Consider the following 57,671-nt stretch of genomic DNA (forward strand, 5'->3'; position numbering starts at 1 on the left):
CTGACTGTCGATGGCTTTGAGCGGTGGCCTGGTTGAAGAAGCGTTCGAGAACGTGAGAGCTCATGGGCAATTTGTGTCTCCGGCCGGTTTGCGGGCGACTCGCGACGCCAAGGCGGCCAACAGCGCGACCCGCGCCGTTGACTGGCCGTCGTCGGCGTTATCCGGGCTGCTTCGTGGTGCGCAAGTAGGGTTTGATCGTCTTGAAGCCCGGGAAAGCCTTCTCGGCTTCTTCGTTGCTGACCGCCGGTGTGATGATGACATCTTCTCCTTGCTTCCAGTTCACCGGCGTCGCCACTTTGTGCCTGGCGGTGAGCTGCATCGAATCGAGCACACGCAGGATCTCGTCAAAATTACGGCCGGTTGTCATCGGGTAGGTCAGCATCAGCTTGATACGCTTGTCCGGGCCAATGATGAACACCGAGCGCACCGTTGCGTTGGTGGCGGCGGTGCGGCCTTCGGACGTGCCCTCTTCCTCAGCGGGCAACATGTTGTATAGCTTGGCAACGGCAAGATCGGTATCGCCGATCATCGGGTAGTTGACCTTGGCGCCCTGCGTTTCCTCGATATCGGCCACCCATTTGCCATGGCTTTCGACTGCATCGACCGACAGGCCAATCAGCCTGGCGTTGCGGCGCGTGAATTCCGGCTCGATGCGGGCCATGTAGCCCAGTTCGGTCGTGCACACCGGTGTGAAGTCCTTGGGGTGCGAGAACAGGATGGCCCATTGATCGCCGATCCAGGCGTGGAAATCAATCGTCCCCTGGGTGGTATGAGCGGTGAAGTTGGGTGCGATGTCGTTGATGCGGAGTGACATGGTATTTTCCCCCATGGAGTGCGTGGGTTTGAACGAAGCAGCCAGGCGTGCGTGGTGCGATACAGTTCAGGTGCTTGCGGAGATGCTTGCGGCAGCTGACGAAGCCTTCTCGCCAGAACCAAGGATATCGGTTACAAGCATCCTGGGACACGGTCAAAATTGACTGATTGACTTTCTTTACACCCAGGTGGTGCAATGCGCCTATGCCTGACTTTCGTCTGCTATTGATCGATGACCATGCCTTGTTTCGGGAAGGGCTCTGCCTGGTCTTGCGCCAGCATTTTCCCGGGGCGAGCATTGTCGAAGCGATCTCCGTGACCCAAGCGATTAACCTGGTGAAGGATGCGCCTGATGTGATCCTTTTGGACATCCTGTTGCAGGGGCCGGACGGCATCGAAGGCGTAGCGATATTTCGTCAGCGCTGGCCTCAAGTGCCGGTGATCATGCTGTCGTCGATGGCAGCTCCTGAGACTATTGCGCAAGCTTTGGAGCGCGGTGCGTTTGCATTCGTCTCGAAAGCCGACAGCAGTAGTGCAATTGTCCAGACTGTCGAGCGCGCCCTTGTGGCGACCGAACCGGGCATCGCTCGCGATAGCGCGGTTTCTCGCGCCGGCGAGAATCAGTTGATCAGGCTGACTGCCAGGCAGTCGGAAGTCCTGCAGCTTTTATGCGATGGATTGCCAAACAAGGTCATTGCCAAACGCATGTCACTATCCGAATTCACCGTGCGTGGCCATGTGCAGGCAATTTTTGGTCTGTTGGGCGTCACCAGTCGCACCCAGGCCATCGTCTCTGCGCGCAAGCATGGGCTGGTCGCCTGACTTGCGAAAACTCTGGAAGTTGCCGGAGGACCGCCTGCTGGTCGAGCAGTTGCGGCTGTTGTACGGCAACGTGGGCGTGTCCGTCATCCCGGCAATCTTATTGGCGCTGTTGCTGGTTTACGCCCTGCAAAATGATGTGAACTACCGCGCCTTGATGCTCTGGTGCCCAGCCGTAATTTTTTCCAAGCTCTACGCTGCATTCGACGCTCGCAAGCGTCTGGCCAGCGTCATCGCGCCCGCTCAGGCCCGCAAGCTCGTCATCAACCTGGTCGTCATGCATGCCGTGGATGGCGTTGCGTGGGGGGCACTGGCCTGGGTGGCCCTGGGTAGTACGACCACCACCGGAAGCATCATGGTGCTTGCGGTACTGACGGGCATATTGGGCAGTTCCATGTCCTTGCTTGCCCCGGTATTGCCCGCCTTTTTCTCGTTCTCGTTGGCCGTGATACTGCTGGCGACGTCGTGGCTTTGGCTGTCGGGGGACTCAGCTTATCGGGCACTGTCGCTGACAGGGTTGCTATACGCGGTCAGCCTGGTTGGGCAGGCCCGTAACAGCAATGTCGCGGCGTTGGCCGCCATCAGGCTGCGCTTCGAAAATCTTGACCTGATCAGGGCCACGGAGGACGCCAGACGCACGGCTGAATATGCAAATCTGGCCAAAACCAAGTTTCTCGCCGCCGCCAGCCACGACCTGCGCCAACCGATTCACGCGCAGGGCTTATTTCTTGATGTCCTCGCGCACAGTGGACTATCGAAGCATCAAAGTGACGTGCTGAACAGCGCCCAATCCGCCTGGCAGGCATCCAGTGACATGCTTGACGCATTGCTCGACTTTTCCCGCATTGAAGCAGGCGTGGTTCAGCCATGTCCCCTACCCTTCGATCTACAGGGCCTATTGAACAAAGTCGAGAATGACCTGGCGCCGCTGGCCGATGCCAAAGGCCTGGTCTATCGTTCGCGCGAGACCAGCGTGACGGTGGACTCCGACACCCGCCTGGTTGAAATGGTTTTACGCAACCTCGTCTCAAATGCGATCCGCTACACGGCACATGGTGGCGTTTTGGTCGCGTGCCGTCGCCGAGCGCAGCATGTCCAGGTGGAGGTTTGGGACACTGGGGTGGGCATTGCTGCGGCCGATCAGCAAGATATCTTTCGCGAGTTTCATCAGCTTGGTAATCCGGAACGGGACCGCAACAAGGGGCTGGGCCTGGGCTTGGCTATCGTGCAGGGCTTGTCTACTGCAATGAACCTGGAGCTCTCGCTTTCTTCGCGGCCTGGTAAAGGAAGCGTATTCAAGTTCGTCTTGCCATTGACCGAACTGGATTCGCCACTGCAAGCGCCAGGGCCCCTCGGTACGTTGCCCAAAGATTTGCGTGTGCTGGTGATCGACGATGACGAAGCGGTCTGTTCGGGCATGGTGCGTTTGCTGGAGAGCTGGGGATGCCAATGTCAAGCGACAAGCTCTGTTAAGGACGCGATAGCTGCTGCACGTGTGTGTGCACCGTCGATCATCATCAGCGACTATCGACTTCGCGAACAACAGACTGGAGCACAAGTCATTAGTGCTTTGCGCGCCGCGGCAGGGATGAATCTACCGGCATTGATTATCACGGGAGATACGGCTCCCGAGCGACTTCGCGAAGCGTCCGCAAGTGGCGACCCACTGCTGCACAAGCCTGTTAAGCCCGAACAGCTTTATCAAACATTGATGAAACTCGTTGTTTGAATTCGGCACGCGCCTCGGCATGGGTCATGCTTGACCAGGCGATAGGCCGCGTAGGTGAATTTTTTGTGCAATAAGGATATTGACGCGACTGACGTCTCCCGAGTGCATTGCTCCAGGCTGAAGACAAAGATAAGAACATTCAGGATCTACACAATGTTCTCGGAATTAGATCGCCCTATCTGAATTCTCCGTTGGACGCGACTGGCGGCCTTCTGCAAATTGTGTAGTTTGGAGCCGGCGCACTTGGTCAGGACGCCCGCTTGGGGCGCTCGAAATCCTTCCAGGACCCTTGACTGCGAGCCAGGCTCGGGTGAGCCAAAGGACGGCCCTATCTACGGAGTCTGCCAAATGTCCGCACTATTCGAACCCTACAAGCTCAAAGACATCTCTTTGCGCAACCGCATCGCGATTCCTCCGATGTGCCAATACGCCGCTGTCGACGGTCTGATCAACGATTGGCACCGTGTACACCTCGCCGGCCTGGCCCGCGGCGGCGCCGGGTTGGTAATCGTCGAAGCGACAGCCGTATCGCCGGAGGGCCGCATTACTCCGGGCTGCACCGGGATTTGGAACGACGAGCAGGCACAGGCTTTCGCGCCTGTCGTCACCTCCATCAAGGCGGCCGGTGCCGTACCGGGCATCCAGATCGGCCACGCAGGGCGCAAGGCCAGCGTCAACCGGCCGTGGGAAGGTGATGACCATATCGCCGACGACGATACGCGCGGCTGGCAGACTATTGCGCCCTCCGCGGTTGCTTTCGGCGCCCACCTGCCTAAAGTGCCAAACGCAATGACCACCGACGACATTGCGCGTGTACGAGATGATTTCGTCGCGGCAGCGAGGCGTGCCCGATACGCCGGCTTCGAATGGCTGGAACTGCACTTTGCTCATGGCTATCTCGGCCAGAGCTTTTTCTCGACGCACTCCAATCACCGTGACGACGCATACGGCGGCAGCCTGGCTAACCGTAGCCGCTTCTTGCTGGAAACGTTAGCCGCCGTGCGCAAGGTATGGCCCGAGCATCTGCCTTTGACGGCCCGTTTCGGCGTAATCGAGTACGACGGCCGCGATGAGCAAACGCTCGCAGAATCCATCGAACTCGCGAAAAATTTCAAACAGGAAGGGCTGGATATGCTGAGCGTGAGCATCGGCTTCTCCACGCCGGCAGCTCGCATTCCGTGGGCGCCCGCGTTTCTCGCACCGGTTGCCCAGCGCGTCCGTCGAGAGGCTCAACTCCCCGTCTCATCGGCCTGGGGACTCGATACGCCTGAACTCGCCGATCGCTCAATCAGGGAAAGCCAGCTTGATCTCGTGATGGTCGGGCGCGCTCATCTTGCCGACCCCCACTGGCCGTATTACGCGGCGCGCAAACTCGGCGTCGAACGCCCTTCCTGGACACTTCCTGCGCCGTACGCGCATTGGCTCGAACACTACACAGTGAACTGAGTACACCGCTGGGCCTTGATGACGGTTCAAGGCTTCCTGCTCGGCGTCCGAAAGGACCAGCAGCCACTCGTTCTTTGCGATCGTCATGCGTTACTCTGGCGCTCGCAAATATTGATAGAGCGTTTCACGACTGATGCCGAATCCGCGGGCAAGCGTCGTATTCTGCTCGCCGGCGGCAGCCCGCTGCTGCAACCCCGCAATTTCGGAATCGGCAAGCGATTTCTTGCGGCCACGATAGTTGCGATTGCTATGAGTGCCGCTTAGGGTTCCACGCCTTGTGGACGAACTCAATACGATTGCCGTCGAAGTCGGCGACGTTGGCGGCGTAGTATCCGGCGGCGAAGTAGGCGCGATCTGCTGGTTTGCCTTCGTCGGTACCGCCAGCTTTGATTGCGGCTGCATAGGCAGCGTCGACCAGTTCATTGGTGTCGCAGACGATCCCGAGGTAGAGCCCGGTCTCGCCTGACTCGCGTTGACGTAACCAGATGCTTGATCCGACAGCCTTTCCGCTGGCGAAAACGTCGTCACCGATTCCGTAAAGATGCGGGATGCCCTCTGGCCCCGAAGCAGAGTCGTAGTTGCCGAATACGCTCCAGCCGAGCGGCTTCAGAGCTTCGGAGTAGAAAGCCAGTGACTTGTCGATGTTGGTGACGGAGATGTATACGTGGTCGATCATTGGGAAACCTTCCATGCGTTGGCGTTGCTATGGGCGAAGTTGCGGAACGTGTGGGGTGGCGTGCCGGTAAGAGCCACCAGATAGACGCGACCGATACCGTCGAGGGCGGGAGCGTAGCTCTCGCGCCGACTCCAGTCGAAGGCGACATCGGCGCGAGAGCGTGCGGCAGTGCGGACCGGCAGGCCGCGGTTGATGAGGTTGGCAGCGACACGGGAGCCCGTCTTGCCGGTCGAGCCACGTACGAGCGTGGTTGGGATTATCTTGTTCATAACTATAATGTACTGTATAGATATGAGCGTTTTAATAAGCAATGATCTCATTGTGCAACGCGATGCTCTCAATACATGGACTTATTGCATGACCATCTAGCGCGCGCTCGCGCGTCGGCTGCGGTGTTCGCCCGCTCGGTCGCGCTGCCGCCCTGGGGCCTCACGCTTCCTGGCTCGATCCAGCTATCGCTGCACACTGTGCTGCGCGGTCACGCGTGGCTGTGGCTCGATGACCCCGCCAAAGCCGCGCGACTCCTGCCCGGTGACCTGGCGCTTGTGGTCGGCGGTCGCGACCACCATTTCGCGCACGAACCGGATCCCGATCTCTGCATGTCCCATGAACAGTTTTGGGCCAGAGACGCGGATGATGCCAATCATCCCGACTCGGCCATCTTCCTGTGCGGCGCATACAGTCTCGCCGGCGATGTGGGTCGTGGCCTGCTCCAGGCATTGCCGCCGATGCTGCTCATCCGGCCAGCACCGCACGACCAGGTTCACGATGTGGTGTCGCTTATCTCCCGGGAGCTGAGCCACTTCGCACCCGGACAGCAGACCGTGCTCGACCGACTGCTCGACGTACTCCTTGTCATGGCCATGCGCACGTCGTTTGATCAAAGCTCGACTGCACCGCGTTGGTATCGCGCGGCGTCGGACGCCCGGCTCGCCCGTGCACTCCAGGCGATGCACGACAAGCCGGAGCATGCCTGGACGGTGCCCGGGCTTGCCCATCTCAGTGCGATGTCTCGTCCGTCGTTCGCCCGAAACTTCGAGCGTGCACTTGGGCAGTCGCCAATGCAGTACCTCACTGACTGGCGGCTAACGCTGGCTCGCGACTACCTGCTGGCCGGCGAACTCACTTTGGAACAGATCGCCGGTCGCATCGGCTACAGTTCCCCCAACGCTTTTGCAGCGACATTCCGCCGACACGTCGGAATAGCACCCAGTCAATGGCGGCAACAGCACTCGTCGAAGCAGTCGATCCCAGCGTAAGATCCCGGCGGTTCCCGCTTAGAACTCCGAAATAGTTGGTTCGGTTTTCGAAGGAAAGACAGGGTCTGACGAAGCCTGTGCGCAAGCGCAACGGTGGATCAGTGGCGCATGTGCGGCGAACTGGCCAAGCGCCCCAATGACGGCACAGCGACGCTTATTGCCTCAGCGCTTCGGCGGTGCGCCTTTCGAGCGATGCGATAACTGTACGAAATAAGTGTGAGGAAATCCCTGTAGAGCGGCATCTGCCGAGTGCTTGCGGCGCACACGGAGTAGGCGTCTAATCATTGAAAGCGTGCCCGAGGAAAGCGAGAGACCGTATGCGCTGCTCCAGCTGCGGATTCGAGAATCCCGTCAGCGCCAAATTCTGCCAGGAGTGCGGCGCGCGGTTGGCGCGCGTGTGCCCCCATTGCGGCTGCAACCTGACGACGAACGCCAGTTTCTGCAGCAAATGCGGCACAACCTTGGTCGTCGGCGGGCAAGCCGAGGCCGTCGCGCCCATCCATTACACCCCGCCGCACCTGGCCGAGCGAATCCTCGCCGAACGAGCCGCTTTCGAAGCGCGTAGCGAAGCTGCGGGTGAACGCAAGACGATCACTGCGCTGTTCGCCGACATGGCGGGCTCGACCATGTTGATCAACGATCTCGATCCCGAAGAAGCTGACAAACTGATCGCTCCCGTCATCGCGCTAATGATGGAAGCGGTGCATCACTACGAAGGCTATGTGGCGAAATCCTTGGGCGATGGGATTCTGGCGCTGTTTGGCGCCCCCATCGCTCACGAGGACCATCCGCAACGGGCGCTGTACGCGGCGCTGCGCATGCAGGACGCGATGCGCCGCCACAGTGACCAGGTCCGATTGGAACAAGGTATTGCGCTTCATGTCCGGGTCGGCGTCCACACCGGCGAAGTCGTCGTTCGATCAATCCGCAAGGACGATCTGCGCGCCGATTACGACCCGGTGGGACAGACCATTCACATCGCCTCACGGATGGAAACGATGGCCGCGCCTGCTTCGATCCTCGTGAGCGAGTCGACTTACAAGCTTGCGCAAGGGTATTTTGATTTCAACGCTCTGGGGGCGGCCCAAGTCAAGGGTGTGCCCGCGCCCCTGGCGGTCTATGAGGTGCGTGGGCTCGGACCGTTGCGTACTCGCCTGCAGGTGGCCGCACGACGAGGTCTTGCCCCTTTCGTGGGGCGCGAAAGCGAACTGCAGGCGTTGCACCGCGCACTGGAGCGGACCACCGCGGGGCACGGGCAGGTCGTTGGGGTGGTGGGAGAAGCAGGCGTCGGTAAATCGCGGCTTTTTCTTGAGTTCAAGGAGCGCTCCCAGCGCGAAGTCCTGGTGCTCGAAACCTTTTCGGTCTCGCATGGAAAGGCCTTCCCCTACCTTCCACTGATCGAACTCTTAAGGAACTACTTCAAGATCACCGTTCAGGACGACGAGCGGCAGTGCCGGGAAAAGGTCACGGGCAAGCTGCTGACACTCGAGCGTAGTCTCGAGGATCTCTTACCTTACCTGCTTGCACTTTTCGGAGCCAGCGACCCGACCTCGGCCCTGGCAGAAATGGACGTACAAACCCGGCGCAGCCGCACATTCGAGGCGATCACGCGCCTGCTCTTGCGCGAAAGCCTGAATCAGCCGATCGAACTGCTGTTCGAAGACCTGCAATGGCTGGACAGCGAAACTGAAGCCTTCCTTGCGTTCTTCGTCGAGCGCGTGGTGAGCGCCAAGGTCCTTCTGCTGGTGAACTACCGGCCCGGCTACCAACCTGACTGGACTCATAAAAACGACTATACGCAGCTAGGACTCGACCCGTTGGGCGAAGCCGAAGCTCAGGGACTGCTCTCGGCCCTGCTCGGTGACGATCAAGCACTCGTTCCACTGAAACAGCTCATCCTGAGGAAGACAGAGGGCAATCCCTTCTTTATGGAAGAGGTCGTCCAGACCCTGGTCGAAGAGAGCGCGCTAATCGGGGAGCGCGGCCGCTACCGAATCGAGCAGACCCCGACCGCTTTGCACATTCCCACGACGGTACAGGGCGTGCTTGCCGCGCGCATTGACCGACTCCGCGCTGTGGAGAAAGCGCTGCTCCAGACCCTGGCCGTGATCGGCAAGGAGTTTCCCTGGAGTCTACTCAAACAAGTCTGCAGCGGCCAAGCCGGGTTACCCGAGGGCGAGCTGCGCCGCCTGCTCTCCAGCTTGCAGGCCGCAGAATTCATTTACCAACGGCCGGCCTTCCCCGAGGTCGCGTACACGTTCAAGCACGCCCTGACGCAGGAGGTCGCCGGCCAGTCGCTACTCTCGGAGCAGCGCTGCTTGCTGCATGAACGCACGGCTCAGGGCATCGAAGCGCTCTACCCAACCCGGCTCAACGACTATTGCAACGAGCTGGCGCACCACTACAGCCAGAGCGGCAACGTTCCGAAGGCCATCGAGTACCTGCAATGTGCGGGACAACAGGCGCTGCAGCGCTCGGCAAATCTCGAGGCGATCCAGCACCTCGGCGCGGCTCTCGAGCTGCTCGAGCGTTTGCCTGGCGGCCCCGAACGCGCCCGCCAGGAACTCGCCATGCAACTTGCGCTCGGTCCGATCTTGATGGCCGCCCGAGGCCCTGCCTCGCCACAGGTCAAGGCTGCCTATACCCGCGCGATGACGTTATGCGAACAGGTTGGCGAAGCATCCCAGCTCATCCCGGTGCAGTTGGGGCTCCGGGTGAATCACACATTGCGCGCCGAGCATGCCATCGCTCACAAACTGGCCGAGCGGGCGCTTCACCTGGCGCAGAGCGCGCAGGACCCGGGTCTGCTCGCGGAAGCACATAGTGCAGTGGGGACGAGCGCCTTCTTTCAAGGCGACCTTGTCACGGCGCGTGCGCACCTGGAGCGGGTGCTTGACCTCTATGATCCTGACCAACATCGTGAGCACGCCTTTGTGTACGGACTTGATCCCGGCATATTCGGCCTGAGCGTTTCGGCCTGGATCCTGTGGTTCCTGGGCTATGCTGATCAGGCGAGCAAACGAAGTCAGGAAGCCTTTGCCCTCGCACAGAGGATGTCACATCCTTCCAGCCTGGCGCTCACCCTGATCACGACGGCCAACTTGCATCAGTTTCGGCGCGAAGCGCAACAGACACAGGCATGCGCCGAGGCCGCCATCACGCTCTCCGCTGAGCAGGGGTTCCCATTCTGGCTGGCGTATGGAACGATCCTCCAAGGCTGGGCCCTGGCCGAACAGGGAGACATCGAGCCGGGGATTGCCATCATCAACAAAGGCCTCGCCGCCTACCAGGCGACCGGGGCGGAGATCTCGCGATCGCACTTCCTGACTTTGCTCGCTGCGGCCTATGGGCACGCGGGGCAAACGCAGTCCGGGCTGAGCGCGCTGACTGAAGCGCTCGCTGCAATCAACAAGACCGGCGAGCGCTTTTACGAAGCCGAGGTGTATCGACTGAAGGGAGAGCTCATGCTACATAGCGCGCGCAGCGAACCCTCATGTCTACGAGAGGCTGAAGCGTGCTTTCAAAACGCGCTATCAGTCGCCAGTCGCCAAGGCGCCAAGGCGCTTGAACTGCGCGCAACGTTAAGCCTCGCTCGGCTATGGCAAACACAAGGCAAGAGCCAGGCCGCGCTCCAGCGAATAGCCACAATTTATGGCGCCTTCAGGGAAGGCTTCGACTCCCCTGACTTACGGGAGGCAAAGGCGCTGGTCGAAAATGTGCCGTGAAAGAAAATCTGCCTGGGTCGGGTGACGATTCTCAGTTTTTAAACTCGTGGCGGTCCATCCCGCCGCCTCACACTTTGACGAAACTCACTCCCGCCAGTGGGCCGAACGGCAGCGACGCCAGCGGACCGCCTACATCCAGTGCTCCGAGATCCACCGCGAAAAAACCTGCCTTCTCGATAAGCGAGCGCACCGTCGCTTTGGCGTCCGCCTCGTCACCGGAATAAAAGAGCACGCGTTTTCCGCCAGAGACTTCCGGCTCAGGCAGGACGCTTACGTCGAGGTGGTTGAATGCCTTCACAAAACGCGCACCAGGAACGAGATCGCGAACCACGCTGCTCGAGTAGCGCCCCCCAAGATCGGCCGGTTTGATGCCATAGACAGCCAGCGGGTTGCTCGGGTCATTTGCATCTGGGGAGTCCGGCTCGATCCATTCGACGGGGTTGGTGCAGTCAACGACAATGCGCCCGTTCCATGCGGGTAGCCCACCAAGGACTTTTTTCAGATCGACCCAGCGAATGGCGATGAAGACGATGTCCGCCCTGGCCGCTTCCTCAGTCGTACCGGCCTTGATCGTCGGCCCAAGCTCTTCAAGCAAATCTGCGAGGGATTCAGGCCCCCGGCTATTCGAAGCGACAGCTGAAATGCCCATTTTGGCGAACGCGCGGGCCAGGTTAGAACCGAGCGCGCCTGCGCCGATGATGCCAATGCTCATACGTTACTCCTCATACCAGTTGATTCGGCTCAGGCCGCCGTAGCCACCACTGCCCCGCAATCGGGGAGACGAAAAGCTCGCTATCCTCTACAGCTTCATAGAGGTCCAGAAGCCGGATCCTGTCTTCCGAACGCAATGGCTTACCGGCATTGGAGGTAAGCGCGGCAAGTGCGTGAACGGCGACAGCGAACCGAGTGCTCGTTGGCATAAGACGAATCCATTCCAGCAGCATGTCGAAGCCAGCACACCGCGGATCCCCGCACCCCGCGGGATGCCGGGATCTACCCGAACGTCTTTCCGGCCACTACTGAATCGAGAAACCTGCCTAAAGCGTGGACGGAGCCACATTGGAAGCGCGACGACCAACCAGGTAGTCCATGCTGAGTACCCCTGCCCCACCGGTTGAGAATGCCAGGAGGCCACCTGCCATGGCAAGATTCTTTAGAAAGTTGAACATTTGATTTTGGTCCGATAATGCATGGTGAAAAACAATTGCAGTCACGACGCAGTAGATGGCCAGCACCCAAGCTACGACACGAGTGCGGTAACCGAGGATCAGCAATGTTGCGCACGCAAGCTCAAGCACCATTGAGCCAATATATCCCAGCATCGGTGCGGGCAGCCCCATGGCTGTGATGTACCCGATGGTCGCGCTCGGTGAAATAAGCTTCAACACACCACTTATAACGAATATCGCTGCAATAAGGAAACGCCCTGCAAGCAGGTTCACGTCATTTCCAGAATAGCTAAGGGTTTTCATTTCGATTCTCCACGACTAAATTGCTGCGTTCGATAGATAGGCCTAAACCTCGTGCGGAGGCATAACTGCGAGGCCGACAATAGACTCTTTCATCTTCGTCAGCCGTGAACCCTCAGGCGTCTGCTATTCGTCGAAGTTCCCAAGACCGCAGGAGGTGAATTCATCAGCGATTTGAGGTTCACTACGTTCAATGCTCAGCGATGCGCCACTCCTGAATGCCGGCGTGGAAGGCGGCCACTGCTTTCGAAGGCCACAGCGTATCCGTAGATAGTCAAACCCTGAAAGGACGGAAAGCCGCACTCGTTACTGGCATAGAAGCGAGCATGAACCGTGCGTTGAAACATAGCGCATAGGCTAGTCCGGTCGACATATCGTGTCCAACGGCAAAAACAGATAGCACGATCGAATCTTGTGAAAGCGCGCTTGGCGTGCCTCCCCGACTACGAACCGGATTCCGCTTTCATCATGATCAAATGAATGGCTACGCGCCGCACGTAACCCTTCGAGCCCCCGCTATAGCGATATAAAGCGTCTTCGAGGTTTCCATCCGATGCTTTTATATAGTCTTGCAGAATTGCGGTCCCGATACGGACATTCGTGCGCGCGTCGGTCGAAACTAGATTCGACTGCGATCACCGAAAGCAACAACATAGGCGAGATTGCATATCGCCTGGCTGCATTCAATACCGCATGTCCAATTTCCAGCGCGTCGCGCAATCCTATATGAAAGCGGGCATTCACAACCGCCGCGATTTCCTCTGCGGTAAGCGCTTCGTATCGCTGCACGTCGACGGTTTGATTGTACGCCGGCCAAACCAGAGGATCATCCGCATAACACCGTCCTCCCAGTCATCATGCGAAGCCGCAGCTTCGCGATTATCAGAGCTGCGCGCTGAGTCGAAACGCCGTGCCCAATGCTGCCAGGAACGTAGCTTCTTCATGCCGACGCATGGTGGTGCAAGTCTAAAGTCGCCATCCATCCCGGCACCTGCGCGGTCATCGATTTCATCGCGAACTCGAGAAATACGCTCACAGCGCGCGGCAACTGTCGTCGACTCGGATAGACGAAATATATGCCGATGCTCTCTCCTCCGTACTCCGGCAGTACCTCAGTCAGTTCTCCCGAGCGGATGTGCTTCGCCGTCAACGTGAGCGGCAATAGCGCAATGCCCAGGTGAGCGCGTGCGGCCTCGAGTTGGGCCGCCGCCGTGTTGGCCCGAAATGGACCCGTCACATAGACTTCCGCCATGCCACCCGGTCCATCGAGCCGCCACAGCGTTCGGGGCGCCGGCCCAAGCGCAGAGATGCAGTTGTGCTCCACCAGGTCCTCAAGAGCCCCCGGCGTGCCTCGTTTGGCGAGATAGCCCGGGCTCGCAACCAGGGTACGGCGGCTGACGCAAAGCTGCCGCGCGATGAGCGTCGGCTCCAGGGTCTTCCCGGAACGGATGGCCACATCAATGGCCTCGCCAACCATATCGGCGCGCACATCGCTAAGGAGGAACTCCAGCCGCACGTCTGGGTAGATGGCCAGGAACTCCGCAACCCACGGCATGGCATCCAGATGGTTGAATAGATCTGCGGGGCCGGCAACGCGCACACGCCCACTTGGTTGCCGACCTCTATCGGATAGTTCGTCGGCCGCCTGCGTCAGGGACTCGATCTGATCGGCACAGCGCGCGTAAAAGGCTTCGCCGGCCTCGGTCAGTGACAAGCGCCGAGTCGAGCGCTGCATGAGCCGTAGTCCGAGTTCTTGCTCCAGTTCCTTGATCCTGCGGCTGGCGGTGTTGGGCGGAATGCCGAGGCGCCGCCCCGCCTCGGCAAAACTGCCAGCGCGAACCACATGGACGAACAAAGCAACGTCGTTTAGATCCATCATGAGCTCCCGTTGGCGCCAACTATGGCCGAATGTGGTCCACCCAGGCCACCAAGTGGCACCACGGATCGGCAACTATATTTTGCCCTGTTTGCGCCGCCGAAATACTCAGCATGACTACCATGCCCACGAGCCGCTCGTCGTCGGCCGCGATCTGCGCCCAGGCGAATCGGTAGCCATCGGCTAACCGGTTCATTCCAGCGGCGCAACGGTCGTGTCACGGCGTCAGCGTGACCGGACCAAACTGATATGCCCCCAGTTTTAGTCCGCAGCGCAGTTAGCGCCCGAGATCTGTTGTTTGCTGAATCGTTTCTTCATTGCCGTTCCTCTCTGGAACGAGCCCTGCGCCATTGGCGTACCAAACGCCCGGAGCAGGGCAATCCCACCGAAGCGCGGGTGCTGCTGAGTATAGGTTTGCTCCGGGAGCGGATCGATGCTGCAATCGATTGGCTTTCGGCGGGCGGCTTTGCGACACGACCTCGAGTGGCACGTGCCGGGATTTTCGTCAGCCGCACAGCGTGGTCCGGATGTCGGCATCCGATCGAGATGAAATGGACGTAACCCGCCCTTTGAAGGCGCCCACCCGCTACCAGCCCTCGCGGCTCGCTGTCGACAAATCCGCGCGCGACGGACGGCACGATCGAAGGTTCGCTCAGTTGCGAGATGCACGCGGTCCACGCTCACACTCCAACTTCCGAAGTGGAAGCGCCACCGAATCCGTCGTTCCTCTAACAGATACGAAAACCAGCGCCATATCGCTGCATCGTCGGCGTTTGCCATCGACGCGGCTTGATGACGTGTTCGGTGCATCAAGTCCATATTCAGTCGAATATGTGTCCGAGCACCTTCTCTTTAGTCTTGAGGTAGAAGGCGTTTTCGCGATTCGGTACAGTAACGAGCGGCACGCGATCTTCTATACTCAATCCGTATTCGGAGATGCCCCGATACTTGCGCGGATTGTTTGTCATTAGCTTCATCGTCGTCACGCCCTGGTCCTGCAGAATCTGCGCGCCAACCGCGTAATCCCGCGCATCCGCCTGAAGGCCCAACTGCAGATTCGCCTCTACAGTGTCCAGCCCTTTATCCTGCAAGGCGTAGGCTCGCAGCTTTTCAGTGAGTCCGATTCCGCGCCCTTCATGTCCCTTCAGGTAAACAACGATGCCGCAGCCTGCCTGGGCGATGCGTTCCATCGCCAGATCAAGCTGTGCGCGGCAATCACATCTGATCGATCCGAATACTTCTCCGGTCAGGCATTCGGAATGCACACGTACAAGCGGAGATTTGCAGCTCGCCAAATCACCCATGACAAGCGCGGCGTGTTCTTGCCCAGAACTGATTTCTCGATATCCGAAAACCGTGAATACGCCATATCGGGTGGGCAGTCGTGCCATGGACATTCGCTCTACGATACGTTCCCGTTTGCGACGATACGCAATGAGATCCTTGATCGTAATGATTGGAAGCGAGTGCGCGCGGGCGAACTCCACCAATTGCGGGAATCTCGCCATCGTGCCGTCATCGTTGACGATCTCGGCCAGCAAACCACCGGGCGCCATCCCCGCCAGCCTCGTGAGATCCACCCCCGCTTCTGTGTGCCCCGGCCGGCGCAATACGCCACCACGCACCGCTCGCAATGGAAAGACGTGTCCCGGCCGGCTAAATTCCACGGCTTCGGCCTTCTCGTCGACGAGCGCCCTGACGGTGATGGCACGGTCGGCAGCCGAAATCCCAGTTGTCGTACCGATACGGTAGTCCGTGCTCACCGTGAACGCGGTACTCATGGAATCGCTGTTGTTCGCCACCATGAGCGGAAGCGATAGCGCGTCCAGGCGCTCCCCGGACAACGACACGCAAAGCACGCCACTCGTGTAGCGCACCATGAAGGCGATGTCCGTGTCCGTGGCTGCCTGCGCAGCCATAATCAGGTCGCCTTCGTTCTCGCGGTCTTCGTCATCCACTACGACAACCATCCGCCCGGCCGCGATCGCTTCAATTGCGGTTTCGATCGAATCTGTTTTCACTTTCTTTCCTTTTTCCAGCGTTGTCACTTAAATCGAACTTTGAAGACACCGGTATCGCGACGATCGTGAATACAGGCGATACGGAGGGGTCTCGGACGCGCGCCAATGAATTACATTGCACTCAATGAGAAGCATCATTCGTTGGCGGAAATGTCTAGCTTAAGAAGACGATCCGCATTGCCATGCGAAATTTTGATTCTATCGAGCGGAGACAGTGGGAGAGCATCAAGGAATTTTCGCGCCGGCGCGTTGGCACTGTACGGATAATCTACGCTGAACATGATCCTATCCGCACCAAACGTAGTAAGTGCGTTCAGGAAAGGCGATATGTGGAAAACGCCAGATGTCGTAATGTAGACGTTTTCCACAATCGTCTGGCTGATCGGGTGTCCACCGCGGCTCGTTAGCACGTCGTCGGCGCGCCCGAGCATGAAAGGCAGCATTTCTCCCATGTGACCGACGATAACGGTCAGGCCAGGAAATTTCTCGAACGTGCCGGCTAGCGCCAACCGGAAGACATGAATTGCGGTCTCGGAATGCCAGCCAAATATGCCGGATGCAAGCAACGACCCGGTTCGGCCTGGCAAGCCTTGATAGTAACAGTCATACACTGCCTTTGGTGGCAGATTAGGGTGAATGTAGACCGGCACATCGAGCGCTACGGCCCTCGCCAGCACCGGAGCAAATCGTTCGTCATCGAGAAAACGGCCATCGGTGAGGCCGTTCACCATCACGCCGCGAAAGCCGAGATCACGCACCGCGCGTTCCAGCTCGTCCGCCGCTGCTTCAGGCTCACGCATCGGCAAATGAGCGAATCCGCCGAAACGGCTCGGATGACGCCGAACCGCTTCGCCCAAGTGGTTGTTCGTTTCCTGAGCAAAGCGGATTCCGGCATCGCCGTCTAAAAGATCGGCCCCCGGCATGCTCGCAGAAATCACCTGATGAGTGATGCCGTGCTCATCCATGGCAGCGAGACGACCGACATCGAGATCTCCTAATACAACGTCACTCTCGGGCGAATAGCCGGGATTGCTGCTGGCGTCAAAATGGGCGTGGACCAGCGGGGGAACAAGAAAATGCTCCTCAAGAGCTACGATCCTCATTTTCTCTCCTGTTGTGATAGCCCGCTCGTCATGACGACCCAGTTTGTCACCGCGGAGGCGGAATCGCCGTGCTTTTCGTTGTCAGGCGACCTTGAGCGCGCCGCTATCCATATAGACGATTTCGCCCACGAGCAACGCATCCCGGCATTCCAGTGCGATCATGCACGGCGACTTCACCGACTTACCGGAAATGTTGAGACTTTGCAGGTCATCACCGGCCGCTTGCACATCGAACTCTCCTTCGACGTAGATGCAGTTATCCACGATCGACACGCGCGTAAAGGACTTCAGTGCCGGCCCCGGCCACTTCTCGAATCGGTCGAGATAGAATTCGCGGATGCCTTCAAAGCTCTGCACGTCGACACCAAGCGCAGGAATTCTCTGGTAGGAGCCCTCCGGATGAACCGTCGCCATTGTTTCTTTAATATCGCTAGACCATTCGGCGACCAGGTGACGTTCGAATACTTCCTTGTTTGCCCGGCTTAAGTCGGTGTCGGCCACAAAGACGGGGCCATTCGTGTAGCTTTCGATCGAGAAGGGCTTGCCTTCCCACATCAGCGTCTTAGTGCGGGTTTGCACGGTTGCCATATTTTGTCTCCATGTAGGCCTTAACTGACCGGCTCGTCACGAGGCTTCAAGCCTATGCGCGCCAGTCCATAGCTCATAAGCTAATCTCATCGCCACATCGTGTCCAACAGCAAATGCAGATGAGACGATCGAATCTTGTGAACGCTTTTCCGGTCCTGAGAATGAATGTCAGCGCGCGCACCCTTACGCGGATATATGCAAAAATCCCTACTTAGCGTAGCCTAAGTAAGGGCTACGTCTTCTACGATCAGCAGGCTCTGGCTGTAGAGGTCGCCCGAGTTCTGCCACACTACCGCGATGGTGCGTTCTACGGGTTTCTTTGGGACGTGCGACGTCTGCGCCTGGCGCGATGATAGTGGGTTACGAGGCAAGCATTCCGCCGTCCACCACAAGATCTGTGCCGGTGACGTACGAACTCTCGTCGGAAGCCAGGAAGAGTGCTGCGTGCGCCACCTCTTCTGGCTTTGCAGCGCGGCCGAGCATAATACGCCCGAGCATATAGTCGGCCCATTCCCTATTATCAAGCTGTGCACGAGTTTGATTGGTCTCAGTCAAACCCGGTGAGATGGAATTGGCACGGATGCCAAATTCACGACCCTCCATCGCCAATTGGCGGGTCATGGAGACGATACCGGCCTTCGATGTGCAATGCGCCAAAGAGCCCAACGTGCGTGCCGTCGTGTGCGCATTCGCGGAGGCAGTATTGACGATCGTACCGTGGCTCTTTTTAAGGTAAGGCCAAGCCGCACGCGTAAGGAAGAAAACAAGACTAACTTCCTCGTTCAAATTGCGCCGCCACTCCTCGTCTGAAATATCCTCGATCCAGTTGAAATAGGCCATCGCCGCGTTATTGTAAAGCACGTCTATCCGGCCAAAACGTTCAATGGCGAAATCGACCAAGGCACGGCACTCGTCCGAGTTAGCGAGGTTACAGGGATGACGTGAGATCATTTCGCCACCGGCGGTGTGCACCGCCTCAACCGTGACCGCACCGCTCTCCTCGTTTATATCGCATCCTACAACGCGTGCACCTTCTCGAGCGAATAGCAGAGCTGCCGCGCGCCCCATGCTCCCGCCTGTACCTGTGATAACGCAAATCTTGTCCTGAAGCCTGCCTGTCATGATTTCCCCTTCATTCAATGGGTACGGTCGTCTGCCTTTAACTGATCTTGTAAAGCCCACCGTCGACTACTAGCGCCTGCCCCGTAATAAAGCTTGCCTCTTCACTCGCAAGGAACGCGACCGGACCGACAATGTCCTCGGGTTGCGCCAATCGCTTGATTGCCTGCTGCTGCCAAACCAGACGTTTGATCTCTTCGGGTACCCCAGCCGTCGCAGGCGTGTCGGTAAGAGACGGGAGTATCGCATTACAGGTGATGCCATCGGCCGCTACATCATTGGCGAGGCCTCGCATGAACCCGATCGCCCCCATTTTCGTCGCCATGTAAGCGCTGAGTGCCTGTTCAGCGACGCCAATAGAATTTGACGATATCGCGATGAAGCGTCCATAACCATTCTTTCGCATACGCGGCACGAAATATTTCGCACTATAGAATTGCGCGTCGACGTTGACTGCAAAGCCCCTGCGCCACGAGTCAAAATCCAGTTCGTCGATGAGGCCGCGCGGAAAGGCGGCCGCATTGTTCACGACGACGTCCAAACGATCGAACCTTTCATCTATCGCCTCCCCGAGTTTGGCCCAAGTAGCTTCGATTGAGACATCGCCAGCGAAGGCCATTGCAGACGAACCCGCCAATTGCGCTGACTCGGTTGGTGATTCCAGATCGACCAGAACTACCTGAGCGCCGCATTGGGCGAGTTTCACTGCAATAGCACGCCCAATGCCGCGTCCCGCGCCGGTGACGATTGCCACCTTACCTTTCAATGATGTCATGTACCCCCTCCACCAAGATCCAATGCCTGGCGCAAGCTCTCATCTCATGAGCTTGCAGCAGACAGGTTTCCAATCACGACGCCCGCGATTGCAATCGCCCCGCCTACCGCCTGGAGAATCGAGACCCGTTCGCCAAAAGACAGACCTATAAAGAACGAGCCAATCATCACGCCAACCGTCAACGCCGTCACCGCGGCACTGACCGGAGCGCCGGCTGTCATCGCCCGCCCAAGAAACCAAAGCGTCAGCATGTTCGCGAGAATCATTCCTAGCGTCGGCCACGGTTGCGTCATGCCACCGCAGAGCTTCATGAAATAGACGGCAACAATATTGGCGGCGATAGCAATCGCAACCATTACATAGCTAGCGTACATATCTTTCCTCTCAAAATAAGCACCCACTGTGCCTTTCGGCAGGGGATCTCCAAGAACATTCTTTCGACCAGCGTCGCGGCAGCCAGCCTGGTTTTCTTCGGCGAAGTCAGATCCCTGGCGACACAATGGCAGACGCGAAAAGTGTGGATCCGTGCTGTCCTATATCATTTGCACTCCTTATCCAGATGAATGCAGGAGAGGAATTTGCACTTGCTACCTCAACACACACCGAAATTTCCAAACGACTCTATCGGACAGGAAACAGCTCGATCCACAAATGGCTCTCGGGATTTTTGCCAACGACCCAAGTTTCCGTTCAGTCTGTGGCATGGCTCGCTGCACGTCGCGCGGCGTAGTGCGCGTCCCAAAAGCGGAGATGCTCCAGCCAAGGCACCTCCGTCAAGCCGATCTCGTCGTTGAGCGCCATGACACGCGGCGCGGCTGGATCAAAACTGGGCCAGTCGGGAAGATCCTGCGCCGCAGGACGACCGGTACGGGCGAATTGCACCCAGGCAGTGCGGATCGTTTTCCCCAGTACCCGGTCCGCGCAATGCCAAGGCCAATCTCGCAGACTGAAGCGGTCAAAGCTGAAGAAGACGGAACTGCAATGAAACGCGCCCAGCGGTCTCGGGAACCCCTGCTCGTCATAAGAACCCGTCGGCACCGGAGGCGCCTTCTGGAACTGATAGTAATAGACGTCGTGGCCAGCAGCGGCATGAAGATGAGCCCATGTCCAATTCTGCCAGGTGAACACGCGGTGACTATTGGCCTTCAGGCTAGCGGCGATCGCTTCCGCGTCTGTCGTGGCTGGATAAAGCGCAAGGAACCGCTCAGCACTATCACCGTATTCGGCCTGAGCATAGGCTCGATAGGCAGCTAGATTGGGTGAGAAGCCGATGACCAGATCTTCGTTCGCGACGGAGCCAACGAGGAGCGGAACAGCAGCTTGCTGCCGGTTCTCGAAAATCTGATAACTACCAGCCGGCAGCACCGATCCATCCACAACCGGTTGAGCCGCATCGAAAATGCCCTGCATATTGGTGCCGTCAACACCGCTCGCCGCCCGGATCGTGTCGACATCGAACGTCCGAATGTCCTTCTGAGCACCGCTTGCGATGCTATCGGCCCAAGCTTTACCAGATTTCGTTGCTGCTGCCAGTGTTTGCCACCGATCAGCGACACCGCTATTTTCCGCCACAGTACCGAAACTACCACCGCTTTCAGCAATCGCGCGATGGAACAGGCCGCGTGCGCGAGGCGATGCCATTAGCAGGCTAACGCTGGAGGATCCCGCGGAAATGCCGAAGATAGTCACGCATTCGGGATCACCGCCGAACTCGGCAATATTATCTCGTACCCATTGGAGCGCGGCGATCTGATCGAGCAACCCATAATTTCCAGAAATACCCTCATCGCTTTCTGCAGAAAGTTGGGGATGAGCAAGAAATCCGAGCTTGCCCAACCGATAGTTAAGGGTGACGAACACCGCCCCATCACGCGCCCACGCATCGCCATCGAAGAACGGGGACGATCCGGATCCGAACTGGAAGCCACCGGGATGAATCCAGACGATTACCGGGCGCCGCTCTTCGGCATCTGCAGCCGCGCTCCATACGTTGAGGTACAGGCAATCCTCGGACTGCTCCTCATTGCCGAATGGGAGAACGGAATTACCCAGCATCGATTGTTGAATCGCGATGGACTTCGCTCGCGTGGCGTCTCTCGTCCCCGTCCAGGCAACCGGCGGCCGTGGGGCGCGCCAGCGCAAATCTCCAACAGGCGGCGATGCAAAGGGGATACCGCGAAACGCGGTGACTTCGCCATCCACGGAGCGCTCCCCTTTCAACTGCCCCTGGCTTATCGTTACTATCTCGTTCATACGTTGCTCCTCACATGTCGATGGGCGATCATCTCTGACTCATCGCTTCTTATCACTGCGCTGTGAAGGGCGCACGCAGTCCAGCCCGCTCCATGAGCGGAAGCACTTCACGACTAAACCGCTCGATCCCGTCCAGCGGATCAACCCACGTCAACAGGATGCCGTCGAGACCACAGTCCGCGAGCATCTCGAGTCGTTCCGCGATACGCTGCGCAGAACCAATCAGTGGAAAGCCGCCCCCGCTTCCAGCCATCCGTTGGCGGAAGGCCTTCAGCGCTTCAGGTGACATGAGCTTTGCATGCTCCTGCTGCGCCTGCATCCACGCATCGACGCTCGCCTTGTCTTCATTCTCTACGATGCAGCGACGGTAATAGGCCTCCGCCTGCGCCTGAGTATCACGCTGCATCACCATCGAGTTCGTCCACACCTGAATCTCGCGACCAAATTCTTCCCTGGCCACGGTTTTGTACTCTTGCACCTGCCGCCGGATCGACTCAGGCGATTCAGACTGGATAATCAGGAAACACATGTCCGCGTTTTCGCACGCGAATCGCCGGCCCCGGTCCGATCCACCCGCATTCATGATTGGCGGATGTGGTGTCTGTACGGGCTTTGGCATCGACGATCCACGCACGACATCGAAGAAGTCGCCGTGAAAGTCGAACTCTTCACGGGATTGCCAGAGCTTGCGGATAACGGTGAGCCATTCGGACAAATGGTCGTAGCGCCGGTCATGCTCCTTGAAGGGCGCGCCGAACATCTCGAGCTCGGGCTTGTTCCAGCCACCGACGACATTCAGTCCGAAACGGCCGCCGGAGATGATATCGATCGTTGAGGTCTGCTTGGCCGCGAGGATGGGGTGAATCGTGGGGGCGTGCGAGGTTGCAAAGACAGCGCTATAGCGCGTCGCCTGGGCGATACCCGCAGCCCATGTGAACGGATCCATCGTGAGGCCGGTGGAGTCTTCATTGCCGCCCGTTACCCAGCCTTTCCAGCGGGCGTAGGAGACAATCGCCTCATAACCGGCCGCGTCCGCCATCTGCGAAGCCTTCACTGACAAGTCCCAGGTCGGCTCATAGGCTTCCGGCACGGTGGTCATGATCCCACCGCGGCCATTAATGGCAAAGATGCCGATCTTCATCCGGTTGGCGTTAAAGATCGGATTGGTTGAGCCACGCATCAATGTCCCTCCAGCAGATCTCTGCTTATACGTTCGCAGGTAACGCCCGACTCGGCCGGGACGTCTTTGTGACGCATAGATTACGCCGCCGTAACATCCTGTCCAACGGCGAATGCAGATAACACGATCTAATTTTGAGAACGTTGTGCAGCGCATCAGGTTCAACCTTCCTCGGCACCCCAAGCAAAGTGTGAGCGTGAAAAAGTGCAGGTCCGAAACGGTTCAGGCTGCCGACAGCGGCGAGGCGTCCGCTGGCACGTGCGTTTCGTCTGACTTGAAGCACGCATGCGGAAACGCCCACCTCGTCAACGGCTCTCACACCCGAATTGCGTCGCGGGCGCTTCTGAGCCTTCAAGCACGCAGGCGATTCCTTCTTTTTGTGGACGAGTGCAAGCCGGGTGCGCCATCTAATCTAGCAACGGACTCGAACCTAATCTTCCTGTCATAGAGGTCGCGGGCTGCATTCCATGGCTGATCGCAATTGTCTGCTGACACGCCGTGGCGCCGCTACAAGCGAAGGAGTTTCCTGATACCGGCCCCGGCGACTCGTAGAGTCCGCCCGGTGTGCCAGTACGCGCAGTCCTTGGCGCGATACATCGCAGTCGGCTGGGCTCTCTTGCACTCACTCCTGCACATAAAAACATAGGTCTACGGAGGAACACTAATTTGTAAGGAGACTGCTAGATCCAGAGGTTGGCCGCAAACGTCAGCCCCTCGCCTCGACGGATTTATGCAACCACGCCCGTTACCTTGGGCTGCTAGCCACGGATTTGGAACATCATGGACCTTCGCAGGATTCGATATTTCGTCGCTGTCGCCGAAGAATTGCACTTCGGCCGTGCCGCTGAAAAGGTAAATGTCGTTCAGTCAGCGGTTAGCCGGCAAATCAAGCTTCTCGAAGAGGAGCTTGGCTTCACGTTATTCACTCGCATTGGCCAGAAGGTGGGTCTTACCATCCCGGGGGAAATCTTCTTGCCGGAAGCTTGTGCGATCCTCCAACGAGCGGACGAGGGTCTGGAACGGGTACGCGCTTCGTCTCGCGGCACGGTTGGCCGGCTGAAGATCGGCTTTGTTGACGTCGCGCTGTGGGCCACCTTACCTGCAATATTGCGCGAGTATCGCAATCAGGCTCCCTCGATTGATCTGCAATTGCGACAACTTGATCGCATCTCTCAGATCGAAGCACTCGATACCTCCGTGATCGATCTCGCCATCATCCCGTCACCCGCGCCCCTGGATGGGGATATTTGCACCGAACCGCTCGCTGCTACAACTTTTGTCGCTGTGCTACCTCAGCACCACCACCTCGCTGGTCGCCGAGAAATTGCGTTGGGGGAGCTGGCGAGCGAGCCTTTTGTCTTATTTCCAACGCGTCTGCGCACTCGAATGCTAGAAATTATCGTCGCGGCCTGTTCCGCGGCGGGGTTTATGCCAAGGGTGACACAAGAGGCTGAGCAACTCCATACCCTGATTTCGTTGGTTAACGCTGGGCTAGGCGTGACACTCGCACCGAAGTGGATTACAAAGTATTTCTCTTCTTCCGCATCATATGTAAACCTTGTCGACCCCATGCCTGATTATGAACTGCTGATCGCGTGGCGAAAGTCAGCGACCAGCAGCAATGTCGCAATCAATCAATTCCGGCGAGTTGTGGCAACTGCAACGGCAATGACCGAAGCGCCGCTCGCACGATGCTGGGTCGAACACGCAATAGCGTAGTCCTTCCTGTTGTGTCCACTCGTGATCCATTTCAACGAGATGTATGAGAAAAAGCCCTTTATCTGGAAGCGCAACGCGATACTTCTGTCGTCAGTCTCGGGTTGGCCGCCCCCGCAATTTGATTATGTCACTTGATCTTGAAACCAGATCGTTCTGTCTGTTTTCTGCTCTGGACGTCAACCAGAGCGATTGAGATACTCGTGAAAAATCATACGAGGAGATAACCGATGATTGATGGTCTGCCGGTTTTAGATGCGGTCATTCATGCATACAACATGGATGCCGCCAATTTCGCTAATCGCTTCGCCGCGCCGTTATGCGATCTCGTCTATGGGTCGGTATTGGCCACAGCGAAGCCCGGATACGCGCCGACGAGAGCACAGTTCTATCGTGACTGGTCCATCAAAGAGGCGGTTGACCAGGTCTTCGTCGAAAGTGACACCGATCTCGCCGTCTATCATGTTCTGCCCATCTTCTCCTTCAAGGATGGGTTATGCAGCCTGGACAAGGCGATTGAAGCCCAGGCGCGATGGCAGAATCGGATGATCACCTACTGCGGTGTCGATCCGATGACCGGAAGGGCCGCACTTGATGAGCTCGAGCGCCAGGTCGAATTGCTGCGTCCGGTCGGACTTAAGCTCTATCCGAACAGTTGGGTTGGCAGCGAAATACGCGGATGGAAAATGGACGACCCGGAGATCGCGTTCCCGCTGTTTGAACGGGCCGAGAAACTGGGGGTCAAGGTTGTTGCTATCCATAAGGCATTGCCACTCGGCCCTGTACCGATGGAGCATTACAAGGTGGACGATATCGACCGGGCATGCATGGCATTCCCGGGCCTGAATTTCGAAATCGTCCATGGAGGTATGGCGTTCCTCGAGGAAACGGCGTGGCAGCTTGCGCGGTTTGAAAATGTATACGTGAATCTGGAAATTACCAGCGCTCTGGCGGCAAACCGCCCGGCGGCATTTCTTCATGCGATGGCCGCTCTGATCGGCCCTGGAGGGCAACACGCCATCGAGCGTATCGTGTGGGGTACCGGCGCCATGGCGTTTCACCCACAGCCGCTGCTTGAGGCATTCGTACGCGAATTTGCGTTCCCCGAAGCGCTGATCGAGGGCGCCGGACTCCCGCAACTCGATCTGGCAGCCAAGCGCGCAATCCTGTTTGACAACTATGCGCGCATGACGGGCCTCGATCTCCAGGCGCGCCTTGCCGCTACGCGCGACGATGAATTCGCGCTCCGGCGACCAAACGGGCCGCTTGCGCCGTTCTCAACCGTGCTGGAGTTTTCCAATGCCTGACACCACCGCAATTCAAACCATGCTCGACCGGGTGGTCGATCCCTGCTCGATTGCGACAGGCGTTCCAATCAGCCTGACCGACATGGGAATGGTTCAGAAAGTAAGGCTGGACGAAGACGGCGTCGCACACATTGAGTTGCGCTTGACTAGTCCAGTCTGCTGGCAAGCAGCCAACATCATTGCGCAGGTGGAAAAGGTGGTGGCGCGCGCTCCTGGCGTCAGCAAGGTCATCTGCACAGTCGATCCCGCATCGGAATGGCTTCCTGACATGATGGCATCAGGCCCCCGCGCCGAATTGCGCCGGCTGCGCCCGACGGGAGTATTGTCATGAACACCGTCGCCACCAGTGAGCAGATTTGGCGTGTGCCTCCGGTCGAAGTGGTGCATCGCGACCGGTATGTCGATGTCGACGGCATGCGAACTCACTATCTTGATGCTGGCGATGGGCCTGCGATCGTGCTGCTGCATAGCGGCGAGTTCGGCGGCGGAGCCGAGACGAGCTGGGAATACCTCATGCCTGCGCTCGCCCGCCATTTCCGCGTAATTGCCCCCGACTGGCTGGGCTTCGGCAAGACTGCCAAGATTCATGATTTCGATAGCAAGCGCAACCGGATGCTGTCACACATGGTGCGTTTCATCGAGGTAATGGCGCTGGAAAAAGCTCATTTTGTCGGGAATTCAATGGGGGCAACCTATCTGCTCCAGATGGCGGCCGAAACGCCGTGCCGTTTGCCAGTCGATCGCCTCGTCGCAATTAGCGGCGGTGGTTTCATTCCTGACAATGAGGAGCGCCGCCGCCTACTCGACTATGACGGCAGCGAGGAAGCCATGAGTGGTCTCCTCGCTGCGATATTTGAAGACCCCGTTTGGTATCGTGACCGTGATTACGTTCGCCGTCGCCATGCACTTAGTATCGCACCCGGAGCATGGGAGGCGATCGCAGCGGCACGTTTTCGTTCGCCCCAAGCACCCGTTCGCAGTGAGTTCGGCGGCGCCGATCGTACCCCGTACGAAAATATATCAGCAAAAACGCTCATTATTGCCGGCGACCGGGACAGGCTACGGCTTCCGGGATTTGCTGATGACCTCGCTGCGCGAATTCCTGGCGCCAAGGCCTCCGTACTCGAGAATGCAGGACATTGCCCCAATATCGAGCAGGCCGCCAAGGTCGGCAAACTAATCATCGAATTTTTAACGGCCGATACCTGAATATTCAATTTAGCGCGCCGTGAGTCGGCAATTCGACTCTGGAAACGAGTAGCCAGAAGCATCTTTGCTCTTTCACCGCGCCGGCCTTACGAGAGGTCCTATGTCCACTACCGCTACGATCGGGCCTGCGCAGCACCGCCCCATCGCTTTCCGCTCCCGTGGCCTTAGCCATGGCTATATCACGCGGTTAATGAGTCCGAGTGATCTAGGTCGGATCCTGAAGCCCTTCGTCTTTCTCGATCTTTTTGATAATCGCGGCGACAACTTCCCGACCTTCGGCCTGCATCCTCATTCGGGGTTGGCTACGCTAACCTACGTGGCCGAAGGCACCGTCCGCTACGAGGACACAAACAACGCGACCGGTATCCTCGGTGCCGGAGGCGTCGAGTGGATGCGCGCGGGCAAGGGCGTGTGGCATGCGGGAGGCTCGGGTGATCCGGGCCATACGCGCGGCTTCCAGCTATGGATTGCACTCCCCCCGGAACTGGAGCTCGGCCCATCGGAAAGCATCTATCAGAGCGCAGCCGACATTCCGCGAATCGGACCTGCCCGGCTGCTGCTTGGGGAACATGACGGTGCCAAAAACTCGATTGCCGCACCAGCGGCGATTAATTATCTGGCAGTTACGCTCAAGGCAGGCGAACACTGGTGCTATCAGCCGCCATCGGGGCACTCTGTCCTCTGGCTAGCCATGGGTAAAGGGCGAGTCTCTATCCCCGGCCCAGACGTTTTGGAGCCTGGAGAAATCATTGCCTTCGAACCCGGTGAGGCACCCGTGGATTTCCTGACTACGGAGGACGCAGAGTTCGTAATCGGCTCCGCTGCCCCGCACCCCTATGACCTCGTGCTCGGCCATTACTCAGTCCACACTTCAGCCCAAGCTTTGATGGTTGGTGAGGCTGAGATCCAGCACATCAGGAGACGCCTCGTTGAGCAAGGACGGCTTTGAGCACACCTCCGCCGAGAGATGCCGGTTTGCAACTCGTGACCGCACAAGAGGCTAGTCACGAGTGAAAACATTCTTCTGTTGCAGTTCAAACCATGATTCCCTCTGCTCTGGATAACGTATGTTTCGTCGCATAGTGGCGGGAAATCACGCAAATTAGAAATTGGTGGTCAATATGACTATTGGAAAGCAAGAGTATCGGGACGCAATGGCAAGGTTCGCGGCGGCCGTCAATGTTATTACTACTGGCGGCAAAGCGGGGCTTGCTGGCTTTACCGCATCCGCGGTCTGCAGTGTGACAGATGACCCCCCAACGCTTCTGGTTTGTGCAAACCGTAGAAACGATTCGTATTCTATTTTTAAGGAGAACATGGTTCTTTGCGTCAACACGCTTACTCCTTCGCTTGAGGGACATTCAGCGCTATTCGCTGGTGGCACAGCGGAGGTCAAGAAGACCCGGTTTAATACAGTGAAGTGGCATGCACTACAAAACGGCGCTCCGGTGCTCGATGGAGCGGCGATCGCGTTCGACTGTCGTATCGACCGAATCATTGAGACAGATACTCACGATGTATTCCTTTGCGTCGTCGATGCAATTGAGCTTGGCGAATCTGATGCGAGTTTGATTTACTATAAACGTCAGTATCACCACCTCATTGGCGATGTCATGTGAAATGCCCTAACGTTTTTCAAGCCATCTTCGCTGGAGATATCGCTCTTATAATGAATACGCCTATCGTCCGGGATCATGGAGTGTAGATCCTCCCGCACTGAGGAAACCTGAGTTTTCATCGCATTGATCAAGTCGAAAGACGCAACAATCGACAATATCTGATAGCAAGCGTGATTCGAAAGCATCGCGCTGCATGGCACAGATCGCCGACTACGATTTCAGCGTGCCGACGTAACGGAGGAGACAGCTGATGGACATCCTTGAACTAGCCATTGCCTCGGGCTTGCAAGTCACGCTCGATGGCCGCATCGGCATGCAGGAGTACAAGAGCGTCTATGGTTCGTTGCAGGCATTACTGCGCTTCGCCGATGCGGTAATGTGCACGACCCCAACCGTTGCGAATCGCCCGGGGATGACCGAACCAGAAGGACAATCCGGTTAATTGGATAATGAACAACAGCATCGTGTGCTGCCGCGCCCCCGGCACCGTCCTTAGACGCTCCGCCACACGCGAACGTATCGCCGAACGCAGTGGCACCGCAAAGGCATGGCGCCGATTCGGCATGTTCACGACGCACCCGGGAAAGCCCCAACGATTGTGGGTCCAGGCGCTACGATCGGGCACTCCTGTCGCCCAGCAAGCTTTAGGAAGTTAACGACCGTCCGGGTGGCTCTCGATGCTTAACGATACCCAGACGGTTCAACTTCATTGACCGGGCTGACGGATTGTTATAGCGTTTTTCACCGAGGTCACACCACTTACCGTCTGGGCGACCTCACCGGCCCGCTCAATTTGCGACTGGTCTCTGACAAAGCCTGCAAGCGTCACTGCTCCATTCTTCACACGCACCGAGATGGTCGGCACGTCGAGAATCTTCGCCTTCAACAGCGCCACGCGCACTTGCTTCGAAAGTGCGCGGTCGGCTGCCCTACTCGCCTTGGTCGATTGAGGCACCGGATTAGAAGCCACGTCGGTCTGTGCATACACACCCATTGACGCGGACGTGAGAAGGGAAAATGCCAAAATCCTGAACGTATATTTCATCTATAATTCTCCTAATTGAAATCGGAAGCGTGCAATCTCACTCTCCTCAACTTCCACGTAACGTCACCGCGTAGCCCCCACGTTTCTCGACGTTCCGAAACGTCGGAACGCCGATACAGACATGACACACTCGACAGACGTACGGTTGCACGACGTGTCCGTGTCCTAGTGCCTTCTCAAGCTAGAACATATGCATGATGCCCACATATCCACCTTGCTGATTGTGTCCTTGTTCAGGCGGAGAATCCTGCGTCTCTACGGGGAATGCAGCATTGGCACCGTTGAACATCGCGCCAACTGTCGCGTAAATAAACGTACTCTTGGAGAGGTTGTACGTTGCACCCAAAGCACCAAGATTGGCAGTTCCACCACCGTGATTGACATTGGTATGGTACCAGGCCGCCTGGAGCTGAAGCGCCGGATTTAACTGATATGTCACGCCAACCCACTCCTGATTCGCTCGCGTTGCACCTACGCTGTTCATCGAGTCGACGACAGTATCCGATCCCGAAGAAACCAACTGCTGGTAGCCAGTGTAAAATTTCCACGCCTGCAGCTGGTAAGTGATGCCGGCCATATACTGTCTCGAGTTGGAGTACAGTCCCGAGAATCTCCCGTTCGCGTCTCGGCGCTCGTCATAGTCTCCGTACGCACTGAAATCGCCCAAAGAATATCTGGCGCTTACGCCAAATGTCCGCGACGCCTGAAAGTTACCAGCGGTATTCCCGAAACCGTTCTGCACCCGGAAATAGAGACCGTGTATATCCGGAGAATTGTAGGTAAGAGCGTTCAAGGCCTGCCCAGTTCCGCGGTACCTCGAAAAGTTGAGGACACTGGTCTGCTGCGCGACAAACGGATCGAGGTACCACTCCGTCTCGTCCGACAAGACCATCGCACGACCAGCCCACAAACTGCCGTAGGTGTCGTTCGAAACACCGACATACGCATAACGATTCCAGAGCGCATCCCCAATTACCTGGCCGGTCCCCTGAAGGAACATATCTTCCATTTTGAAGACTATTTTCGTCCCTGCGCCGATATCTTCCTGGCCCGCAATATCAAGAAAGCTTGCCCCGTACTGATTGCTGCCGAACCGGAAAGCGCTTTTGCTGCCATTTGGCGTCGCAACGTTGGTGATGTAGTCGAGACCGGCTGCCACACGCCCGTACAACGTGACAGAATTTTGGGCATGTACGGTGCAGACACCAAATGAGGTCAAGATCGCACAAACAAGCTTTTTTTTCATATTTATCTCCTCCTAATATAGGACTTTGATATGTATAATTCCAACGACGTAGGGATCACATCAAAAGCCGTTTGAGCGTGATCCTCTGCCCCTTCTCCAGAGGGTTTTTAAAACTCGCATAGAATTTATTGCTGCAGCTCAAAAGAAGATCGTTCGTCCACGCCCAAGCATAGATAGCCACTCTCATCCCATATTCCTCTTGAGAGAGTTCGCTTGTTGTGTTGCTCGAATTTGTGCCGCGGAGGCTGGCTCGCTGAACTTTCCGACGTCAGGCGACCTTGAGTGCCCCGCTATCCATATAGACGATTTCGCCTGCGAGCAGGGCACCCCTGCATTTTTGTCTCCTTCTTATAGTCATCAACTCATTAGCCCACCACTAGCTTTCAAGCCTATGCGTGCCAGTCCATAGCGCATAAGCTAATCCCGTCGATATATCGCGTCCAACGGCAAATGCAGATGAGACGATCGAATCTTGTGAACGCTCATTGGCCCACGTGGTGATATTTCATCGGACGAACGGTCTTGCTTGGCTCCGCGCCCAATCCTTGTTGCGATACGCCGCATTTTGGTGAAGTTGCTTCGCATTTTCGATCAGGTGGGACGGACTAGCCACCCGGTCAAGGCAAGAATGCGAGTGAAAGCGCCGACGATCTTCACAACGTTCTCAAAATTAGATCGTGTTATCTGCATTCGCCGTTGGACAGGATGTTACGGCGGCGTAATCTATGCGTCACAAAGACGTCCCGCCCGAGTCGGGCGTTACCTACGAACGTATAAGCAGAGATCTAGTAGCATAACTGCAGATTGGAGGGTCTCATGACGTCCCAACGTCACATCGCTATCAACGCCTTCTACATGGCCTCGCCTACTCAATCCTGGGCGGGAATGTGGCCACACCCGCAGTCGAACGGTGCGCAATACAACAAGCTCAGGTTCTGGACCGACCTCGCAAAACAGGCAGAGTCAGGATTGATTGACTGCGTCTTCGTTGCCGATGCGCTTGGCGTGCCTGATACCTATGGTGGATCTCCCGATGCCGCAATCCGTAGTGGCGCACACTTTCCCGCCAACGATCCCATGTTGCTGATTCCAGCCATGGCGTCGGTCACGAAGCATTTGACCTTCGGCGTTACCGGAAACACTACCTATGAGCCGCCCTATCTCCTTGCCCGCCGTCTTTCGACGCTTGATCAGCTCACTGAAGGCCGTCTGGCGTGGAACATCGTTACAGGCGTGATGCCGTCAACCGCAAAAGCAATGGGGCTGGGCGAGATGGTTTCACATGACGCTCGTTACGATGTTGCAGACGAGTATATGGATCTCGTCTACAAACTCTGGGAAGCCAGTTGGGAAGACGGCGCGGCGATTCGGGACCGTGCCCGAGGAATTTTTGCCGATCCTTCCAAGGTGCATGCGATCCATCATCGCTCCGAGCACTTCTCTTGCGACGGCATCCACCTGTGCGAACCGTCGCCCCAGCGCACGCCTTTGCTCTTTTCTGCCGGCGCCTCATCTCGTGGGATTGCCTTCGCCGGTCGACATGCGGAGTGCAGCTTCATGTCCACCAACAGCATCGAATTCGCAAAGAAAACAACTCAGCGATATCGCGAGGCAGCGGTCGCAGCCGGTCGCACACCGGACTCCATCAAAGTGTTCAATGCAGCCACTGTAATCGTCGGCGCGACCGAGGACGAGGCGCGCGATCGGGTCCGGGAATATCAGCGCTACTCGAGTGACGAAGGAAACCTCGCAATATTCTCCACGTGGCTCGGGGTGGATTTGTCGCGCTACGATCCCGACGGTCCGATTGACGTGGTAGAAAGCAATGCGGTCCAGTCCATCGCGGATTCCATGCGGGCGACCGGCGACATGGGCAAGGTTACGTTGCGTGATCTGGCGCGGTTTGCCAATGTTGGTGGAAGAGAGGCGTTCATTGTTGGCTCGCCTGAGCAGGTCTGTGACACGCTGATCAAATGGCGTGACGAGGCTGACGTCGACGGGTTCAACCTCGTGCGTACCGTCGAGCCAAGTAATCTTCAGAATTTCATTGAGTTGGTCGTCCCACGCCTTCAGGAACGGGGAGCGTTCAAGACTGCCTACAAGGAAGGCACCATGCGCGAGCAGCTGTTTCCGGATGCCGGCCCTCGCTTGCGCGCCGAGCATTATGGAGCGCGATTCCGCTTGGCGTGATCTGCTAGAGCACTTCGGCATAGGGGAGAGTATTCGCGTTTCGGCGCGACTTTCCCAACTCTGGAACGACGCACATCAAGACTGACTCACAGTCCGAGACGCAGAGATCAGATGCGCTCCTCGCGCAGCAGATTGAGTGCAGTCAGTACCGGACGGTCCGAGTAGCTAAACAGCACAGCATCGACCTCCGCCTCTAGCTGAACAAGATGCCACGACGGTACGACGAAAATATCGTGTGGGCTGAAAGTGAAAATGTGATCGCCGATGCGCGCCACCCCGGTTCCTTCGACAACGCAGTACACCGTCGAGTCCGTGCTCCGGGAGGATCTGCCCTTGTAGCCACCGGGCAGAAACTGCATGAATGTCGCCATTGTGGGAATCGGCCACCCGCCCGTCATCGGGTTAACGTAGCGCAACTTCACTCCATCCCAGTCATCGAGTTCACCGCACCGGTATAGCGTATCGAGTGCCTCTCGGCTGCGCTCGTATGGATAACTGAAAATTGGCGACGTCTGGCCGGTCGCCTTGTACCGAACAGGGGCCATGTTGTGACCGAATCGCGCGAAGCTATCACCTTCAGTGCGGCTCACAGGTTGCATCATCTCTGGATGGCTCTCGGCGAAGCCCGCATCAAGTTGAAGCAGCAGTGGAATATCCAGGCCGTCGAGCCATATGACGGGTTCCCCGCCTTCTTCCTCAGACGGATTGCCGTGGTCATGCCACGTCCACGAAGGCGTGATGATAAAGTCGCCTGGATGCATGGTGGTACGTTCGCCGTCGACAGCAGTCCATGCACCTTTACCCTCCACAATGAAACGCAGTGCGGATTGTGTGTGGCGGTGGCTTGGTGCGATCTCGCCCGGCAGTATGAGTTGCAGGCCACCATACAGGTTAGGCGTAAGGCTCGACTTTCCCGGAAGTCCAGGATTCTCGAGCACCAAAACACGACGGATCGCCTCTTCGGCACTGATTATGTCGCCCGCCTTCAAGACAAATTCCCGCAATTGCGCGTACTTCCAGATCTCCGGAACTGCCTGCGGCCGAGGTGCCTTCGGCACAAGGCTATGCAATGACTCCCACAGGGGCGACATTCTCTGGCGCGCAATTTGTGAGTAATACGCCTCACGAGGCGAGGCTTTCGCGACATCCGGCATGTGACTCTCCTGTTTTCCTTAGCGCCATCTGTAGAACTTCAATATGACGTGTGACGGAACTATGGCAACCGAACATGAGCTGCCCATCGGTTTGCTGGATTCAGACATAGCGAGCCGTGCTTCAACCATTTGACGAATTACCGTGATCACGCATGCCTGCATTGCGCTTTTCTGATTGAAACGCAATACCATCGAACGGCCCGCAGGCGCGTCACTGAAAAAATCAAAGTGGAATTGATCGGTTTCGAAAAGATCGTCGGCGCTGGCGATGTGCGCGACCGCGGTTTGCGAGCGCAGCCGCATGGACGATCACACTCACGGATCATTCACTTTAACTAGCGATGCGAAAATCCCCCGGTTGCCCTACCTCGGACGGTCATCCACCGCCGCACCGCACCAGCTCAGTGAATCTCGGACAGTATCTCAATCGCGCCATCAGACGTCCAGAAAGTAAAATCGACAGAACGATCTGACTTCAAGATCAAGGCGCATGCCATGCGAGTCGGCACCTTCCCGGTGATCCTCAGGACGTCGTCAATGCGCAACGAGCCTCGCCCGCTAGTCAGGTGCTAATAAGCACCCGTCCGCTCGCCACCGCGACGCGCGCACCACCGTTGAACCTCGCGGCCGGAGCATCATGCCCGAAGGGATGGGTGGGCTGATCCGTGTGCCGCAAGGCGTAGCGCTTCAGCAATTCGCCGTAGCCGCTGATCACAAAACCTTCGCACTTGCTCCGGTAGGCTTCGCGTCGCATCCGGTACGCGCGCGGCAGATGGAACCACGGCAGATCGGGCAGATCGTGGTGCACGAGGTGATAGTTGTTGTTGAGGTAGAGCAGCCGCATGAACAGCCCCGCCTCGTTGATCACGATGCGCGCTTTCGGATGCGAAACCGCGCGATGCTCATAGAGCGAGCGGATCATGGCAAGGCCGAGCGCGGGCCACGAGATGGCCAGCAGGTAATACCACCACGGTATGGCCGCCACGAACTGCACCCCTGCGAGCACCACCGCCACGCTGGCGCAGTGGCCGAGCCACAGCGGCGCCTGCCGCCGCTCGCCGCCGCGCCATGCCCTCCACGCATCGAGCAGCATGGCGGCGACGCTCATGGGCGGCCCCACGACCACGCGCCCGACGAAGGTCTTGCGGGCGTACCACAGCGCGCGCCGCCAGCGTGCCAGCCGCGCCCAGCGCTCACGCAGCACATAGTTCGTCTCCGGGTCGACGCCCGGAACGGTTAGCGCTTCGTCGCGGTGATGCTCCAGATGGGTCTCCCTATACAGCGTGTAGGGAAACCAGATCGCGAGCGGCGGCCAGCCGAGCAGCCTGTTCAGCGCGGGCCACCGGGTGGGATGCCCATGCAGCAACTCGTGCTGCAGCGACATGTGCCACGCGCACAGCACCACGAGCAGCGGCGTGCCGGCGGCTATCGACAGGTGGCCCGCCCCCACGAGCAGCAGCACGCCCGCCCATCCGCCATAGATCACCACGATCAGCAGCCAGGTCGGCCATTCCGTTCGCGCGGTGAAGCTGGTTTTGAGCACGGCGATTTCGCGCGCGTGATCGACATCGAAATATTCGGCCATATTCTGTTGTAGTGGGGCGGCGTGGAGTCGGCAACAAGCGTGGTCAGACGTGCCGGGGGCTTCAGACCGTCGGCGGCACGGGCGCCAGGACACGTGTGGCGAGCCCGAGCAGGTCGTACACGACGATGGCCAGCAGCGCGACGATCACGCCGCCTTGCAGCACGAATGCCGTGTTCGAGGTTTGCAGTCCGGCGATGATCACGTCGCCCAGACTCTTCGCCGCGACGGTCGAACCTATCGTGGCGGTGCCCAGGTTGATCACGACGGCAAGGCGCAGTCCGTTGAGGATGACCGGCAACGCTAGCGGCAGTTCGACACCGAACAGCCGCTGCCGTGCGTTGAGGCCCATCGCGCGCGCTGCTTCGAGCGTCGCCTCGGGGACCCCGGTGAGGCCAGCGAGCGTGCTCTCGAAGATGGGCAGCAGTCCGTACAACGTAAGCGCCACCAGCACCGGTTTCACGCCGAAGCCGAGCGCGGGCACAGCCAGCGCCAGCACGGCAACGGGTGGAAAGGTCTGGCCGATGTTCACGATGCTGCGTGCAACCGGCAGAAATTCGACGCCGGCCGCCCGCGTCACAAAAATCCCCGCTGAAAGGGCAAGCGCGACGCCTGCCGTGCTCGCCGCCGCAACGAGGCCCAGGTGGGCCAGTGTCAGCTCGAGCAGGCTTGCGCGGTTGTAGAGCACCGGTGCGCCGTTGTCCGCGAACGGCGCGAAGAGTGGCGCAACCCATTCGGGGCGCAACAGCAGCACGACGAGCGCGAGCAGCATGAACGCGCGCACGGCGATGGCGCCATGCTTCATAGCGGCCTCCTTGCGCGCGCAACGATGGCGCTCAGCGAGATGCGCCGCCGCGCAACACCGTCTTCGTCCGTGACGGGAAGCGACCCCAGACCATGCCACAGGAGTGCGCCCATCGCGTCGCGCAGCGTATCGGACGCGCTGACGTTCGTCCCCGCAAGCCCCCCTGCTTCGCCCGGCTCGGCGGCCTCGGCCACCGGCGTGAGCGCGAGCAGCCGCAGCGCGCGATCGCTGTCCCCGATCAGTTGCCCGACGAAGTCGGTCGCCGGGCGAGCGAGTATCTGCTGCGGCGTGCCTGCCTGCAACACGCGGCCGCGCTCCATCACGACGATCTGATCGCCAAGACGCAGCGCTTCGTCCATGTCGTGCGTGACGATGACGATCGTGATGCCAAGGCGCCGTTGCAGCGCCAGCAGGTCGTCTTGCGCCCGGGCGCGAATGATGGGATCGAGTGCGCCGAAGGGTTCGTCCATCAGCAGGATCTGCGGCTCGGCGGCCAGCGCCCGCGCGACGCCCACGCGCTGCTGCTGGCCGCCGGAGAGCGCATGCGGCAGCTTGTTGGCGTGCACGGCCGGATCGAGCCCGAAGCGCTCCAGCAACTCGCGCACGCGCGCTTCGATACGCGCGGCGTCCCAGCCGAGCAGCCGCGGCACCGTGGCAATGTTGCGCGCCACCGTCCAGTGGGGAAAGAGGCCATTGCCCTGTATCACGTAGCCTATGCCGCGCCTGAGCGCCACCTCCGGCAACGTGGCGATATTGGCGCCGTCGATACGCACCGCGCCTTCGTCGGGTGCGATCAGCCGGTTGATCATGCGCAGCAGCGTCGACTTGCCGCTACCCGAGGCCCCGACGAGTGCGGTGATGGACCCGCGCGCAATCGCGAGCGAGACGCGGTCTACCGCGGCGGTCTCTCCAAAGCGGCGGCTGACGTGGTCGAATTCGATCATGCGCGGTCTCTCCGTGCGAGTGCAGCGACTGCATCGAATGCGGCAGCGCCAAGGAATGCGAGGACGATGGTGGGAATCGCGCCGAGCAGCACGAGGTCCGTCGCCGACTGCCCGATCCCCTGAAAGATAAAGGTGCCAAAACCGCCGCCGCCGATCAGCGCCGCCACCGCGGCAAGCCCGACATCCTGAACCAGCACGATCCGCACCCCCGTCAGGATCACCGGCAGTGCGAGCGGGAGCTCCACCTGAACGAGCCGCTGCACACGCGTCATGCCCATCGCGGCGGCAGCCTCGGCGACCTGGGCCGGAATTTGCCGCAAGCCCGCCACGATGCTGGACACCACGGGCAGCAGCGAGTAGACGAAAAGCGCGGCGAGCGCGGGCGCCGTCCCGATACCGCGTATTCCGAGCGATGCGGCGAGCGGCACATGCGCGGCCAGCAGGCCGAGCGGAACCATCAGGAGTCCATATAGCGCGATGCTGGGAATGGTCTGGACGATGTTGAGCGCCGGCAGGATCGTCGCGCGCAATGCGGCAGCTTGCGCGCAGGCAATGCCGAGCGGTAGACCGACCACGAGGGCCAGGCCCACGGCGCCCGCCACCAGCGCGACATGGCGCGCCGCTTCCTGCCAGAACGAGTCGGCGCGCGCCGCGTATTCCTGCATGACCGACAGGCCGTCCCACCAACCGTAATGGCACAAGGCCGCCAGGGCGGCCAACGCGAATACAAGCGCGCCGAGCCTGCCAAGCGGCCCGATGCTCCCCTTCGCGGCGGCGTCGGTGACGAGCACCGCATAGGCGAACGCGAGCGTCCACGCGCCGCCCGCTGGCGCAACGCGTGCGAGCGGCGTATCGGCTCCGACGCATTGCCCCGGAACGTAGCCGAGCAGGACGGCCAGCGCGCCCAGCAGCAGCACGCCCACGCCGAAACGCCAGCCGGGCCGCAGCCGCAGCATCGCGAAGCCCGCACTGGCCGTGCCGATTGCATAAAGCACGCCTGCCTGCCACCCCGTAAAAACGTCGCCGAGACGCAAGCCGTGACCCGCGACGATGCGGTTCGCGCGAAACGTCACGAACGGCCAGGCCGTGAGCCCGAGCACGACGAGCGCCGCAACGAGGCAGCCGACGTTGTCGACTCCCGGCAGCCGCCACGCAATACCAGACGCCACGCCGCGCATACGGCCGCTCGCGCCCGGCGTCATTTCACGAAGCCCTTCGACTTCAGATAGCTGGCCGCCACGCCCGCAGCCGGCTCGCCATTCAATTGAATGCGGCTATTGAGCGTCTGCAGCGTCTTGAGGTCGAGGCTCGCAAACACCGGCTGCAGATAGCCAGCCACCTCCGGATGCGCCTTCAGGACAGCTTCGCGGATAACGGGCGCGGGCGCGTAGACAGGCTGAACATGCTGGCTGTCCTGCAGCACGACGAGGCCCGCGGGGGCGAGGCCGCCGTCGGTTCCGTAGACCATCGCCGCGTTCACGCCATCCGTCCCGTTCGCCGCGGCCTTGATCGTCGCAGCCGTATCGCCGCCCGAGAGCACGAGCAGTTGATCCTGCTGCAGCTTGAACCCGTAGGTCTTCTCGAACGACGGCAGCGCCGATGCGCTGTTGACGAACTCCGCGGAAGCGGCGAGCTTGACCTTGCCGCCCGTGCTCACCCACTTGCCAAAGTCGCCCAGCGTTTTCAGGTGGTACGCCCTCGCCTGCGAATCGATTACGGCGATGCCCCAGGTGTTGTTGGCCGGTGCGGGCGCTAGCCACACCAGCCGGTTCGCGGCGTAATCCAGCTTCTTCGCTTCTTCGTAGCCGCGCGCCGCGTCCTTCCAGACCGGATCGTCGGCCTTGTTGAAAAAGAAGGCCACGTTGCCGGTGTACTCCGGGTAGATGTCGATCTCGCCCGTCAGCAGCGCCTTGCGCACGATAGGTGTCGTGCCGAGGCCAATGCGATCCGTCACGGCCAGCCCGTGAGCCTTCAGCACCTGCGCGATCAGGTTGCCCAGCAGATTGCCCTCGGTGTCGATCTTGGAAGCGACGGTAATGGGCGTGGCCGCCCAGAGCGTGCCGGAAGCCAGCAACGCGAGCACAGCAGCCGAAAGCTGAAACGGGCGCGAATTCTTCATCGGTGAAACCACTCCTGCATTCGAAATTTATGGCAAGGCGCCATGAACCGGAAAACATAACCATTGCGCGCCGCCAGACCAACCAACGAATTCGTATTTGCTTATCGAAACACCTGTGAGGGTGAGCTTTGCGGCATGACGGCGACGCAAAGGCACGACGCTGCCCCGGCCATCTTCTGGCGACGGGAATCCATTTTCCAATTCGTTGTTTAGTCCACGTCCAGCCGGCCCGTATAGTCAACTTTCCCGGCTACCTCATACCCTTCGTTTTCCGAAAAAGCGGATCAACCCATAATGAAAAAACTGCTTCTCGCCACGACGCTCGCCTCCGCCACCGCTACCGCCGCACATGCGCAAAGTTCCGTCGCGCTCTATGGCATCGTCGAAGATGGCCTCGACTTCGTCAGCAACGTCCAGGGCGCCCATCTGACGCAGCTCGCCTCCGGGGTGACAGCAGGTAGCCGATGGGGTGTGCGCGGCACCGAGGACCTGGGCGGTGGACTTTCCGCGGTCTTTCGCCTCGAAAGCGGCTTCGATCTCAATTCCGGCAAGCTCGGCAGCGGCCTTGCGTTCTCGCGTAATGCCTACGTGGGCCTGAGCGACACCCGCCTCGGCACCCTCACATTGGGGCGCCAGTGGGACTCGATCGTCGACTACGTCGAACCGTTCACGCTGAACGGCAATATCGGCGGCTATTATTTCGCACACCCTAACGATATGGACAACACCGATAACGGGTTTCCCATTTCGAACGCCGTCAAGTACCGCAGCCCGACCCTCGCCGGCTTCACGTTTGGCGGCCTTTACGCACCCGGTGGCCAGGCGGGACGTTTCTCCGACAACGCGACCTTCAGCATCGGCGGCAATTATGCCGCGGGCCCGTTCGGCCTTGGCATCGGCTACCTGCGCATCAACGACCCCGGCGTCTCGACCCAGGGCTATCAGAACTACCCAGGCTTTACGAACGCCGTGTACGGCGACTACCTGGCTGCCGCGCGCGCCCAGAAAGTGTTTGGCGTAGGCGCGTCCTGGCAGATCGTGAAGGCGGTCCAGATTCTGTTCGACTTCACCAATACAAACTTCCAGCAAGGCAGTTCGGGCCACGACGCGACGTTCCAGAACTACGAGATCTCCACGCTCATCACGCCGCTGCCCGCGGTCACGATCGGCGCGGGCTACACCTACACGACCGGGCGCGACCACGCGACGGACGGGACCCCGAAATATAACCAGTTCAACCTGAGCGTCGAGTACGCGCTCTCGAAACGCACGAGCGTCTATGTCATGGGTGCATTCCAGAAGGCCGCGGGCGACGCCCAGGTCGCGCAGATCGCCGGCTTCAATCCCTCCGGCAACCAGAAGCAGGCGGTGGGCCGGCTCGGCGTCCGGCATGTCTTCTGACCGGCACGGGACGCACGTATGAAACGCTGGTTCGCCACCCTGCCGATGTACAACGTGACGCCACGGCACGGCGCCTTGTGGCGCGCGCTGCTGACGGATGCGCTGCGGGCGTTCGCGCAAGCCGGCGGCCCCGCCGACGTGTCGACGCTCGACGAACCGCCCGCCGATCTGATGCCCATGTGGCGCCATCCCGACTTGCTGCTTTCGCAGACCTGCGGCTACCCCTACCGGATGCTCGGTCTCGATCAGGCTGTGCGCCTCGTCGCGACGCCGATGTTCGATGCCGACGGCTGCGACGGCATGCGCTATCGCAGCGTGCTCGTGGTGTCCGAGGCCGCCTGGGTGCGCGGCGCGACGAACCTCACGGCCTGCCGCGGCTTGCGCGCCGCCTGCAACGGCCGGGACTCGCACAGCGGCATGAATGGGCTGCGCCACGCGGCAGCGCCGCTGGCGCGCGACGGGCGGTTCTTTGCCTCGGTGGTCTGGACAGGATCGCACCTGAACAGCCTGCGTGCGCTGGCTGAAAGCACGGCGGACGTCGCTGCCATCGACTGCGTCACGCTCGCGTTGTTGCGCGACGCCAACCCCGGCCTGTTGCAGGGCGTCAGGCCCATCGGCACGACGGCGAGCGCGCCGGGCCTGCCGTTCATTGCCTCACGTGAGCTCGGCGAGCAGCACGTTGCCGCCCTGTTCGATGCGCTCGACCACGCGCTTGCCGCCGACGGCGAGCGGGCCCGCGCGCTACGCCTGCGCGGATTCGCGCGGCCCGCGCATAGCGACTATGTCGTGATCGAGCGCATGGCCCAGATTGCCGCCGAATTCGGCTATCCCGACCTTGCTCAGCCTTAGGTCTTGCGTACACCCGTATCTTCTTCGAGGAGTCGCCTTTCATGGCATCCGGTCACATGATTCTGAGTGCATTCTTCTTCAATCCCCAGGGCGATCATCGGCTCTCGTGGCGGCATCCGTGCTCGCCACGCGCCGAAATATTCGATCTCGACTACTACCGCGAGCTCGCCCGGGTCGCCGAGAACGCGAAGCTCGATACGATCTTCGTCGCCGACCATGTCGCGATCTGGGACTCGGTCAAGAGCGGCGTCGCGCACTACGCGAATGCGCGCCTTGAACCGTTGACGATATTGTCGGCACTGTCCGCGGTCACGCAGCACATCGGGCTGGTAGCGACCGCCTCGACTTCGTACTACGAACCGTTCAACCTCGCCCGTCTGTTCGCATCGCTCGATCATCTGAGCAAGGGGCGTGCGGCGTGGAATGTCGTGACATCGGCCATGGATGAAGAAGCGCTCAACTTCGGGCGCGACGGCACGATCGAGCATGCGCACCGATACGAGCGCGCGGCCGAATTTATCGACGCGGCGACGGCGCTGTGGGATTCGTGGGAAGACGAAGCGATCCTGTTCGACAAGGCGTCCGGCCGCTTCGCGAATCCCGAACGCGTGCACCGGATCGATCACGCCGGCGAGCATTTCAGGGTACGCGGTCCACTCAACGTTCCGCGTCCGCCACAGGGGCATCCCGTGATATTCCAGGCCGGTTCATCGGAGTCCGGAAGAAATCTCGTGGCCGCTCACGTCGACGTCCAGTTTGCGATCATCCGCAGCATCGAAGAAGGCTTGCTGTATCGCAAGGACATGAACGAGCGGCTCGCACGTCACGGCCGGAGCCCGGACAGTCTCAAGATCCTGCCCGGTATTCTGCCGATCGTCGCAGCGTCGGCAGCCGAGGCCGCGGAGAAGCAGGAAATCCTCGAGTCGCTGATGCTGGACAACCTCGCGATCGACCTGCTTTCCGACGGCACCGGCCTCGATCTGTCGGCAGAACCGCCCGACGGCCTCCTGCCCGAGCTTCCCGACGAACGCACGTTCAATGGCGTGCGCAGCACGCTCAACAAGGTGCGGGGTCTTGCAAGCCAGCACCATTCGATCCGGCAAATCGCCCGCAAGCTCGCGAATACCGGTGCGGTGCCGATTGTCGCCGGAACGCCTGCCGAAATCGCGGATCAGCTCGAAGCGTGGTTCGTTTCCGGCGCCGCCGACGGCTACAACCTGATGTTCCCTGTGCTGCCGGAGGACTGGACGAACTTCGCTACGCAAGTGGTGCCCGAATTACAGCGTCGCGGGCTGTTCCGAACCGAATACGAACCCGGCACGTTGCGGGAGCGCCTGGGCCTCGCCCGCCCCGCCAATCGCTTCGCAGCGGCGCGGGACGAGTCTCGCGCAGTCCCGGAACATCGTTATTGATGCGGCATCCTTACGAAACAGGTGAATCTTGATCAAGCTCCCCAACCTCAACGCGTTGCGCAACCTGTCCGGCGACTTGTGGAATGTTGCCGTCGACGAGCATCTCGCCGGCCAGCTGAGCCGCCGGGACTTCCTGCGATACGCGAGCCTCCTCGGCGTCACGACCGCCACCGCTTCGGCGCTGGGTCTGCCCGGCACGGCCCGCGCGGCCGCCGCCAGGCCGGGCGGCACCATCCGCGTCGGCCTCGACCAGCCAACCGGGGCGATCGACCCGGTCACGCTCACGGACCCGCCTGGTATCAGCGTATTGAGCCAGGTCGGTGAATATCTGCTCTCGGACGACGCCGATAGCGGCCTGCGTCCGGCACTCGCCGTCTCCTGGCAAAGCGACAGCACGGCGAAGGAATGGACGTTCAGGTTGCGAAAAGGCGTCAAGTTTCACGACGGCCAAATACTGACGTCCAAGGACGTGGTGGCGACCTTCAACCGCCTCGTCGATCCGGCCAATGGGTCCGCCGCGCTGTCCGCGTACAAGGGCCTGTTATCGAAGGGTGCCGTCCGGGCCGTTGACGAGAACACCGTGACGTTCACGCTCGACGAGCCCAACGGCAATTTTCCCTTCTACGTCTCGTCGGATGTGGCCAACGCGGTCATCCTTCCGGCCAACTATGCCGGGAGTTTCGAGAAAACGTTCCCCGGCACCGGACCTTTCAAACTGGAATCGTACCGTCCAAAACGCGGCGCGAGCTTCGTTCGCAATCCAGACTATTGGGGAGAGAAGGCGTTGCCGGACCGTGTCGAAATCAAGTTCTACGACAATCCGCAAGCCCAGCTCATCGGTCTGCGCGCGGGTGAGCTGGACGTGATCCCGATCCCCAGCAGCGGCCCCGCGGTCGAGGCCATCGCGAACAATCCCGCGTTTCGCATTCTGAGCGTTCGCACCAGCAACTACGACGAGCTTCACTTTCGTACCGACGAGACGCCGTTCAAGGACAAGCGCGTGCGCCGCGCACTGGCGCTGACGATCGATCGCGAAGCGATCGTCAAGGGTTTCCTGAAGGGACGCGGCGACCTCGGCAACGACAGCCCCTTCGCACCGGTTTTCCCTTCGATGGACCCAGGCGTGCCACAACGCGCGCCGAATCTCGCCGAAGCCAGGCGCCTGCTCGCGCAAGCGGGCGTGCCGAACGGTTTCGCCGTCACGCTCACCACGGAGCGCGCCTACGAAATCCCGAACTACGCGGTACTCGTTCAGAACTTCGCGAAGCAGATCGGCATCGACATTACGCTGAACGTCCTGCCTCAGGATAGCTATTACGGCGCCGCCACGTTCGGTCACTCGAACTGGCTCGATTCGACGCTCGGCATCACCGACTACGGGCATCGCGGCACGCCGGACATGTACCTGAACGCCACGCTCAAAAGCACGGGAACCTGGAATGCCGCGCACTTCAACAATCCGTCCTACGACGCGCTGGTCAAGCAGTACTGTGCCGCGCTCGACCTCAAATCGCAGCGGCTCGCGGCCAACCGGATCCAGACGCTGCTGCTCGACGAGACGCCCGTCATCATTGCGTTCTTCCAGCATTACGCGCGCGTCACCAGCGCGAAGGTGCAAGGCGTGCGCTTTACCGCGAATTCGCTGTTGCTGCTCGACCGCGCGACGCTGACCTGACACGGACGGTGCAGACGATGACGATCCATCCGCTCAGCCGCTTTCTCCTCGCGCGCACGGGCCTCCTCGCGATCACACTTGCGCTTGCCAGCGTGATCGTATTCATGGCGTGCCAGATCTTGCCGGGCAACATCGGCAGGACGCTGCTAGGACCGCTCGCCGATGCACGCGCCGTTGCCGCGATCAACCATCAGCTCGGCACGGACCGGCCACTCCCGGTCCAGTACTGGGACTGGCTCGGTCATGCCGTGACGGGCAACTTCGGCACGTCGCTCGCGCTGCGCATGCCCGTCGCGCCACTGCTGATCGACGCACTCAAGCAGTCCGCATCGCTCGCGGGCCTGGCACTGGTCCTCATCGTGCCCGCGGGCATCGGCGCAGGAGTTTGCGCGGCACTGCGCGCGAATTCCCTGCTCGACCGGATCGTCGTGCTGGGCAGTGTTTCGCTCTCCATCGTTCCCGAATTCGTGACCGCGCTCGCGGCGATCATGCTATTCGGCCTGCGGCTCGGGTGGTTCCCCGTTGAAGGCTCGCCGCCCGATGGGGCTGGATTCTGGACCCGAATCGACTACCTCCTTCTCCCGACACTCCCGCTCGTGCTCGTCTACACCGGCTACATCGCGCGCATGGCAAGGGCCGGCACGCTCGAGGCGCTCAATAGCGACTACACGCGCACGGCGGTGCTCAAGGGCCTGCGCGCGCGGCGGGTCATCGTGTACCACGTGCTGCGCAACGCGCTGATTCCAACCATCACCGTGATCGCAACACAGATCGGCTACCTGCTGGGTGGACTCGTGGTCATCGAATCGCTGTTTCATATCCAGGGCCTGGGCAACCTGATCCTGAGCGCCGCAAAGGCACACGACTTTCCCGTTCTGGAGGCGGCCGTCATGACCATGGCGGTCGTCTACGCGCTCAGCGCGGCGGCGGGCGATCTGCTGCACGCGCTGCTCGATCCTCGAACCCGCCGGGGTATCGCATGAACGGCGCATCGACACAGCTTGAATCCGTGGAGAAAACACCCGCTCGCGCAACACGCCTGAGGACATGGCGTGCGTGGCCAGGCGCGCAACGGTTTCGCTCACCGGGCTTATGCATCGGCGTGGCCATCATCGCCTTCTGGGTGCTGTGCGCGCTGTTCGGCCCGGCTCTCGTGCGGTTCGACCCCTATGCGACGGATCTGCTCGCCACGCTTGTTCCCCCGGACGCCACGCACTGGTTCGGCACTGACCCGCTCGGCCGCGATGTTTTTTCCCGCGTGATTGTCGGTTCGAGAGACATCCTGGTCATCGCGCCGCTCGCGACGCTGCTCGGCGTGAGTGTGGGCACCTTCCTCGGTCTCGCGCTCGGCTACTTCGGCGGGGCACTGGACGCCATCGCCGGACGCCTGCTCGACGCGCTGATGTCGCTGCCGCTCATCGTGCTCGCGCTGATGACGCTCGCCGCGGTGGGGTCGTCCAAACTCGCGGTCGTCGTGGTGATCGGTCTCGTCTACGTCCCGCTCGTCACGCGCACCGTGCGCAGTGCGGTCCGTGCGCAGAGGACGCTCGACTACGTGGGCGCCGCGCGTCTCGGCGGCGCGAGCGCCCTGTCGATCATGTTCGTCGAAATCCTCCCCAACGTACGCCAACCGGTCCTCATCGAAGCGATCGTCCGGCTCGGCTATGCATTCTTCACCGTCGGCACGCTCAGTTTCCTCGGCCTCGGCATCCAGCCGCCGTCGGCAGACTGGGGCCTCGCGATTGCGGACGGAAGCGCCCTTCTGGTAAGCGGTTTCTGGTGGATCGTCGTGTTCAATGCCGCAGCCATCATATCGCTCGTGGTCGCGACAAATCTGATCGCGGACGGCTTTCATGCATTCGACTAATTTCATGGCCCACGCAAACCCGACCACGCGGGCAACCGCCCGTACGCCCACGCTGCTTCAGGTTGAAGGGCTCTGCGTCACGTATGCGCAAGAACACGGTCGCCATACCGCCGTGCAAAACCTGTCGTTCGATATCGCTCACGGCGAGGCGTTCGGGCTCGTCGGCGAATCTGGCTCCGGCAAAAGCTCGGCCGCCATGGCGATCCTCCGCTATCTGCCGCGGCATGCCCGCACCAGCGGCTCGCTCCTGTTCGAAGGAAGCGACCTGTCGACCCTGTCGCGAAAGCAATTGCGCGCCCTGCGCGGCGAGCGCATCGCAGCGGTCTATCAGCACGCAGGCGCCGCGCTGAATCCGGGCCTGACGATCGGGCAGCAAATCGTCGAGACGCTGAGAACGCACCGGCCAATGAGCCGCCCGGAAGCGCGGGAACGGGCAGCCAGCCTGCTCGCGCAGGTCCGGTTGTCCAACCCGCGGGCCGTGCTCGACCGATATCCGCACGAGCTTTCCGGGGGGATGCAACAGCGCGCGACCATCGCGATGGCCATCGGACTGGAGCCGGCGCTACTGATCCTGGATGAGCCCACGACCGCGCTCGATGCCAGCGTACGGACCGAAATCGTCGCCATTCTCGACGCGTTGCGCCGCGAACACCGAACCGGGCTGCTGCTGATCAGCCACGACATCGATCTGATTCAGCGCACCACCGACCGAATGGGCGTCATGCGCAATGGCCTGCTCGTCGAGCAGGGAAAAACCGGGACCGTGACAACCCGGCCGGCGCACGCCTATACGCGCGGGCTGATCGCGAGCCTGCCTCGCGGGCATGTCACGAAGCACACCGGGCGCCTCGCCACGTCCGACGACCGGCCCGATGTTGCAGTCGATCCGGATCCGCCGCGCGATGCAACTCGTCAGCCTCCGCGCACCGCCCTTCGCTGCACGGGAATCAGTCACACATACGGCACACATTCCGTACTACACAATATCCATCTCGAGATCGAAGCCGGGACAACCTACGGCCTGATCGGTGAATCGGGATCCGGCAAGTCGACGTTGGCGAAGATCGTAACCGGCCTCGTCAAGCCCACATCCGGAGCCATCGAGCTGTTCGGCGAGACGCTTGACGCGCGAGTCGAGTCGCGCACCACCGACGATCGGCGCACGCTACAAATGGTGTTCCAGTCGCCCGACACGACGCTTAACCCCCGTCACCGGATCCATCGCATACTGTCCAATCCATTGCGCCGCCTGGCGCGGCTTCCGCGCGTTGAGGCTCATCGTCAGATTGATGCGCTTCTGCGGGCGGTGCAACTTCAGGCCGAGCATCGATCGAGCATGCCAGGCGCGCTCTCCGGCGGTCAGCGGCAACGCGTGGCGATCGCACGCGCCTTTGCCGGTACACCGCGCCTGGTCGTGCTGGACGAGCCGACTTCCGCACTCGACGTGTCGGTACAGGCGGCTGTATTGAACCTGCTGAACGACCTGCAACGTCAGCGCGGAACCAGCTATTTGCTGATCAGCCACGACCTGAACGTGGTGCGCTATATGGCGGACCAGGTGGGCGTTCTCTATCGAGGTCACCTGGTCGAGACTGGCCCGGCTGAGCGTGTCTTTCAGGGGCCGAACCATCCGTATACACGGCTCCTGCTGACTTCGGCGGGATGCAAGGACCCTGCGGGGTCATCGCTTGCGCGTCGTGGCTGCGTGTTTGCCGACCGGTGCCCGATTGCCGACGCCAGGTGCCAGCAGGAGAGCCCCCCTGCACGGCGCGACGATGCCGGTCATATGATCCGGTGCTGGCGTGAACGAGCAGAACTCGAGGTGCTCACACCGACGATCCAGGAGGCTCTCGAACAATGCGTGGCGGCGGCTACTCAACGGTGTCATTCACGTCTGTGAGCCGGATCATGTGCGGACGGAGCTGCGCTTCGTCGTCTGCTTCGTCCTTGACAGGAGGATGGATAAGCGCGTCGAGGCGCGCGCGCGTCGCGAGGAACTCGGGCGAATTGAACTGCGCATAGCTGCGTGGGCGTGGCACCGGCACCTCGATCAACTCCTGCACTTCGCCTGGATGAGCCTTCAGCACGAGAATGCGGTCGGCGAGAAAAATCGCCTCGTCGAGGTCGTGCGTGATGAACAGGATCGTAACGTCCACGTTGCGCCAGATATCGAGCAGATGCGCCTGCATTTTTGAGCGCGTCTGCGCGTCGAGTGCACCGAACGGCTCGTCCATCAGCAGGATCCCGGGCCGGTTCGCGAGCGCGCGCGCAATCGCCACGCGCTGCTTCATGCCACCCGAAAGCTGATGCGGATACGCGTCGGCGAACTTCTCCAGCCCGACCAGATCGAGCCATTGCAGCGCCTCGCGTTCGGCCTGCGCGGCGCCCTGCCCGTTCATTCGCAGACCGAACATCACGTTCTTCTTGACCGTGAGCCACGGAAACAGCGTATAGCCCTGAAACACCATGCCACGGTCCGCGCCCGGACCGCGCACGGGCTGCCCCTTGACGCGCACCTCGCCGTCCGTCTGTGTCTCGAGACCGGCGAGTATGCGGATCAGCGTGGACTTGCCGCAGCCCGAGGGCCCGATCACGCAGACGAACTCGCGCCGGTGCGTCGTGAAACTGACGTCGGCAAGCGCGGTGTGCTCGCCCTGGGGCGTCGCGAAGCGCTTCGTGAGATTGCGCACTTCGAGAATCGGCTCGCGCGCTTTCAGGCGCTCGAAGCGCGCGCGTACCGCATCGGACTGGAGGAGATAGTCGGGAACGGTCTTCGGATTGAACATGATGCGGGTCCTGGAAAGTCGATGCGGCAGACGGCGCTGCCGGTGCGGGCTTACGCCTTCAGCGTGCGGTCCCATGGAAAGAGCTTGCGCCCGATGAATGCGAGCACGAGATCGGTGCCCAGGCCGATGATCCCGATCATCATGATCGCCGCGTACACGTTGTCGAAGTGCTGGTAGCGCGCCTGCTGCGTGATGTACCAGGTGATGCCCGAACTCGTGCCCACGAGCTCCGCGACGATCAGATACGTCCAGGCCCAGCCGAGCAGGATGCGCTGGTCGCGGTACAAATCGGGCAGGACGCCCGGCACCACGACGTGCGTGAGCAGTTTCAGGCGCGTCGTGCCGAGCGTCATCGCCGCTTCGAGCAGGCCGTATTCGAGCTTGCGCGTGGTGTTCGCAATGATGAGCACCTGCTGGAACAGCGTGCCGATCACGATGATGGCGATCTTCGGCGCGTCGTAGATGCCCAGCACCGCCACCATCAGCGCGCCGAAAGCGGGCGCGGGCAGATAGCGGAAGAACTCGAAGAACGGTTCCTGCAGACGCGCGAGCGCACTGTATGTACCGCAGACGATGCCGAGTGGCACGCCGATCGCCGACGACAGCACGAAGCCCCAGAAGATGATCTGGATGCTGTGCCAGAGGCTCTGGTGCAGCCACACGCCTTCCCGTGACGCAGGCGGCGTGGTGAACGCGGTATAGAACGCCTTGAGCACTTCATGCGGTGCAGGCAGATAGACGGGATTCGCCGGCACGCCCGCGGGCAGCGCGGCGTGCGACGCGCGCGCATGGGCGAGCTCGCCTGCGAACACGTCCTTGTCCACGCGCATGCCGGGCTGGAAGTAGTCCACACTGCCCGGCTGCGTGAGAAGCACCTGCGGATGCCAGACGAACGGCACATAGCTCACCACGCACCACACGAAGAGCGGCAGCACGAACGCGCCGATCCCCAAGATCCACTTGCCGCGCGGCGACAGCTCGCGCCGCACTGCTAACCATCCGGTCTGGCTGAATTCGGCCATGGTGTTCTCCTTCAACTGGCGATATGCGTTACTTCAGCACGCTCGTAAGCGACGGATATCCGAACCTCACATCGAGGCCGGCCTCCTTGAACCCGCCCTTGTCGATGGCCACCTGCCGGGCCACCCGGCCGGGCCACGCGCTATAACCGATGCGTAGCGGTGCGGCGGGTCCAGAAACGATGCGGACCGTCTTCATGGCAAATCTCCAGGATGAGTACAACATTGAATTCGCTCTTACAACTGACAATCTCGTTACGCCCCGGCCGCTGTCTGGTTTGCGGCCTCATGCGCACGCCAGGCGCGCCAGCCGCCGTGACGGGTGATATCGGGTGCGCGTTCGAGCGCAGCGTGTTCGCAGAGGAAACCGAGCACGGACTCGCCGTTCGCGAGCTCGAGCGTGCCGATGCCAAGCGGCGCAGGAATCAGGGCGACGAACGTGCCGAATGCGCTGGCCGGCATCGACCAGACTTCGACCTCAATTGCCGCCCCGCCCTGATTCACACGGATGAGACCGGGTTTCGCGGGCGCGTTGACGTCGCGTTGCGGCAGCACATGGAGGCGATACGCCGGTGCGGTCGTGGTCGTTGCGAGGAGCGTCGCGCCACGCTCGGTCAACTGTCCATTCAACGGCTCGCCGCTCAGGTGCGCGCCGACCACGGCAACACGGATTGTCTGCGCGCCGGTAGACGCGCTGCTCGCGCCTCGCGCACGTTCTGCGGGCTCGTCCAGCCACGCCCGCGCGAGATCGAGCAGTTGCGCGTCTTCATGCGCGCGGCCAACGAACGTCACGCCGAATGGCTTGCCCTCGTGCGGGCCTTCGCCGCCTGCGCCCGCCGGCACGGCGAGCGCGGAAAGATCGAGGAGATTCACGAAATTCGTGTAATAGCCAAAGCGGGCATTCACGCCGACGGGGTCGGCCTCCAGCGCTTCTACCGCCGCCGTGGTGGGCGACGTGGGCGTCACGAGCACATCGACCTTCGTCCACACGTGGCTCGCGGCCTCGCGCAGCACGGCGAGCCGGTCGAACGCCGCGAACGCATCGGCGGCACTCCAGCGTCTGGCGCCACCGATAATGGCGCGCGTGACCGGATGCAGCGCATCGGGATGCGCCTTGAAAAACGGCTGGATCGCGGCGAGCCGCTCGGCCACCCAGGGCCCTTCGTACAGCAGCCGTGCGGTGTCGAGAAAGGGTTCGAAATCGATCTCGACCAGTTCCGCGCCCGCCGCGCGCAGCCTCGCCAGCGCGCCATCGAACGCCTGCGCGTACGACGTATCGCCGTAGAATTCGAGCTGCGCAGCGCGCGGCACGCCAAAGCGCACACCGTGCAGTGAAGAGCGCGTGGATGCATCCACTGGCGGCGTCCATTCACGCGCATACGGATCGCCCACCGTTGTGCCGCGCGCGCAGTCGAACACGTTTTGCGCGTCGTTCGCCGTGTGGGCGAAGATCGACACGCAGTCGAGCGAGCGACACGCCGGCACGACGCCCAGCGTGCTGAGCACGCCTTTCGTCGGCTTCAGGCCGACGAGGCCATGAAACGCGGCGGGCACGCGTCCCGATCCGGCGGTATCCGTCCCCAGCGAAAACGCGGCGAGCCCGAGCGCCACCGCCACGGCCGAGCCCGAACTGGACCCGCCGGACGCGTAGCGAAGATCGAGCGCATTGCGGCAGGCGCCGTGCGGCGAGCGTTGGCCCGAGAGGCCTGTGGCGAACTGGTCGAGGTTGGTCTTGCCCACGGGAATCGCGCCGGCCGCAATCAGCCTCTCGACCACGGGCGCGCTGTGCGCCGGCGTGTAGGCGAACTCCGGGCAGGCCGCCGTGGTTGGCACGCCCGCGAGATCGATGTTGTCCTTGATCGCGAATGGAATGCCATAGAGCGGTAACGATGCCGGGTCTTTGTCCGCCAGCGCGCTGGCGTAGCGCATCATCTCCTCGCGCGTCAGGGCCCGGATCCATACGCGATGGGGGTCGTCGCCCGCCGTGCGGGCCGCGATCTGCGCAACGAGTTGCGCCGGGGTCAGCGTGCCATCCAGATAGCGTGCGCGCAGTGCGGTAATCGACATCGTTTCCACGGGCAGTGTCTGCGGTTTCATTGACATGCGGCCTCCTCGCCGCTCACGGCATTTGCATTTACGGCGTCCACACGGATCACCATCAGGCGCTGGCCCGCCACGACGGCGTCCCCCGCCGCGCAGTCGAGCAGGTCGATCACACCGTCGGCGCTCGCAGCCACCGTCACTTCCATCTTCATCGACTCCAGAATCGCCACTTCCTGCCCCTCCACGACACGCTCACCTTCTGCCACGAGCAGCTTCCACACGCTGCCCGACACGTCTGCACTGATTGCACGGCAGTCCTCATCGAGTGCGGATGGTTCGTCCAACGCCCCTGCTGCTGCAGCCTCCTGCGCACCGGACTCGCCTGAATAGCCGGCCTGCCCCGCCGCGCGCCAGCGTTCGCGCTCCGCTTCGAACGCCGCCTGCTGCGTTGCCTTGAACGCGGCAATCGAGGCAGCCTCGTCGCGCAGGAAACGCTCGTATTCGCCGAGATCGAACACCGACTCCTCGATGCGCAGACTGCGGCGTCCCGCCACGAAGTCGCTGCGCCATGCCTCAAGCTCGGCTTCGCTCACCTCATAGAAGCGGATCTCGTCGAAGAAGCGCAGCAGCCATGGCTTGCCAGCCTCGAATTCCGCGGTGGTCCGATAGCGGTTCCACATCTGCACGGTGCGGCCCACGAACTGGTAGCCACCGGGGCCCTCCATGCCGTAGACGCACAGATAGGCGCCGCCGATGCCCACCGCGTTCTCGGGGGTCCACGTCCGTGCGGGGTTGTACTTCGTCGTCACGAGCCGGTGGCGTGGGTCGACGGGTGTTGCGACGGGGGCGCCCAGGTAGACGTCGCCGAGTCCGAGCACGAGGTAGCGTGCGTCGAACACGATGCGCTTCACGTCTTCGATACTGTCGAGCCCGTTGATGCGCCGGATGAATTCGATATTGCTCGGGCACCACGGCGCGTCGGGCCGCACTGACTGCATGTAGCGTTCGATTGCCACGCGCGTGGACGGGTCGTCCCACGAAAGCGGCAGATGGACGATACGGTTGGGCACGCGCATCGCATCGACGGCGGGAAGCTGTAGTTCGGCCTCCTTCAGATGCTCGATCAGCCGCTCACAGGACAGCAGGCTGCGGTCGAAATGAACCTGCAGCGAGCGGATGCCCGGTGTGAGATCGATGATGCCCGGCAGTCGATGATCCGCCAGCCAGTTCATGAGCGCGTGAACGCGAAAGCGCAGCTTCAGGTCGAGTACCGGCGGTCCATACTCGATCAGCAGATTGCGGTCGCCCGAGCGGCGATAGACCACGCCCACGCCGTCACCCGCGCGGTTGTCGCTGTACAGCACGCACTCGCGCACACCGTTGTGCGCGGCGCGCGCTGCGGGCTCGGGCACGGACGCGGGTACCGGTGCAGGCACCGGTACGGGCACAAATCGCACCGTATCGCCGGGACGCAGTTGGCCGAGCTTCCAGAGGTCGTCGGCGATGACCGTGACGGGACACACGAAGCCCCCGAGGCTAGGGCCGTCCGGACCGAGGATCACGGGCATGTCGCCCGTGAAATCCACGGCGCCGATCGCATAGGCGTTGTCGTGGATGTTCGACGGATGCAGCCCCGCTTCGCCACCGTCCGGGCGCGCCCACTGCGGCTTTGGCCCGATCAGGCGCACCCCCGTGCGGCTGGAGTTGTAGTGAACGGTCCAGCTTGCTTCGTAGAGCATCGCAATGTCGGCGGGCGTGAGGAAGTCCGGCGCACCGTGCGGCCCATCCAGCACCGCGAGTTCCCATGCGTGCGTGAGGACCGGTGCGCGCGCCGCGTCGAGCTTCGCACCGGCCTTGCCGTGTCCAGCCTCGGGCCCGAGATGCAGCACGTCGCCCTTGCGCAGCGCACGTCCCGCGTGTCCGCCGAACTGGCCGAGCGTGAACGTGGCCTTGCTGCCGAGGTAGTCCGGCACCTGCAGTCCACCCTTGACCGCCAGACACGCGCGCGCCCCCGCACCGGTCACGCCGCCGAGCTTGAGCACGCTGCCTGCTCCCGCGCGCACCACCTGCCACTGCGCCACCGGCTCGCGGTCAAGCGTGGCGGCGAGCGACGCACCGCCCAGCACGAAGAGCGTGTCCGTGTTGAACCGCAGCGTCGCGCCCACCATCGTGAACTCGAGTCCGGCGGCCTCGGCCGCGTTGCCTATCAGTTCGTTCGCAAGCCGGAACGACAGGTCATCCATTGGACCGGAGGGCGGCACGCCCACATCCCAATAGCCGAGTCTGCCCGGCGTCTGCTGCACGGTCGTCTGCACGCCGCCGTCGAGCACATCGATCGTGTGCGGCGCGAACGCGAAGCGGCCCAGAAAGCCCGTGGTCTGCTCGCCTGCCGCGAACGTCGCCGACCCGGCGATCGCGCGCAGGTAGTCGAGATTCGTTTCGATACCGTAAAGCTGCGTGCCGCCCAGCGCCTCGCGCAGGCGGCCCAGCGCGGCCTCGCGCGTCGCGCCCGTCGCGATGATCTTCGCGAGCAGCGGATCGTAGAACGCGCTGACTTCGGTGCCGGCCTCGACCCACGTATCCACGCGCACGTGCGGCGCGAACGCCACATGGGTGAGCTGGCCGGAGCTCGGCTGGAACTGCTTGTTCGGGTCTTCGGCGTAGACACGCACCTGGATGCTGGCCCCGTGAGGTTCGCACGCCAGCGTATCGAGCGGCACGAGCGTGCCCTCGGCCTCGCGAATCATCCATTCGACGAGATCGGCGCCCGTCACGGCTTCGGTCACGCCATGCTCGACCTGCAGGCGTGTATTGACCTCGAGGAAATAGAACGCGCGCGTATCGGCGTCGAACACGAACTCCACGGTGCCCGCCGATGCGTAGTTCACGGCCTTCGCGAGACGCACGGCCGTCGCGTGCAGCGCGCTGCGCTCCGCGCCGGTGAGGCCAGGCGCGGGCGTTTCCTCGATCACCTTCTGGTTGCGCCGCTGTACCGAGCAGTCGCGCTCGCCCAGCGCGATTACGTTGCCCGCGCCGTCGCCGAACACCTGCACCTCGATATGGCGTGCATTGCCGACGAACTTTTCGAGGTACACGCCTGCATTCGCGAAGTTGGTCTCGCCAAGCCGCGCGACGGAAGCAAAGGCCGCTTCGAGCTGCGCGGCGTCGCGGCACAGCGACATGCCGATTCCGCCGCCGCCCGCCGTGCTCTTGAGCATGACCGGATAACCCAGCGAGAGCGCCGCCTCGAGCGCCGCATCGACGTCGGGCAAAAGCCCCGTGCCCGGCAGCAGCGCCACGCCGTTCGCCTTCGCGACTTCGCGCGCCGTGTGCTTGAGGCCGAATACCTTCATCTGCTCCGGACGCGGGCCGATGAAGCGGATGCCCGCCGCTTCGCAGGCCTGGGCGAACGCGGCGTTCTCGGACAGGAAGCCGTAGCCGGGATGCACCGCCTGCGCGCCCGTGCGCCGCGCGGCTTCGAGGATGGCCTCTGCGTTCAGATAGCTCGCGGCAACGGGCGCCGGGCCGATGCAGACGGCCTCGTCGGCCAGCATCACGTGCATCGCATGGCGGTCCGCTTCGGAGTAAACGGCCACCGATGCGATGCCGAGCCGTTTGAGCGTGCGGATCACGCGGCACGCAATCTCGCCGCGATTGGCGATGAGGATCTTGTCGAACGCCATCATGCCTCCCAGACGAGGAGACGCACCGGCGTGGGGTTGTAGCCGTTGCAGGGATTATTCAGCTGGGGGCAGTTCGAGATCAGCACGGTCACGTCCTGTTCCGCGCGAACCTCCACGTACTTGCCCGGCGCGGAAATGCCATCTTCGAACGTGAGGCCGCCCTGCGGGGTGACCGGCACATTCATGAAGAAGTTGATGTTGCTGACGATGTCGCGCTTCGTGAGCCGGAGGCCCGCGCCGCAGGTGCAATGCGTGATCGCGTTGAGGAAGCTGTCGCGGCAGCTGTGCATGTGGCGCTTGTCGAGCGCGTAGCGCACCGTGTTGCTCTCCGCCGCGCACGCGCCGCCCAGGGTATCGTGCCGCCCGCATGTGTCGGCGACGATGGTCAGGAGTGCGTTGTTTTGGTTCGACATCAGCACGCTGCCCGCCGACAGGTACAGATTGCCTTGCGCGCGGATCGTGTCCTGCGCGCTGTAGCGCTCGGTGGGATCGGCACTGCTGTAGAAAAGCGTATCGACGGCCTGATTGCCTTCGAGGTCGACGATGCGCAGCGTCTCGCCGCGCTTGAGATCGTAGAGCCACGGCTCGCCGGCGCGCAAAGTGAGGTCGAAGCGGGCGTCACGCGCGTCGCGCGTGCTTTCGATGATGGTCATGGCGCTCCCCTCAGGCGAACAGACGGTCGGTGTTTTCGAAGCCACGGCCGTTCTCGGGGCACGCGGTGCGGCACGGATCGTCGGTCGGTGCCGTCGAGTCGGCGGGATAGGCGCGCCATGCGATCAGCTTCACGGGCTTCGGCGCGTAGTCGCTGCGCGGATCGAGCGGATGCGGCGCCGTCGAAAACGCGGCAAGCGTGTTCATCTCGAAGCGCAGATCGAACGCCGCACCCGCAGGCGAGTGCCCGCTCACGTACGCGAGCGCACCGTCGTCGGCCACGGCCACCTTGCTGAAGAAATTCACGTTCGCGGCGAGGTCGCGCCCCGAGAGGCCGTGTTTCGCGAGTTCGAGCACGAGGCTGTCACGGCCGTTGCGGATCATGTCGTTGCGATGGGTCTGGTAGTGCGTCTCGCCATACTTGCGTGAGAACAGCACGGCGTCGCCCACGCCCCCCAACGGATCGTGCCAGCCAAGCGTGTCGCCCGTGATCGACGC

The 57,671-nt window shown here is 60.9% G+C and carries 52 protein-coding genes (2 of these 52 only partly in view); 20 read left to right on the forward strand and 32 right to left on the reverse strand.

Annotated elements, in window-relative coordinates:
• Both EYW47_RS00850 and EYW47_RS00855 read right to left on the reverse strand, forming a co-directional pair.
• On the reverse strand, positions 1-64 hold the 5' portion of the coding sequence (locus EYW47_RS00850) for a cysteine dioxygenase family protein (RefSeq protein WP_133192997.1). Its footprint begins 506 nt before the window's first position; 64 of the gene's 570 nt are visible here — the first part of the coding sequence; it begins with the start codon at positions 62-64; its stop codon lies beyond the left edge, outside the window.
• 93 nt (positions 65-157) lie between these two features.
• Positions 158-814: a peroxiredoxin gene (locus tag EYW47_RS00855; protein ID WP_133192998.1), complete on the reverse strand. Its 657-nt coding sequence runs from the start codon at positions 812-814 to the stop codon at positions 158-160.
• A gap of 203 nt (positions 815-1,017) precedes the next feature.
• Here EYW47_RS00855 and EYW47_RS00860 point away from each other — a divergent pair, with 203 nt between their 5' ends.
• From EYW47_RS00860 to EYW47_RS00870, 3 genes are all read left to right on the forward strand, one after another.
• Positions 1,018-1,635: a response regulator transcription factor gene (locus EYW47_RS00860; protein ID WP_133192999.1), complete on the forward strand. Its 618-nt coding sequence runs from the start codon at positions 1,018-1,020 to the stop codon at positions 1,633-1,635.
• Entirely contained in the window at positions 1,619-3,361 is a 1,743-nt protein-coding gene (locus EYW47_RS00865) for an ATP-binding response regulator (protein ID WP_133193000.1), read from the forward strand. Before EYW47_RS00860 ends, EYW47_RS00865 begins: the two co-directional genes overlap by 17 nt.
• Positions 3,362-3,709: 348 nt before the next feature.
• The gene (locus tag EYW47_RS00870; protein ID WP_133193001.1) at positions 3,710-4,807 is read left to right on the forward strand and encodes an NADH:flavin oxidoreductase/NADH oxidase; all 1,098 of its coding nucleotides are present in this window, start codon (positions 3,710-3,712) and stop codon (positions 4,805-4,807) included.
• A 90-nt stretch (positions 4,808-4,897) separates the two neighbouring features.
• Here EYW47_RS00870 and EYW47_RS41595 read toward each other — a convergent pair whose 3' ends face one another.
• Genes EYW47_RS41595 through EYW47_RS00885 form a run of 3 tightly spaced genes read right to left on the reverse strand, consistent with a single transcriptional unit; the run spans position 4,898 to position 5,752 of the window.
• Positions 4,898-5,098, reverse strand: a complete 201-nt coding sequence (locus tag EYW47_RS41595; RefSeq protein ID WP_476704101.1) for a helix-turn-helix domain-containing protein — start codon at positions 5,096-5,098, stop codon at positions 4,898-4,900.
• Complete coding sequence (locus tag EYW47_RS41600) at positions 5,055-5,483, reverse strand: VOC family protein (protein WP_240763481.1); 429 nt, start codon at positions 5,481-5,483, stop codon at positions 5,055-5,057. The genes EYW47_RS41595 and EYW47_RS41600 overlap by 44 nt, the downstream gene beginning before the upstream one ends.
• Positions 5,480-5,752, reverse strand: coding sequence for an SDR family oxidoreductase (locus EYW47_RS00885; protein ID WP_133193004.1), 273 nt, complete (start codon positions 5,750-5,752; stop codon positions 5,480-5,482). Before EYW47_RS00885 ends, EYW47_RS41600 begins: the two co-directional genes overlap by 4 nt.
• 75 nt (positions 5,753-5,827) lie before the next feature.
• On the opposite strand from EYW47_RS00885, the gene EYW47_RS00890 reads away from it, so the two are divergent.
• Both EYW47_RS00890 and EYW47_RS00895 read left to right on the forward strand, forming a co-directional pair.
• Positions 5,828-6,742 carry an AraC family transcriptional regulator gene (locus tag EYW47_RS00890; RefSeq protein ID WP_133193005.1) on the forward strand — a complete coding sequence of 305 codons (915 nt, stop codon included), beginning with the start codon at positions 5,828-5,830 and terminating at the stop codon, positions 6,740-6,742.
• Between the two features lie 317 nt (positions 6,743-7,059).
• Complete coding sequence (locus EYW47_RS00895; RefSeq protein WP_133193006.1) at positions 7,060-10,467, forward strand: adenylate/guanylate cyclase domain-containing protein; 3,408 nt, start codon at positions 7,060-7,062, stop codon at positions 10,465-10,467.
• Between the two features lie 67 nt (positions 10,468-10,534).
• Here EYW47_RS00895 and EYW47_RS00900 read toward each other — a convergent pair whose 3' ends face one another.
• From EYW47_RS00900 to EYW47_RS00960, 11 genes are all read right to left on the reverse strand, one after another.
• A complete protein-coding gene (locus tag EYW47_RS00900; protein WP_133193007.1) occupies positions 10,535-11,179 on the reverse strand; it encodes an NADPH-dependent F420 reductase in 645 nt (214 codons plus the stop codon).
• A 325-nt stretch (positions 11,180-11,504) separates the two neighbouring features.
• On the reverse strand, positions 11,505-11,939 hold the full coding sequence (locus EYW47_RS00910) for a DoxX family protein (protein ID WP_133193009.1): 435 nt from the start codon (positions 11,937-11,939) through the stop codon (positions 11,505-11,507).
• A 937-nt stretch (positions 11,940-12,876) separates the two neighbouring features.
• Positions 12,877-13,812 (reverse strand): LysR family transcriptional regulator, encoded by a 936-nt coding sequence (locus EYW47_RS00915; protein WP_240763482.1) that lies wholly within the window; start codon positions 13,810-13,812, stop codon positions 12,877-12,879.
• 821 nt (positions 13,813-14,633) lie between these two features.
• Positions 14,634-15,833, reverse strand: a complete 1,200-nt coding sequence (locus EYW47_RS00925) for a bifunctional 3,4-dihydroxy-2-butanone-4-phosphate synthase/GTP cyclohydrolase II (protein ID WP_133193011.1) — start codon at positions 15,831-15,833, stop codon at positions 14,634-14,636.
• Between the two features lie 134 nt (positions 15,834-15,967).
• Positions 15,968-16,936 carry an amidohydrolase family protein gene (locus EYW47_RS00930; protein WP_133193012.1) on the reverse strand — a complete coding sequence of 323 codons (969 nt, stop codon included), beginning with the start codon at positions 16,934-16,936 and terminating at the stop codon, positions 15,968-15,970.
• 81 nt (positions 16,937-17,017) lie between these two features.
• Positions 17,018-17,524 carry a hypothetical protein gene (locus EYW47_RS00935; protein ID WP_133193013.1) on the reverse strand — a complete coding sequence of 169 codons (507 nt, stop codon included), beginning with the start codon at positions 17,522-17,524 and terminating at the stop codon, positions 17,018-17,020.
• A gap of 360 nt (positions 17,525-17,884) precedes the next feature.
• Positions 17,885-18,664 carry an SDR family NAD(P)-dependent oxidoreductase gene (locus tag EYW47_RS00940; protein ID WP_240763483.1) on the reverse strand — a complete coding sequence of 260 codons (780 nt, stop codon included), beginning with the start codon at positions 18,662-18,664 and terminating at the stop codon, positions 17,885-17,887.
• Between the two features lie 19 nt (positions 18,665-18,683).
• Entirely contained in the window at positions 18,684-19,418 is a 735-nt protein-coding gene (locus tag EYW47_RS00945) for an SDR family NAD(P)-dependent oxidoreductase (protein WP_133193014.1), read from the reverse strand.
• Between the two features lie 44 nt (positions 19,419-19,462).
• The gene (locus tag EYW47_RS00950; protein ID WP_133193015.1) at positions 19,463-19,792 is read right to left on the reverse strand and encodes an SMR family transporter; all 330 of its coding nucleotides are present in this window, start codon (positions 19,790-19,792) and stop codon (positions 19,463-19,465) included.
• Positions 19,793-20,108: 316 nt separating this feature from the next.
• The gene (locus tag EYW47_RS00955) at positions 20,109-21,671 is read right to left on the reverse strand and encodes a carboxylesterase/lipase family protein (protein WP_133193016.1); all 1,563 of its coding nucleotides are present in this window, start codon (positions 21,669-21,671) and stop codon (positions 20,109-20,111) included.
• Positions 21,672-21,723: 52 nt separating this feature from the next.
• Entirely contained in the window at positions 21,724-22,851 is a 1,128-nt protein-coding gene (locus EYW47_RS00960) for an LLM class flavin-dependent oxidoreductase (protein ID WP_133193017.1), read from the reverse strand.
• 780 nt (positions 22,852-23,631) lie between these two features.
• On the opposite strand from EYW47_RS00960, the gene EYW47_RS00965 reads away from it, so the two are divergent.
• The 7 genes from EYW47_RS00965 (at position 23,632) to EYW47_RS00995 (ending at position 29,144) form a co-directional block, all read left to right on the forward strand.
• Positions 23,632-24,570 carry a LysR substrate-binding domain-containing protein gene (locus tag EYW47_RS00965; RefSeq protein WP_133193018.1) on the forward strand — a complete coding sequence of 313 codons (939 nt, stop codon included), beginning with the start codon at positions 23,632-23,634 and terminating at the stop codon, positions 24,568-24,570.
• 227 nt (positions 24,571-24,797) lie between these two features.
• Entirely contained in the window at positions 24,798-25,874 is a 1,077-nt protein-coding gene (locus EYW47_RS00970) for an amidohydrolase family protein (protein ID WP_133193019.1), read from the forward strand.
• Positions 25,867-26,205: a metal-sulfur cluster assembly factor gene (locus tag EYW47_RS00975; protein ID WP_165976466.1), complete on the forward strand. Its 339-nt coding sequence runs from the start codon at positions 25,867-25,869 to the stop codon at positions 26,203-26,205. The genes EYW47_RS00970 and EYW47_RS00975 overlap by 8 nt, the downstream gene beginning before the upstream one ends.
• Entirely contained in the window at positions 26,202-27,083 is an 882-nt protein-coding gene (locus EYW47_RS00980) for an alpha/beta fold hydrolase (protein WP_133193021.1), read from the forward strand. The genes EYW47_RS00975 and EYW47_RS00980 overlap by 4 nt, the downstream gene beginning before the upstream one ends.
• A gap of 100 nt (positions 27,084-27,183) precedes the next feature.
• The gene (locus EYW47_RS00985; RefSeq protein ID WP_133193022.1) at positions 27,184-28,032 is read left to right on the forward strand and encodes a pirin family protein; all 849 of its coding nucleotides are present in this window, start codon (positions 27,184-27,186) and stop codon (positions 28,030-28,032) included.
• A 172-nt stretch (positions 28,033-28,204) separates the two neighbouring features.
• Positions 28,205-28,702, forward strand: a complete 498-nt coding sequence (locus tag EYW47_RS00990) for a flavin reductase (RefSeq protein WP_133193023.1) — start codon at positions 28,205-28,207, stop codon at positions 28,700-28,702.
• Between the two features lie 250 nt (positions 28,703-28,952).
• A complete protein-coding gene (locus EYW47_RS00995) occupies positions 28,953-29,144 on the forward strand; it encodes a hypothetical protein (RefSeq protein WP_133193024.1) in 192 nt (63 codons plus the stop codon).
• A gap of 264 nt (positions 29,145-29,408) precedes the next feature.
• On the opposite strand, the gene EYW47_RS01000 is transcribed toward EYW47_RS00995, so the two are convergent.
• On the reverse strand, positions 29,409-29,747 hold the full coding sequence (locus EYW47_RS01000; protein ID WP_133193025.1) for a BON domain-containing protein: 339 nt from the start codon (positions 29,745-29,747) through the stop codon (positions 29,409-29,411).
• Positions 29,748-29,928: 181 nt separating this feature from the next.
• A complete protein-coding gene (locus tag EYW47_RS01005) occupies positions 29,929-30,993 on the reverse strand; it encodes a porin (RefSeq protein WP_133193026.1) in 1,065 nt (354 codons plus the stop codon).
• A gap of 816 nt (positions 30,994-31,809) precedes the next feature.
• On the opposite strand from EYW47_RS01005, the gene EYW47_RS01010 reads away from it, so the two are divergent.
• Entirely contained in the window at positions 31,810-33,183 is a 1,374-nt protein-coding gene (locus EYW47_RS01010; protein ID WP_133193027.1) for an LLM class flavin-dependent oxidoreductase, read from the forward strand.
• Positions 33,184-33,290: 107 nt separating this feature from the next.
• Here the strand turns inward: EYW47_RS01010 and gtdA are convergent, their stop codons facing one another.
• From gtdA to osmF, 7 genes are all read right to left on the reverse strand, one after another.
• On the reverse strand, positions 33,291-34,337 hold the full coding sequence (gene gtdA / locus EYW47_RS01015) for a gentisate 1,2-dioxygenase (RefSeq protein ID WP_133193028.1): 1,047 nt from the start codon (positions 34,335-34,337) through the stop codon (positions 33,291-33,293).
• Between the two features lie 18 nt (positions 34,338-34,355).
• Entirely contained in the window at positions 34,356-34,640 is a 285-nt protein-coding gene (locus EYW47_RS01020; RefSeq protein ID WP_133193029.1) for a hypothetical protein, read from the reverse strand.
• Positions 34,641-34,899: 259 nt separating this feature from the next.
• The gene (locus tag EYW47_RS01025; RefSeq protein ID WP_133193030.1) at positions 34,900-35,922 is read right to left on the reverse strand and encodes a fatty acid desaturase; all 1,023 of its coding nucleotides are present in this window, start codon (positions 35,920-35,922) and stop codon (positions 34,900-34,902) included.
• Between the two features lie 61 nt (positions 35,923-35,983).
• Complete coding sequence (locus tag EYW47_RS01030; RefSeq protein WP_133193031.1) at positions 35,984-36,724, reverse strand: ABC transporter permease; 741 nt, start codon at positions 36,722-36,724, stop codon at positions 35,984-35,986.
• Complete coding sequence (locus EYW47_RS01035) at positions 36,721-37,668, reverse strand: ABC transporter ATP-binding protein (RefSeq protein WP_133193032.1); 948 nt, start codon at positions 37,666-37,668, stop codon at positions 36,721-36,723. The genes EYW47_RS01030 and EYW47_RS01035 overlap by 4 nt, the downstream gene beginning before the upstream one ends.
• Positions 37,665-38,846 carry an ABC transporter permease gene (locus tag EYW47_RS01040; protein WP_133193587.1) on the reverse strand — a complete coding sequence of 394 codons (1,182 nt, stop codon included), beginning with the start codon at positions 38,844-38,846 and terminating at the stop codon, positions 37,665-37,667. Before EYW47_RS01040 ends, EYW47_RS01035 begins: the two co-directional genes overlap by 4 nt.
• Before the next feature lie 20 nt (positions 38,847-38,866).
• Complete coding sequence (gene osmF, locus EYW47_RS01045) at positions 38,867-39,787, reverse strand: glycine betaine ABC transporter substrate-binding protein OsmF (RefSeq protein WP_133193033.1); 921 nt, start codon at positions 39,785-39,787, stop codon at positions 38,867-38,869.
• 294 nt (positions 39,788-40,081) lie between these two features.
• On the opposite strand from osmF, the gene EYW47_RS01050 reads away from it, so the two are divergent.
• From EYW47_RS01050 to EYW47_RS01080, 7 genes are read left to right on the forward strand one after another with little or no spacing between them, the layout of a single operon-like run.
• Positions 40,082-41,188: a porin gene (locus tag EYW47_RS01050; RefSeq protein ID WP_133193034.1), complete on the forward strand. Its 1,107-nt coding sequence runs from the start codon at positions 40,082-40,084 to the stop codon at positions 41,186-41,188.
• 18 nt (positions 41,189-41,206) lie between these two features.
• Positions 41,207-42,037, forward strand: a complete 831-nt coding sequence (locus tag EYW47_RS01055) for a phosphate/phosphite/phosphonate ABC transporter substrate-binding protein (protein ID WP_133193035.1) — start codon at positions 41,207-41,209, stop codon at positions 42,035-42,037.
• A gap of 41 nt (positions 42,038-42,078) precedes the next feature.
• Positions 42,079-43,449 carry an LLM class flavin-dependent oxidoreductase gene (locus EYW47_RS01060; RefSeq protein WP_133193036.1) on the forward strand — a complete coding sequence of 457 codons (1,371 nt, stop codon included), beginning with the start codon at positions 42,079-42,081 and terminating at the stop codon, positions 43,447-43,449.
• A 31-nt stretch (positions 43,450-43,480) separates the two neighbouring features.
• Positions 43,481-45,124, forward strand: a complete 1,644-nt coding sequence (locus tag EYW47_RS01065; protein WP_377785220.1) for an ABC transporter substrate-binding protein — start codon at positions 43,481-43,483, stop codon at positions 45,122-45,124.
• A 17-nt stretch (positions 45,125-45,141) separates the two neighbouring features.
• On the forward strand, positions 45,142-46,107 hold the full coding sequence (locus EYW47_RS01070; RefSeq protein WP_133193038.1) for an ABC transporter permease: 966 nt from the start codon (positions 45,142-45,144) through the stop codon (positions 46,105-46,107).
• Positions 46,104-46,991, forward strand: a complete 888-nt coding sequence (locus EYW47_RS01075) for an ABC transporter permease (RefSeq protein WP_133193039.1) — start codon at positions 46,104-46,106, stop codon at positions 46,989-46,991. Before EYW47_RS01070 ends, EYW47_RS01075 begins: the two co-directional genes overlap by 4 nt.
• Positions 46,978-48,891 (forward strand): dipeptide ABC transporter ATP-binding protein, encoded by a 1,914-nt coding sequence (locus EYW47_RS01080; protein ID WP_205710000.1) that lies wholly within the window; start codon positions 46,978-46,980, stop codon positions 48,889-48,891. The genes EYW47_RS01075 and EYW47_RS01080 overlap by 14 nt, the downstream gene beginning before the upstream one ends.
• On the opposite strand, the gene EYW47_RS01085 is transcribed toward EYW47_RS01080, so the two are convergent.
• The 7 genes in view from EYW47_RS01085 to EYW47_RS01115 are tightly spaced (at most 56 nt apart) and all read right to left on the reverse strand, a layout consistent with a single transcriptional unit that may run on beyond the window.
• Entirely contained in the window at positions 48,863-49,777 is a 915-nt protein-coding gene (locus EYW47_RS01085; protein ID WP_133193040.1) for an ABC transporter ATP-binding protein, read from the reverse strand. The two genes, EYW47_RS01080 and EYW47_RS01085, sit on opposite strands and share 29 nt — an antisense overlap.
• 50 nt (positions 49,778-49,827) lie before the next feature.
• The gene (locus tag EYW47_RS01090) at positions 49,828-50,799 is read right to left on the reverse strand and encodes an ABC transporter permease (RefSeq protein ID WP_133193041.1); all 972 of its coding nucleotides are present in this window, start codon (positions 50,797-50,799) and stop codon (positions 49,828-49,830) included.
• A gap of 28 nt (positions 50,800-50,827) precedes the next feature.
• Entirely contained in the window at positions 50,828-50,995 is a 168-nt protein-coding gene (locus EYW47_RS01095) for a hypothetical protein (RefSeq protein ID WP_165976451.1), read from the reverse strand.
• A gap of 56 nt (positions 50,996-51,051) precedes the next feature.
• Positions 51,052-52,899, reverse strand: a complete 1,848-nt coding sequence (gene atzF / locus EYW47_RS01100) for an allophanate hydrolase (RefSeq protein WP_133193043.1) — start codon at positions 52,897-52,899, stop codon at positions 51,052-51,054.
• Positions 52,890-56,522 carry an urea carboxylase gene (gene uca, locus EYW47_RS01105; protein ID WP_133193044.1) on the reverse strand — a complete coding sequence of 1,211 codons (3,633 nt, stop codon included), beginning with the start codon at positions 56,520-56,522 and terminating at the stop codon, positions 52,890-52,892. The genes atzF and uca overlap by 10 nt, the downstream gene beginning before the upstream one ends.
• On the reverse strand, positions 56,522-57,175 hold the full coding sequence (locus EYW47_RS01110) for an urea amidolyase associated protein UAAP2 (RefSeq protein WP_133193045.1): 654 nt from the start codon (positions 57,173-57,175) through the stop codon (positions 56,522-56,524). The genes uca and EYW47_RS01110 overlap by 1 nt, the downstream gene beginning before the upstream one ends.
• Positions 57,176-57,185: 10 nt before the next feature.
• Positions 57,186-57,671, reverse strand: the 3' portion of a protein-coding gene (locus tag EYW47_RS01115) for an urea amidolyase associated protein UAAP1 (RefSeq protein WP_133193046.1). It continues 279 nt past the right edge of the window; only the last 486 of its 765 coding nucleotides appear in the window; its start codon lies beyond the right edge, outside the window; it ends in the stop codon at positions 57,186-57,188.

It is taken from the genome of Paraburkholderia silviterrae, assembly GCF_004353915.1.
Lineage (GTDB): Bacteria > Pseudomonadota > Gammaproteobacteria > Burkholderiales > Burkholderiaceae > Paraburkholderia > Paraburkholderia silviterrae.

Coding starts and splice junctions, on each gene's coding strand:
- EYW47_RS00915 (WP_240763482.1), bottom strand. CDS start 13,812: ATGGATCTAAACGACGTTGCTTTGTTCGTCCATGTGGTTCGCGCTGGC.
- EYW47_RS01050 (WP_133193034.1), top strand. CDS start 40,082: ATGAAAAAACTGCTTCTCGCCACGACGCTCGCCTCCGCCACCGCTACC.
- EYW47_RS00980 (WP_133193021.1), top strand. CDS start 26,202: ATGAACACCGTCGCCACCAGTGAGCAGATTTGGCGTGTGCCTCCGGTC.
- EYW47_RS00885 (WP_133193004.1), bottom strand. CDS start 5,752: ATGAACAAGATAATCCCAACCACGCTCGTACGTGGCTCGACCGGCAAG.
- EYW47_RS01070 (WP_133193038.1), top strand. CDS start 45,142: ATGACGATCCATCCGCTCAGCCGCTTTCTCCTCGCGCGCACGGGCCTC.
- EYW47_RS00975 (WP_165976466.1), top strand. CDS start 25,867: ATGCCTGACACCACCGCAATTCAAACCATGCTCGACCGGGTGGTCGAT.
- EYW47_RS00890 (WP_133193005.1), top strand. CDS start 5,828: ATGGACTTATTGCATGACCATCTAGCGCGCGCTCGCGCGTCGGCTGCG.
- EYW47_RS00970 (WP_133193019.1), top strand. CDS start 24,798: ATGATTGATGGTCTGCCGGTTTTAGATGCGGTCATTCATGCATACAAC.
- EYW47_RS00860 (WP_133192999.1), top strand. CDS start 1,018: ATGCCTGACTTTCGTCTGCTATTGATCGATGACCATGCCTTGTTTCGG.
- EYW47_RS01085 (WP_133193040.1), bottom strand. CDS start 49,777: ATGTTCAATCCGAAGACCGTTCCCGACTATCTCCTCCAGTCCGATGCG.
- gtdA (WP_133193028.1), bottom strand. CDS start 34,337: ATGCCGGATGTCGCGAAAGCCTCGCCTCGTGAGGCGTATTACTCACAA.
- EYW47_RS00865 (WP_133193000.1), top strand. CDS start 1,619: ATGGGCTGGTCGCCTGACTTGCGAAAACTCTGGAAGTTGCCGGAGGAC.
- EYW47_RS01005 (WP_133193026.1), bottom strand. CDS start 30,993: ATGAAAAAAAAGCTTGTTTGTGCGATCTTGACCTCATTTGGTGTCTGC.
- osmF (WP_133193033.1), bottom strand. CDS start 39,787: ATGAAGAATTCGCGCCCGTTTCAGCTTTCGGCTGCTGTGCTCGCGTTG.
- EYW47_RS00955 (WP_133193016.1), bottom strand. CDS start 21,671: ATGAACGAGATAGTAACGATAAGCCAGGGGCAGTTGAAAGGGGAGCGC.
- atzF (WP_133193043.1), bottom strand. CDS start 52,899: ATGTCAATGAAACCGCAGACACTGCCCGTGGAAACGATGTCGATTACC.
- EYW47_RS00950 (WP_133193015.1), bottom strand. CDS start 19,792: ATGTACGCTAGCTATGTAATGGTTGCGATTGCTATCGCCGCCAATATT.
- EYW47_RS00930 (WP_133193012.1), bottom strand. CDS start 16,936: ATGAGGATCGTAGCTCTTGAGGAGCATTTTCTTGTTCCCCCGCTGGTC.
- EYW47_RS01010 (WP_133193027.1), top strand. CDS start 31,810: ATGACGTCCCAACGTCACATCGCTATCAACGCCTTCTACATGGCCTCG.
- EYW47_RS00935 (WP_133193013.1), bottom strand. CDS start 17,524: ATGGCAACCGTGCAAACCCGCACTAAGACGCTGATGTGGGAAGGCAAG.
- EYW47_RS01090 (WP_133193041.1), bottom strand. CDS start 50,799: ATGGCCGAATTCAGCCAGACCGGATGGTTAGCAGTGCGGCGCGAGCTG.
- EYW47_RS00990 (WP_133193023.1), top strand. CDS start 28,205: ATGACTATTGGAAAGCAAGAGTATCGGGACGCAATGGCAAGGTTCGCG.
- EYW47_RS01020 (WP_133193029.1), bottom strand. CDS start 34,640: ATGCGGCTGCGCTCGCAAACCGCGGTCGCGCACATCGCCAGCGCCGAC.
- EYW47_RS00870 (WP_133193001.1), top strand. CDS start 3,710: ATGTCCGCACTATTCGAACCCTACAAGCTCAAAGACATCTCTTTGCGC.
- EYW47_RS00995 (WP_133193024.1), top strand. CDS start 28,953: ATGGACATCCTTGAACTAGCCATTGCCTCGGGCTTGCAAGTCACGCTC.
- EYW47_RS01095 (WP_165976451.1), bottom strand. CDS start 50,995: ATGAAGACGGTCCGCATCGTTTCTGGACCCGCCGCACCGCTACGCATC.
- EYW47_RS00965 (WP_133193018.1), top strand. CDS start 23,632: ATGGACCTTCGCAGGATTCGATATTTCGTCGCTGTCGCCGAAGAATTG.
- EYW47_RS00900 (WP_133193007.1), bottom strand. CDS start 11,179: ATGAGCATTGGCATCATCGGCGCAGGCGCGCTCGGTTCTAACCTGGCC.
- EYW47_RS01025 (WP_133193030.1), bottom strand. CDS start 35,922: ATGGCCGAATATTTCGATGTCGATCACGCGCGCGAAATCGCCGTGCTC.
- EYW47_RS01000 (WP_133193025.1), bottom strand. CDS start 29,747: ATGAAATATACGTTCAGGATTTTGGCATTTTCCCTTCTCACGTCCGCG.
- EYW47_RS00945 (WP_133193014.1), bottom strand. CDS start 19,418: ATGACATCATTGAAAGGTAAGGTGGCAATCGTCACCGGCGCGGGACGC.
- EYW47_RS01040 (WP_133193587.1), bottom strand. CDS start 38,846: ATGCGCGGCGTGGCGTCTGGTATTGCGTGGCGGCTGCCGGGAGTCGAC.
- uca (WP_133193044.1), bottom strand. CDS start 56,522: ATGGCGTTCGACAAGATCCTCATCGCCAATCGCGGCGAGATTGCGTGC.
- EYW47_RS01080 (WP_205710000.1), top strand. CDS start 46,978: ATGCATTCGACTAATTTCATGGCCCACGCAAACCCGACCACGCGGGCA.
- EYW47_RS00855 (WP_133192998.1), bottom strand. CDS start 814: ATGTCACTCCGCATCAACGACATCGCACCCAACTTCACCGCTCATACC.
- EYW47_RS41600 (WP_240763481.1), bottom strand. CDS start 5,483: ATGATCGACCACGTATACATCTCCGTCACCAACATCGACAAGTCACTG.
- EYW47_RS00910 (WP_133193009.1), bottom strand. CDS start 11,939: ATGAAAACCCTTAGCTATTCTGGAAATGACGTGAACCTGCTTGCAGGG.
- EYW47_RS00985 (WP_133193022.1), top strand. CDS start 27,184: ATGTCCACTACCGCTACGATCGGGCCTGCGCAGCACCGCCCCATCGCT.
- EYW47_RS01060 (WP_133193036.1), top strand. CDS start 42,079: ATGGCATCCGGTCACATGATTCTGAGTGCATTCTTCTTCAATCCCCAG.
- EYW47_RS01110 (WP_133193045.1), bottom strand. CDS start 57,175: ATGACCATCATCGAAAGCACGCGCGACGCGCGTGACGCCCGCTTCGAC.
- EYW47_RS01030 (WP_133193031.1), bottom strand. CDS start 36,724: ATGAAGCATGGCGCCATCGCCGTGCGCGCGTTCATGCTGCTCGCGCTC.
- EYW47_RS01055 (WP_133193035.1), top strand. CDS start 41,207: ATGAAACGCTGGTTCGCCACCCTGCCGATGTACAACGTGACGCCACGG.
- EYW47_RS01075 (WP_133193039.1), top strand. CDS start 46,104: ATGAACGGCGCATCGACACAGCTTGAATCCGTGGAGAAAACACCCGCT.
- EYW47_RS00895 (WP_133193006.1), top strand. CDS start 7,060: ATGCGCTGCTCCAGCTGCGGATTCGAGAATCCCGTCAGCGCCAAATTC.
- EYW47_RS01035 (WP_133193032.1), bottom strand. CDS start 37,668: ATGATCGAATTCGACCACGTCAGCCGCCGCTTTGGAGAGACCGCCGCG.
- EYW47_RS00960 (WP_133193017.1), bottom strand. CDS start 22,851: ATGCGTGGCTCAACCAATCCGATCTTTAACGCCAACCGGATGAAGATC.